Source organism: Streptomyces sp. NRRL F-5135, assembly GCF_000719775.1.
Classification (GTDB): domain Bacteria; phylum Actinomycetota; class Actinomycetes; order Streptomycetales; family Streptomycetaceae; genus Streptomyces; species Streptomyces hebeiensis.
Map to the genome: position 1 here is coordinate 1 of NZ_JOHR01000029.1, position 57,671 is coordinate 57,671.

General features: G+C 70.8%; 39 protein-coding genes and 5 pseudogenes (1 of these 44 running past the window's edge). 14 read left to right on the forward strand and 30 right to left on the reverse strand.

What is annotated here, in order from left to right:
* A partial coding sequence (locus IG02_RS0133420; protein ID WP_030756700.1) for an FG-GAP repeat domain-containing protein occupies window positions 1-415 on the forward strand: 415 nt, incomplete at its 5' end.
* 93 nt (window positions 416-508) lie between these two features.
* Here IG02_RS0133420 and IG02_RS0133425 read toward each other — a convergent pair.
* The 6 genes from IG02_RS0133425 to IG02_RS0133450 all read right to left on the reverse strand — a co-directional run bounded on the left by IG02_RS0133425 (window position 509) and on the right by IG02_RS0133450 (window position 5,436).
* Entirely contained in the window at window positions 509-1,213 is a 705-nt protein-coding gene (locus IG02_RS0133425) for an MOSC domain-containing protein (RefSeq protein WP_051766084.1), read from the reverse strand.
* A gap of 94 nt (window positions 1,214-1,307) precedes the next feature.
* Entirely contained in the window at window positions 1,308-1,910 is a 603-nt protein-coding gene (locus tag IG02_RS0133430) for a TetR/AcrR family transcriptional regulator (protein WP_030756706.1), read from the reverse strand.
* A gap of 150 nt (window positions 1,911-2,060) precedes the next feature.
* On the reverse strand, window positions 2,061-2,561 hold the full coding sequence (locus IG02_RS0133435) for a YunG family protein (protein WP_420707816.1): 501 nt from the start codon (window positions 2,559-2,561) through the stop codon (window positions 2,061-2,063).
* A gap of 94 nt (window positions 2,562-2,655) precedes the next feature.
* Complete coding sequence (locus tag IG02_RS0133440) at window positions 2,656-3,429, reverse strand: SDR family NAD(P)-dependent oxidoreductase (protein ID WP_030756721.1); 774 nt, start codon at window positions 3,427-3,429, stop codon at window positions 2,656-2,658.
* A gap of 178 nt (window positions 3,430-3,607) precedes the next feature.
* Window positions 3,608-4,744 (reverse strand): Gfo/Idh/MocA family protein, encoded by a 1,137-nt coding sequence (locus IG02_RS0133445; protein ID WP_030756724.1) that lies wholly within the window; start codon window positions 4,742-4,744, stop codon window positions 3,608-3,610.
* A complete protein-coding gene (locus IG02_RS0133450; RefSeq protein ID WP_030756727.1) occupies window positions 4,714-5,436 on the reverse strand; it encodes a ThuA domain-containing protein in 723 nt (240 codons plus the stop codon). The genes IG02_RS0133445 and IG02_RS0133450 overlap by 31 nt, the downstream gene beginning before the upstream one ends.
* Before the next feature lie 722 nt (window positions 5,437-6,158).
* Between IG02_RS0133450 and IG02_RS0133455 the strand changes: the two genes are divergently transcribed.
* The 5 genes from IG02_RS0133455 to IG02_RS0133475 all read left to right on the forward strand — a co-directional run bounded on the left by IG02_RS0133455 (window position 6,159) and on the right by IG02_RS0133475 (window position 14,602).
* A complete protein-coding gene (locus IG02_RS0133455; RefSeq protein WP_030756730.1) occupies window positions 6,159-7,382 on the forward strand; it encodes a family 1 glycosylhydrolase in 1,224 nt (407 codons plus the stop codon).
* A 168-nt stretch (window positions 7,383-7,550) separates the two neighbouring features.
* Window positions 7,551-9,362 (forward strand): beta-glucuronidase, encoded by a 1,812-nt coding sequence (gene uidA, locus IG02_RS0133460; protein WP_030756733.1) that lies wholly within the window; start codon window positions 7,551-7,553, stop codon window positions 9,360-9,362.
* Window positions 9,363-9,531: 169 nt separating this feature from the next.
* Window positions 9,532-10,977 (forward strand): MFS transporter, encoded by a 1,446-nt coding sequence (locus IG02_RS0133465; RefSeq protein WP_078855037.1) that lies wholly within the window; start codon window positions 9,532-9,534, stop codon window positions 10,975-10,977.
* Between the two features lie 122 nt (window positions 10,978-11,099).
* Window positions 11,100-13,760: a family 78 glycoside hydrolase catalytic domain gene (locus IG02_RS0133470; RefSeq protein ID WP_037805050.1), complete on the forward strand. Its 2,661-nt coding sequence runs from the start codon at window positions 11,100-11,102 to the stop codon at window positions 13,758-13,760.
* Window positions 13,761-13,999: 239 nt separating this feature from the next.
* Entirely contained in the window at window positions 14,000-14,602 is a 603-nt protein-coding gene (locus IG02_RS0133475; RefSeq protein WP_030756742.1) for a TetR/AcrR family transcriptional regulator, read from the forward strand.
* A gap of 220 nt (window positions 14,603-14,822) precedes the next feature.
* Here IG02_RS0133475 and aztD read toward each other — a convergent pair whose 3' ends face one another.
* From aztD to aztB, 4 genes are all read right to left on the reverse strand, one after another.
* Window positions 14,823-16,019: a zinc metallochaperone AztD gene (gene aztD, locus IG02_RS0133480; RefSeq protein ID WP_030756752.1), complete on the reverse strand. Its 1,197-nt coding sequence runs from the start codon at window positions 16,017-16,019 to the stop codon at window positions 14,823-14,825.
* Window positions 16,020-16,107: 88 nt separating this feature from the next.
* Window positions 16,108-17,088, reverse strand: coding sequence for a zinc ABC transporter substrate-binding protein AztC (gene aztC, locus IG02_RS0133485; protein ID WP_030756755.1), 981 nt, complete (start codon window positions 17,086-17,088; stop codon window positions 16,108-16,110).
* Window positions 17,085-18,326, reverse strand: a complete 1,242-nt coding sequence (locus IG02_RS0133490) for a hypothetical protein (protein WP_037805053.1) — start codon at window positions 18,324-18,326, stop codon at window positions 17,085-17,087. Before IG02_RS0133490 ends, aztC begins: the two co-directional genes overlap by 4 nt.
* Before the next feature lie 15 nt (window positions 18,327-18,341).
* Window positions 18,342-19,220 carry a zinc ABC transporter permease AztB gene (gene aztB / locus IG02_RS0133495; RefSeq protein WP_030756761.1) on the reverse strand — a complete coding sequence of 293 codons (879 nt, stop codon included), beginning with the start codon at window positions 19,218-19,220 and terminating at the stop codon, window positions 18,342-18,344.
* Between the two features lie 15 nt (window positions 19,221-19,235).
* On the opposite strand from aztB, the gene aztA reads away from it, so the two are divergent.
* Complete coding sequence (aztA, locus tag IG02_RS0133500; protein WP_030756763.1) at window positions 19,236-19,979, forward strand: zinc ABC transporter ATP-binding protein AztA; 744 nt, start codon at window positions 19,236-19,238, stop codon at window positions 19,977-19,979.
* Window positions 19,980-20,083: 104 nt separating this feature from the next.
* Here aztA and IG02_RS43275 read toward each other — a convergent pair.
* Window positions 20,084-20,649: pseudogene (locus IG02_RS43275) on the reverse strand (hypothetical protein); the annotation flags it as partial.
* 168 nt (window positions 20,650-20,817) lie between these two features.
* Here IG02_RS43275 and IG02_RS0133505 point away from each other — a divergent pair.
* Together IG02_RS0133505 and IG02_RS0133510 are read left to right on the forward strand one after the other, a co-directional pair.
* Window positions 20,818-21,006, forward strand: a pseudogene (locus IG02_RS0133505) (sugar ABC transporter substrate-binding protein); the annotation flags it as partial.
* A gap of 14 nt (window positions 21,007-21,020) precedes the next feature.
* The gene (locus IG02_RS0133510) at window positions 21,021-22,223 is read left to right on the forward strand and encodes a Gfo/Idh/MocA family protein (RefSeq protein WP_030756767.1); all 1,203 of its coding nucleotides are present in this window, start codon (window positions 21,021-21,023) and stop codon (window positions 22,221-22,223) included.
* Window positions 22,224-22,305: 82 nt separating this feature from the next.
* Here the strand turns inward: IG02_RS0133510 and IG02_RS0133515 are convergent, their stop codons facing one another.
* Both IG02_RS0133515 and IG02_RS0133520 read right to left on the reverse strand, forming a co-directional pair.
* A complete protein-coding gene (locus tag IG02_RS0133515) occupies window positions 22,306-23,424 on the reverse strand; it encodes a phospholipase D-like domain-containing protein (protein ID WP_158712432.1) in 1,119 nt (372 codons plus the stop codon).
* Between the two features lie 184 nt (window positions 23,425-23,608).
* Window positions 23,609-24,070: a GNAT family N-acetyltransferase gene (locus IG02_RS0133520; protein WP_078855039.1), complete on the reverse strand. Its 462-nt coding sequence runs from the start codon at window positions 24,068-24,070 to the stop codon at window positions 23,609-23,611.
* Between the two features lie 221 nt (window positions 24,071-24,291).
* Between IG02_RS0133520 and IG02_RS0133525 the strand changes: the two genes are divergently transcribed.
* Window positions 24,292-24,507, forward strand: coding sequence for a hypothetical protein (locus tag IG02_RS0133525; RefSeq protein ID WP_030756775.1), 216 nt, complete (start codon window positions 24,292-24,294; stop codon window positions 24,505-24,507).
* A 322-nt stretch (window positions 24,508-24,829) separates the two neighbouring features.
* Here the strand turns inward: IG02_RS0133525 and IG02_RS0133530 are convergent, their stop codons facing one another.
* Complete coding sequence (locus IG02_RS0133530) at window positions 24,830-25,483, reverse strand: TetR/AcrR family transcriptional regulator (RefSeq protein WP_030756778.1); 654 nt, start codon at window positions 25,481-25,483, stop codon at window positions 24,830-24,832.
* Between the two features lie 147 nt (window positions 25,484-25,630).
* On the opposite strand from IG02_RS0133530, the gene IG02_RS0133535 reads away from it, so the two are divergent.
* Complete coding sequence (locus IG02_RS0133535; protein ID WP_267958558.1) at window positions 25,631-26,053, forward strand: YybH family protein; 423 nt, start codon at window positions 25,631-25,633, stop codon at window positions 26,051-26,053.
* A 107-nt stretch (window positions 26,054-26,160) separates the two neighbouring features.
* Window positions 26,161-28,161: an alpha/beta fold hydrolase gene (locus IG02_RS0133540; RefSeq protein ID WP_030756783.1), complete on the forward strand. Its 2,001-nt coding sequence runs from the start codon at window positions 26,161-26,163 to the stop codon at window positions 28,159-28,161.
* Between the two features lie 206 nt (window positions 28,162-28,367).
* Here IG02_RS0133540 and IG02_RS43745 read toward each other — a convergent pair.
* Window positions 28,368-28,466, reverse strand: a pseudogene (locus tag IG02_RS43745) (hypothetical protein); the annotation flags it as partial.
* 119 nt (window positions 28,467-28,585) lie between these two features.
* On the opposite strand from IG02_RS43745, the pseudogene IG02_RS0133550 reads away from it, so the two are divergent.
* Window positions 28,586-28,858, forward strand: a pseudogene (locus tag IG02_RS0133550) (transcriptional regulator); the annotation flags it as partial.
* 99 nt (window positions 28,859-28,957) lie between these two features.
* Here the strand turns inward: IG02_RS0133550 and IG02_RS43285 are convergent.
* From IG02_RS43285 to IG02_RS0133580, 7 genes and pseudogenes are all read right to left on the reverse strand, one after another.
* Window positions 28,958-29,260, reverse strand: a complete 303-nt coding sequence (locus tag IG02_RS43285) for a hypothetical protein (protein WP_030756791.1) — start codon at window positions 29,258-29,260, stop codon at window positions 28,958-28,960.
* A 45-nt stretch (window positions 29,261-29,305) separates the two neighbouring features.
* Window positions 29,306-30,115, reverse strand: a complete 810-nt coding sequence (locus tag IG02_RS43290) for a hypothetical protein (protein ID WP_234315006.1) — start codon at window positions 30,113-30,115, stop codon at window positions 29,306-29,308.
* Window positions 30,096-31,760 (reverse strand): annotated as a pseudogene (locus tag IG02_RS43295) (alpha-glucuronidase family glycosyl hydrolase); the annotation flags it as partial. The pseudogene IG02_RS43295 and the gene IG02_RS43290, both read right to left, overlap by 20 nt.
* A 160-nt stretch (window positions 31,761-31,920) precedes the next feature.
* Window positions 31,921-33,435: a carboxylesterase/lipase family protein gene (locus tag IG02_RS0133565; protein ID WP_030756793.1), complete on the reverse strand. Its 1,515-nt coding sequence runs from the start codon at window positions 33,433-33,435 to the stop codon at window positions 31,921-31,923.
* A 233-nt stretch (window positions 33,436-33,668) separates the two neighbouring features.
* Window positions 33,669-34,118 carry a hypothetical protein gene (locus tag IG02_RS0133570; RefSeq protein ID WP_030756795.1) on the reverse strand — a complete coding sequence of 150 codons (450 nt, stop codon included), beginning with the start codon at window positions 34,116-34,118 and terminating at the stop codon, window positions 33,669-33,671.
* Between the two features lie 196 nt (window positions 34,119-34,314).
* Entirely contained in the window at window positions 34,315-35,892 is a 1,578-nt protein-coding gene (locus IG02_RS0133575; protein ID WP_030756797.1) for an amidohydrolase, read from the reverse strand.
* 27 nt (window positions 35,893-35,919) lie between these two features.
* Window positions 35,920-36,129, reverse strand: a complete 210-nt coding sequence (locus tag IG02_RS0133580) for an MbtH family protein (RefSeq protein ID WP_030756799.1) — start codon at window positions 36,127-36,129, stop codon at window positions 35,920-35,922.
* Window positions 36,130-36,353: 224 nt separating this feature from the next.
* Here IG02_RS0133580 and IG02_RS0133590 point away from each other — a divergent pair, with 224 nt between their 5' ends.
* Complete coding sequence (locus tag IG02_RS0133590) at window positions 36,354-37,472, forward strand: alpha/beta hydrolase-fold protein (RefSeq protein ID WP_030756801.1); 1,119 nt, start codon at window positions 36,354-36,356, stop codon at window positions 37,470-37,472.
* Window positions 37,473-37,558: 86 nt separating this feature from the next.
* Here IG02_RS0133590 and IG02_RS0133595 read toward each other — a convergent pair whose 3' ends face one another.
* The 8 genes from IG02_RS0133595 to IG02_RS0133630 all read right to left on the reverse strand — a co-directional run.
* Window positions 37,559-39,259: an ABC transporter ATP-binding protein gene (locus IG02_RS0133595; RefSeq protein WP_030756804.1), complete on the reverse strand. Its 1,701-nt coding sequence runs from the start codon at window positions 39,257-39,259 to the stop codon at window positions 37,559-37,561.
* Window positions 39,246-50,171, reverse strand: coding sequence for a non-ribosomal peptide synthetase (locus tag IG02_RS0133600; RefSeq protein WP_030756806.1), 10,926 nt, complete (start codon window positions 50,169-50,171; stop codon window positions 39,246-39,248). The genes IG02_RS0133595 and IG02_RS0133600 overlap by 14 nt, the downstream gene beginning before the upstream one ends.
* 57 nt (window positions 50,172-50,228) lie before the next feature.
* Window positions 50,229-52,034, reverse strand: a complete 1,806-nt coding sequence (locus IG02_RS0133605) for an ABC transporter ATP-binding protein (protein ID WP_030756810.1) — start codon at window positions 52,032-52,034, stop codon at window positions 50,229-50,231.
* 43 nt (window positions 52,035-52,077) lie between these two features.
* The gene (locus tag IG02_RS0133610) at window positions 52,078-53,124 is read right to left on the reverse strand and encodes an iron-siderophore ABC transporter substrate-binding protein (protein ID WP_030756812.1); all 1,047 of its coding nucleotides are present in this window, start codon (window positions 53,122-53,124) and stop codon (window positions 52,078-52,080) included.
* A 245-nt stretch (window positions 53,125-53,369) separates the two neighbouring features.
* Window positions 53,370-54,248, reverse strand: a complete 879-nt coding sequence (locus IG02_RS0133615; RefSeq protein ID WP_030756817.1) for an ABC transporter ATP-binding protein — start codon at window positions 54,246-54,248, stop codon at window positions 53,370-53,372.
* A 39-nt stretch (window positions 54,249-54,287) separates the two neighbouring features.
* Window positions 54,288-55,349 carry a FecCD family ABC transporter permease gene (locus IG02_RS0133620; RefSeq protein WP_030756820.1) on the reverse strand — a complete coding sequence of 354 codons (1,062 nt, stop codon included), beginning with the start codon at window positions 55,347-55,349 and terminating at the stop codon, window positions 54,288-54,290.
* Window positions 55,346-56,419, reverse strand: a complete 1,074-nt coding sequence (locus IG02_RS0133625) for a FecCD family ABC transporter permease (RefSeq protein ID WP_234315007.1) — start codon at window positions 56,417-56,419, stop codon at window positions 55,346-55,348. Before IG02_RS0133625 ends, IG02_RS0133620 begins: the two co-directional genes overlap by 4 nt.
* Window positions 56,420-56,677: 258 nt before the next feature.
* Window positions 56,678-57,671: the 3' portion of a lysine N(6)-hydroxylase/L-ornithine N(5)-oxygenase family protein gene (locus IG02_RS0133630; protein WP_030756827.1), read on the reverse strand. Its footprint extends 365 nt past the window's final position; 994 of the gene's 1,359 nt are visible here — the last part of the coding sequence; the start codon falls outside the window, past its right edge; its stop codon occupies window positions 56,678-56,680.

Sequence of the window (57,671 nt, forward strand, 5' to 3'; positions counted from 1 at the left end):
AACCGGCGAACTCTACCTCTACCCCGGCACCGGAAACACCGGCCTCAACACACTCGGAACCCGCACCCTCATCGGAACCGGCGGCTGGAACGGCATGAACAAACTCGCCTCCCCCGGCGACTTCAACGCAGACGGCAAAGCCGACCTCATCGCCACCAAGACCGAAACCGGCGAACTGTACCTCTACCCCGGCACCGGCTCACCCGGACTGAACACGCTCAGCAGCAGGATCCTCATCGGCACCGGCGGCTGGAACGGCATCTCCGACTACGCAGCCGCCGACTTCACCGGCGACGACATCGGCGACCTCACCGCCATCGAATCCGCCACATACAAGACCGGCAAGCTCTACCTCTACAAAGGCAACGGCAGCACCCTGGGCGGCCGTACCGAAATAGGCACCGGCGGCTGGTAAGACACCGGCAGGCCGGTACCGAGGCCGTGCGGGGCGCCTCCCTCGGGGCGCCCCGCACGCTCGACGCCGTAGCGGAGGCGGCGGTATTCGGCGTTACGGAACGCCGCTCCTGGTCGGCCGGTGCCGCGCACTGCCGTTGAGCGAAGCGACATACTCGCGCGCCAGCCGCAGCGCCTCGGAATGCAGGGCGTCACCGGCGGCGAGGACCTCGGGCAGCAGCTCGCGTTCGAGCGTGACCGCCCGGAAGGCCATGGCCACCGTGACCTCGTGATCCGGCCGGTGCACGATCTCGATCGGATCACCGGCCCGGATCTCGCCGGGAACGATCACTCGCAGGTAGGCGCCGGTGACGGCACGCCGGGTGAAGCGCTTGACCCAGCCCTCCTCGCCGAGTCTGCTCTGGAAGGTGCGGCACGGGATCCGTCCGCTCGTCGTCTCCAGCACCAGGTCGGGGCCGATCCGCCAGCGCTCACCGATCCGGGCGCCGGTGATGTCCAGGCCGGATGTGGTGAGGTTCTCCCCGAACGCGCCGTTGGGCAATGACCGTCCCAGCTCACGCTCCCAGAAGTCCAGGTCCTCCCGGGCGAAGGCGTACACCGCCTGGTCGCTGCCGCCGTGATGACGCAGGTCGCAGACCGCGTCACCGGCCACGCCACTGCCTCCCCGGCCCGGGGGGCCAGGATCGGCCACCCCGACCGGACCGTCGGCGGGTTCCTTGAAGATCCCGGTAGTGCCGCTCGGAGAGTTGGTGTACTCCACAGCCCTGGGACGGCCCCGGTTCACAGTCAGCAACTTCATTGGCCGGATGGTAACCACTCGCCTTCGAGTGCTCCAGTGAATTCGGCGTCTGTCTGCCTGCCGACCGCGGGCCCGGGTGGCCGGCGGCGCCTCGTCAGTGCGGTCGGCGCAGTCCCGCGACGAGGATCCCGACCAGTCGGCGTGTGTCGTAGCGGGGATTGCTGCCGGCCCCCGCGCAGAGGCTCGCGACGCCGCGCATCAGTTCGTACGGCTCGAGATCGGAGCGGATCTCGCCCGAATCGGCTGCCGCGTCGAGCAACTGCGCGCACACGGGGACGAGCCGGTCGAGGAAGTAGGAGTGCAGGGGGTCGAAGCAGGGGTCGTCGGACTGCAGCACGGCGGCGAGTCCGTGCTTGGTGACCAGGAAGTCGACGAAGAGGTCGATCCATCGCCCCAGCGCGGCATGCGGAGTCGGGCCGGCCGCCAGCAGCGCCGGACCGGCCTCGGCAAGGCCCTCCACCTGATGCCGGTAGACGGCGACGATGAGATCCGCCCGCGTCGGGAAGTGGCGGTAGATCGTGGCCGTCCCGACGCCGGCCTCGGCCGCGATGTCGCGGATCGGCGCTTCCACGCCCGACGTGACGAAAACCGCGGCGGCCGCGTCGAGCAGGGCTTCCTCGTTGCGTCGCGCGTCCGCCCGCTTGGGCCGTGCCGCGCGTCCCGCCGCGCGTCCCGCGTCCCGATCGCCGCCGTTCACCCTGTCCGTCCCTCCACCACCCGGTTTACCGGGACAATGTCCCGGTTTCTTATGATGGCAGAGCGGGGACACAGCGTCCAAACCTGAGTGCCAGGGCGCAGCGAAGACCGCCGTCATCGGCCGAGGCGCATCGGCACCGGCCTGACGCGGTCACGCACTGGGAAGGAGGGCCCTCGTCCTCGTCGGCGTGCGGCCGCCCCACGGCGGGTCCGACGGCGGTGTGGGGCCCGTCGTGCTGGCCGGCTGACGCCGCTTCCCCTCCGGCAGGCCCGACCCCAGGCGTTCGCCGACACGCTCGCGCAACAACAGGTACTCGTCCCAGCGGCGCGGCAGCGGGCCGGCAGGACGCTCGACGACGCGGGCCGCGCCGATGGTCTGCCCCAGCAGGAACTGCTCACGTGTCAGATCCAGTTCGACCCCGCTGGGCAGCCGGTTCCACCAGTGGAAACCGTGTTGCGTTCCGTCGAGGTACACCTCGCCCACCACGAGGGAGCCGCCGAAGACGTCGTGGACGATCAGGGCGGTGATGTCGCAGTGGCCCCGAGCGGGGTTGCCGGGCCGCCAGTCGTCCAGGTCGTCGGGCGAACACGTGTCGAGGGCCCAGCTCTCACGCAGAGCCCGGTCGAGATCCAGCAGATTCCAAGGAGTCATGCCGTCAGCCTTCCACCAGGCACTGACAATCGAGGGTGCTCCGCCGGCCGACGGCGCTCCGCCTCTCGTCGGGGGTGCTTCCCCTCCCCCTTGGTCATCGCAGGTAGGACGCTCCGTTGAGATCCAGTACGGCTCCGGAGGCCCAGGCCGCGCCCGGCGAGGCCAGGTGGACGACGGCCGCGGCGATCTCCTCCGGGGTCCCCACCCGGCCGAACGGGCTTTGCGCCCGCACCGCGTCTCCCTCCGGGCCGGAGAGTTTCGCCATCTGACGTTCGGTGGCGACGAAACCCGGTGCCACCGAGGTGACGGCGATCCGGTGGGGCGCCAGGGCGACGGCGATCGACTGGCCGAACGCGTGGAGTGCGGCCTTTCCCGCCCCGTACGCCGGGTGGTCGGGCTCGCCCCGGTAGGCACCGCGGGAACCCACGTTGACGATGCTGCCGGGCGCGCCGCGGCCGATCAGCTGGTCGACGAAGGCCCAGGTGACGTTGACCGCCCCGAGGAGGTTGGTGTGGATCATCGAGTTCCACGTCTCGACCCAGGCGTCCCAGCCGACTTCGCCGATCCGGTGCCGGTTCGCCGCCTGCGGGGCCACCGCGGCGTTGTTCACCAGGACGTCCAGGGTCGTCAGCCCCCGCACCGCCTCGTCGACGACGCCACGCGCCGCGGCCGGATCCGCGAGGTCCCCGCCGACGACCAGGTGGCCCTCGCCGGGCAGCAGGGCGAGGGTCCGATCGGCGTCCTCGCGGTGGTGCCCGTAGTGGACCGCGACGCGGTGTCCCGCCGCCGCCAGGGCGACTGCGGTCGCACGTCCGATGCCACGTGAGGCACCCGTGACGAGCGCTCCGCGGGTGGTGACGTCCTGCACGTACCGTTCCTTCCAGGACAAGCGGGTGGTCCGCAGCTTGCGGTGGTCGATGTCCGGATGTCAACATCACGGCCGACACCGGCCCGCCGTGACCGCCGGCGGCACGGAGGCTCGCCCGGCAGACCGGTCTGTGCGCCCCGGCAACGGCCTTGTGCCTCGCATGTGCGCGGCGGTGTGATCAGCGTGGGTCCATCCGCCGGACGGAAGACGCGCCCGTTCGTTTCCACTCGTCGGCAGGGGTCAGCGGCACCGGTTCCGGCCGGTTGCCCGAGGTCGTCAGTTCGACACGCCTTCCCTCGGACGAAGAGCGCAGGACTGCTCGCAGTGTCTCCAGCACATGGAGGGCGTGGTCGCCGCCGACCCGTGCCGGGCGCCGGGCGTCGGCGGTCAGGAAATCGAGGAGGCCGATGCCACGGGCACCGCCGGCGTATCCGGCCGACGGTTCGAGCGGGCGCCAGTCGGTGCCGCCGAGTCCGAAGTGCCGTGTCTCGCCGTCGAAGCGATTGGGGTCGGGTACCGCGAGCGTGCCGGTCTCGCCGTGCACCTCGATGGGGACAGCCGTCGTGGCCGTGCCGTCGAAACTGGTCGTGAGCGTCGACAACGCGCCTCCCACGTGCTCGAGCACCGCGGACACATGGGTGTCGACCTCGACCGGGATCGTCTCCCCCGTACGCGGTCCGGAGCCGATCACCCGCTCGCCGCGCAGGCGGGCGGACGCTCCGATCACCGCGCGGACCGGTCCCAGCAGGTGGACCAGGGCCGAGACGTAGTACGGTCCCATGTCCATCAGCGGGCCCCCGCCGTCGGTGTAGTAGAAGTCGGGATGAGGGTGCCAGCGTTCGTGTCCCGGGGTGACCATGACGGCGAGCGCGGCGAGGGGGCGTCCGACGAGGCCGGCGTCGATCGCCGCGCGGGCCGTCTGGGTGCCCGTGCCGAGGACGGTGTCCGGGGCGCAGGCGATGCGCACGCCCGCCGCGGCCGCCGCCTCGACGACCGCCCTCCCGTCACGGTAGGTCGCGGCCAGCGGCTTCTCGCCGTACACGTTCTTGCCCCCGGCGATGGCGCCGAGCGCGATCTCGGCGTGAGCCGCCGGGGTGGTGAGGTTGAGCACGGTCTGGACGTCGGAGTCGCCGAACAGCCTCTCGACGGTCATGGCTTCCGCGCCGGGGATCCCGGCGGCGACCGCGGTGGCCCGGGCCGCGTCGAGGTCGGCGACCGCGGTGATCCGCACGGCCGGATGGTTCGCGAGCGTTTCCACGTAGGCACGGGATATGACGCCGAGTCCTACGATGCCGATGCGGTGCGGGTCGCCCACAGCATGCCCCTTTCGATGACGGTGCGGACATTCGGGTTCTCGAGTACGTCCACGCTGTGTCCGGGGGTGGTGACGACGACGCGTCCCGCGCCCCAGTTCCGGGTCCAGATCGCCGGGGAGACCACCGGGCGCTGCCACGGCTGCCAGGGACGCGTGGGATGTGTGGTGGTGGCCAGGACGTCGATGAGGTCGTCGTGGAGCACCCAGTACTGCTCGGTGTCCAGGGCGAAGTCGCCGATGTCCGCGGTGACGGGGTGCTCGCGCCCGAGGTCCGTGATGTCGATGGTGTGCGGCAGGTAGTTGTCCTCCTGCCCGCCCCGCCGCTCGCAGGGATCCTTGCCCGGGTGAGTGGCGAACTGGCCTCCCACCAGGTGGAGATAGTCCGATGATGCGCGGAAGGAGTCGGCGATGCCGCCGTGCCAGCCGGTCAGACCGGTGCCGGCGGCGACGGCCCCGGCGAGGCCCTTCAGCTCGTCGGCGGCGATCTCCGACATGGTGACGCACTGGACGACGAGGTCGGTGCCGGACATGGTCGTGGCGTCGGCGTAGACGTGGGTCGACTCCTCGACTCGCACGTCGTATCCGCTGCGTTCGAGGAAGGGGATGAACAACTCCGTGGCCTCGACGGGCTGGTGCCCCTCCCATCCGCCCCGCACCACCAGGGCCCTCTTCTCAGAAACGTCGCGTCTCATCGTTTCCACCGCTCCTGTGCTCCTCCGACTCGGGGTCCTACGACAAGCGGGCTCGGCGGGACGCGGGTGGGGCCCGGGCCCTCCCGCGCCCCGCCTCGCCGTTCCGCACGACGTAGCGTCCCGGAAAGGAGCCGCCCTGTGAACCACGCCGCGCGCGTCGTCGCCGGACGTGGGCGGTCCCGACGCTGCGGCCCGCACCACCCGGGCGGGCCCCCGCGGGCGCTCTCATCGGCGGGTTGCGACCGTTGGCGACGAAGACGTTCTTCGGTGAGTCGACCAGCAACGACTCGATCGCCCTTCCGAGGTCACCATCGCGATGTCCCCGTTCCCGACCCACTGGCGAATGCCGCTGCCACGGACTGTGGAGGGGGCCCTGACCGGAGGTCCGCGGTCACCCCCTCGCGCGCGCCGGGGCCCAGACCCGCCGGCACGGCAGGGGGCGACCGCGAGACATAACGTTCTGATCACGAAGCCGAACGGCGACCTTCCCACCCTGGTGATCCAGGTCTAGCGTCCCGAACGAAAACCAACCACTTGGTAATAGTTGGCGCTCGCCCGGCGCGTATCCGCGCACTGCCACACCGACGAAGGTCTCGGCCCCACCCACGAAGGAGCGCTGAACTCCCGGCGGAACGAGTGCGGTTGTGCGGCGCGTCCGCACAACCCCGGTCGCAGCGCGAGCACCGGCCGGCCGTCACCACCCACAGACAGGAAGGCAGTCCATGACGACCGAATTCGCTCCCGGATTCCTCTGGGGAGCTTCCACCGCACCGCACCAGATCGAGGGCAACAACCTCAACAGCGACTTCTGGGCGAGCGAGGGGCGGATACCGGGCATGGAGCGCAGTGGTGACGCCTGCGACAGCTACCACCGGTACCGCGAAGACATGGGACTGCTCGCCGACGCCGGTCTCGATGCCTACCGCTTCGGCATCGAATGGGCACGGATCGAGCCTGTCCCCGGGGTATTCTCGCGAGCCGAACTCGCCCACTACAGAGGCATGATCGACACAGCCTCCGAGCTCGGCCTGACCCCGGTCGTGACCCTCCACCACTTCACGAGCCCACTCTGGTTCGCACAGGAGGGCGGCTGGCTCGGCGACCGCGCCGTCGAGCGGTTCCGGGCGTACGCCGAGGCGGTCTCGCCGATCCTCGAAGGCGTCGAGTGGGTCGTCACCATGAACGAGCCGAACATGCTGGCCATCATGGTCGGCATGGCGCGGGCCGTACGGGACCGGCAGACGGCCGAGGAGTGGCAGAGCCCCACCGTCGACAACGAGAGCCCGCGGCCGCCGCTGCCGGCTCCCGATGTGAAGATCGGCGAACGGCTGGTCGAGGCGCACCACGCCGCCCGGGAGGTACTGCGCGAGCGCACCGCCGCCAAGGTCGGCTGGACGGTCGCCAACCGTGCCTTCGTCGCCCGCCCAGGGGCCGAGGAGAAGAAGCGGGAGCTGGAGCACATCTGGGAGGACCTCTATCTGGAGGGAGCACACGGCGATGACTTCGTCGGCGTGCAGTCGTACTCCAGCCAGTGGGTCGGCCCGGACGGCATCGAGCCCCACCCACCGCATCCGGACAACACACTCGTGGGAACAGCCTACCGGCCCGACGCCCTGAGTATCGCCGTGCGGCACACCGCCGAGGTCACCGGCGGCATGCCTATCCTGATCAGCGAGAACGGAATCGCCACCCGGGACGACACCCGCCGGATCGCCTACACCCGCGAAGCCTTGGACCACCTCGGGGCAGCGCTGGCCGACGGCATCGATGTACGCGGGTACCTGCACTGGAGCCTGCTGGACAACTACGAGTGGGGCCACTGGGAGCCGACGTTCGGTCTGGTCGAGGTCGACCGGGAGACCTTCGAGCGCCGCCCCAAGCCCAGCCTCGCGTGGCTGGGCGAGACCGCTCGCCGCGCACGCGCTGACCGTACCCCACGACCGTGAGGACAACACCGTGCAGGTACCCGTTCCGTACGTCCCGGCCCCTGGCCGGACGGGTCTCACTGTCAGGGCGGCGCGGTCTCGCCGACCCCGGTGAACGATGTGGCCCACGACGCCGCGCCCGCTCCATTTCCCCCGGGCCACTGCCCGGCGACCACGCGTAGGAGCCCCATGCTTTCGCCCCGCACCAGTCCCACCCGTGACATCGTGAGCCTCGACGGACTCTGGCGATTCGCCCTCGACACCCACGCCGGTGCCACTCCATGGGCGTCGCGGCTCGCCTCGACCCTCGAGGCCCCCGTCCCCGCCAGCTACAACGACCTGTTCGTGGACACGGAGATCCGAGACCACGTGGGGATCGCCTGGTACCAGCGCGAGGTGCGTGTGCCGCGCGGCTGGGCGGGGGAACGGGTGGTCCTCCGCTTCGGCTCCGTCACCCACGCCGCGCAGGTGTACGTGGACGACCGGCTGGTGGCCGAACACACCGGCGGCTACACACCGTTCGAGGCAGACCTGACCGGGATCGTCCGCCCCGGCACGGAGTTCCGGCTCACCGTCGGCGTCGACAACCGGCTGACGAACGTGACCATCCCACCGGGCACCGTCACCACCGGCTCGGACGGCCGCGATCGCCAGTCGTACCTGCACGACTTCTACAACTACGCGGGCATCGCCCGCCCGGTCCGCCTGTGCAGTACGCCACCGACCTTCGTCGCGGACGTCACGGTCGTCACCGGCCGGGACGGCGCGGCCGGCACCGTCGACTACCGCGTGGAGACCGCGGGCGAGGCCGCCGATGCCACCACCGTCCGGGTGCGCGCGGTCGACGAGACGGGCCGCACCGTGGCGGAGGCACACGGCTCCGAGGGCGCCTTCCGTATCGAGAACGTCATTCTCTGGCAGCCCGGGGCCGGCCACCTCTACGACCTCGTGGTGGAGCTGACCGCCGACGGCGGCACCGTCGACAGCTACACCCAGTCCTTCGGCGTCCGCACCGTCGAAGTGCGCGGCACCGAGTTCCTCATCAACGGTGAGCCGTTCTACTTCACCGGGTTCGGCAAGCACGAGGACACCCCGGTCCGCGGCAAGGGCCACGACGACGCCTACCTGGTCCACGACTTCGAACTCCTGCGATGGACCGGCGCCAACTCCTTCCGCACCTCGCACTACCCGTACGCGGAGGAGGTGCTCGACTTCGCCGACCGGCACGGCATCGTCGTCATCGACGAGACCGCCGCCGTCGGCCTCAACCTGGGCGTCATGGGCGGACTCACCGGAGCCGCGCCGACCCCGACCTTCGCACCGGAGAACTTCGGCGGGCCCACCCGCGACGTCCACGCACGGCACCTGCGGAGACTGATCGAACGGGACAAGAACCATCCCAGCGTGGTGATGTGGTGCCTCGCCAACGAACCGGCCTCCAACGAGGAGGGCGCGCGCGAGTACTTCGAACCGCTGGCCCGGCTCGCCCGCGAACTCGACCCGACCCGCCCCCTCACCTACGCCGCGGTCATGTTCGCGACGCCGGACAACGACCTGATCGGCGACCTGTTCGACGTCCTGAGCATCAACCGCTACTACGGCTGGTACGTCTTCACCGGTGACCTCAGGGCCGCCGAGCAGTACCTGGAGCAGGACCTCCGCGGCTGGGCCCGGCGCTTCGGCAAACCGGTCATGATGTCGGAGTACGGCGCCGACACCCAGCCGGGCCTGCACTCCGTCTGGGACACCCCGTGGAGCGAGGAGTACCAGAGCGATTACCTCGCCATGTACCACCGCGTCTTCGACCGCGTACCCGAGTTCATCGGCGAACACGTCTGGAACTTCGCCGACTTCCAGACCTCCGCGGGCATCCACCGCGTCGACGGCAACAAGAAGGGCGTCTTCACCCGCGATCGCAAGCCGAAGGCGGCCGCGTTCGCGCTCCGTCGCCGCTGGCGCGGCCTGGACGGACGCAGGCCCGGCCCGGCCGCGAATGGCTGACACGCATCCCCGTCCGCGCTCCCCTGCCTTGAACCCCGGTGGCAGTCGATTGCCGAGCGGGTCTGGTACCGCTGCTGCCCGGTCGGCACCGCCGGTCCGGCCACACGTGCGCGTGCCACCCTCCGCCAACTGCCGTGCCACCCGCCCCTCATGAGACGAAGGAGTCCTCATGCCTCACAACGATCCTGACATCAGCGTGGCGGGGCCCCCACCGAGCGAACCCGCGAAGAGCGACGACGAGGAGCGGGCAGCGGCGGCACCGGGCTACAGCCGGGAACCGGTACGGCCGACGCCAGGCGACGGCCGGAAACCGGCGCGCCCCGCCCGGAGCGACGGCCAGGAGCCTGCCGAGACCCCCGTACCCGAGCTCCAGGCCCCACCGCTGAAGAAGGTCGGCGCGGCCTACATCTCCTGGATGATGATCGCCAATTTCGGTGCCTCGCTGGCGCTGATGGTTCCGCTGTCCTACTCGTTGGCACTGCGCATCTCCGAGCTCACTCCCGGACGCGAGGAACTGCTCGGATACGTGACCGGATCAGCCCAGTTCGTCTACCTGCTCCTCAGCCCCCTGATCGGTTTCTGGAGCGACAGGACGCGCTCCCGCCTCGGCCGCAGGACACCGTTCCTGATTGTCGGAACGGCCCTCGGCGTCGTCGCGCTCTTCGGCATCGCCGTCGTACCGACCGTGTTCCTGGTGGGCGTGACGTGGGTCGTCGGCATGGTCGGCTGGTCCACGGCTGGGCAGGCCATCCAGAACGTCCAGGCCGACCGCGTGCCCGAGGAGCAGCGCGGTCGCGTCTCCGCGCTGACCAGCGTCACGAGCCAGGTCGCACCGGTGGTCGGCATAGGCATCGCGTACGCGGTGGCCTCCAGCGCCCTCCTGGTGTTCCTGGTCCCGGGCGTCCTCGGCGCGGTTCTGCTGCTGCTGTTCCCCCTCTTCAAGCCGGAAGGGGACTCCCGTGAACTCGTCCGCACCAGCGATGTGACCCTCAAGGGCCTGTTCGCCAGCTACGGGTTCGATCCTCGGCGGTACCCGGACTTCGGGTGGAACTGGCTCGGTCGCTTCGTCTTCTTCATGGGCCTGTACTTCAACACCACCTTCGGCACGTTCTTCTACGCCCAGCGGCTCGACCTGCCGATCAAGGAGGTCGCCGGCGTCGTGGCGACGGTCGGAACCATCGGGATACTGGCCGCGGCAGGCGGTGCCATCGGCGGCGGCTTCCTCTCCGACAAGCTCGGCCGGCGCAAGTTGTTCACCCTGATCGGCTCCACGATCTTCGTCGCGGGGGCCGTCGTCGAGGCGTTCGCCCATTCGCTGCCCCAGCTCGTCGTCGGCGCTGTGCTGATGCAGCTCGCCATCGCGGTGTTCAGCGCCGTCGACCAGGCCATCGTGTTCGCCGTCCTCCCGGACCGGGCCCAGGCCGGCCGCTATCTCGCGGTCGTGGCCTTCGCACAGAAGATCCCCAGCGCCATCGCCCCGCTGATCGCCCCGCTCATCATCACCATCGGCGCCGCGGGAGGCGAGAAGAACTACACGCAGCTCTACCTGAGCGGCGCGGTCCTCGCACTGGCCGGCGGACTGATCATCAAGTTCAAGGTCACGTCGGTCCGGTAGCGCTCCCCGCTCCCCCACACGCCCCGCACACCCCTCGTGCCCGAGGAAAGCCGCCGGGGCGTCCGCCTGCGTCAGCCGCCGTGTGCTGCGGCGGCGTCCATCGTCTCCTCAGAAGGCAGAGCATGAAGAACGCACCGTACGACCTGCGCGTCGACAGCGGCGGTGACCAGTTCGCCGTGTCGGGCCCCACACCCCGCCTCTCGTGGAAGCCGCCGTCGGGCATGGCACGCCCGGGCGGATACGAGCTGCGCCTCACCGTCGACGGTGAGGCGCGGCCCGCGGTCCGGGCCGCGCCCGGCCGGCACCGGTTCCTGCCCTGGCCCTGGGCCGCGCTGCGCAGCGGCCGGCAGGTGGCCTGGCAAGTCCGGGCCGACGACGCCACGGGCCCGTCGCCGTGGTCGGAGTGGCACACGTTCGAGGTCGGACTCCTCGACCAGGACTGGCGGGCGCGCTGGATATCGCCGGCCGAACCCGGCGACCCCGGCCACGGAAAGCGTCCGGCCCACACGCTGACGACGCGGTTCGAGGCACGGGCCGGAGTACGCTCGGCGCGGCTGTACGCGACCGCTCTCGGCGTGTACGAGGCCTACGTGAACGGCGAGCGGGCCGGCACCGCCGTGCTGTCACCGGGGTCCACCTCCTACGACCGCACGCTCTACGCCCAGGCATCGGACGTCACGGCCGCTGTCAGGGCGGGCGGCAATCTGCTCGAGATCCTCCTCTCCGACGGCTGGTACCGGGGCCAGGTCGGCGCGTTCCGACTGCCGGCCGGCTGGGGGACGACGCTCGGGGCGCGTGCCGAGCTGCACATCGCGTACGGGGACGGTTCACGGCAGGTCGTACGCAGCGACGAGACGTGGACGAGCACCCGGTCGGCCATCCTCCGGGCCGACCTCATGGACGGGCAGACCACCGACTTCCGCGGCGGGCCCGGCACCGGACGGCCCGTCCTCGTCGACCAGGTCGAAGCGCCCGCGATCGACTGGTCACCGGCGCCTGCCGTGCGCGTCGTGGAGTCGCGCCCGGCCCTGCGGGTCGAGCGGATCGGGGACGGACGCTGGATCGCCGACTTCGGCCGGAACGCCTCCGGCTGGATCGCCCTGAGCGACCTCGGCCCGGCAGGCACCCGTACCGTCGTCGACCACGGCGAACACCTCGGCCCGGACGGCGACCTGACAACCACTCACCTCGATTCCGTGAGCCCCGACGGGCAGCTCGTCCCCTTCGTCCAGCGCGACGAGGCCGTCTCGGCGGGACGGGGCGAGACGTTCGAGCCCCGACACACCGTGCACGGCTTCCGGTACGCTCGCCTCCGCCGCGACGGCGCCCCGCTCGACCCCGCGAGCATCACGATGCGCGTCGTCCACACCGACCTGCGCCGCACCGGCACGTTCGCGTGCGACGACGACGACCTCAACCGTCTTCACGAGATCGCCGACTGGAGCTTCCGCGGCAACGCCGTCGACGTTCCGACGGACTGTCCGACCCGCGAACGCCTTGCCTGGACCGGCGACTACCAGGTCTTCGCACCGACTGCCACACGCCTGTACGACGTCCTCGGCTTCAGCCGGAAATGGCTCCGCTCGGTCCGCGACGACCAGCTGCCCGACGGCCGGATCGCCAACTTCTCGCCCGACGGACGGCGCGTCAAGCACCACCTCGACGACCGGCTCGCCATGATGACCGGCTCGGCGGGCTGGGGTGACGCGATCGTCGCCGTGCCCTGGGAGCTGTACGAGTCCTACGGAGACCGCGACGTCCTCACCGAGAACTGGGAAGCGATGGTCCGCTGGGTCGAGTGGGCGCTGGAAACCGCCCGCACCGCACGCCACGCGTCCCGTACAGAACGCTCGGCCGAGCCCCTTCCGCACGAGCGGTATTTGTGGGACGGCTCCTTCCACTGGGGAGAGTGGAGCGAGCCGAAGTCGAAGGCCGCTGACGGCACGCCCGTCGACCCGATCAGGACCGACCCCGTCGCCTGGTTCATGGCCGACAAGGGCGAGGTCGGCACCGCCTTCCTGTACCGCTCGACGTCGGCCCTCGCCCGTGTCGCCAGGGTGCTGGACCGCACCGAGGACGCGGCCCGCTACGCCGAGACGGCGGAACACGTCCGCGACGCCTGGCGCACCGAGTTCCTCGCCCCCGACGGGCGCACCGCCGGCGACACCCAAGCCGGCTACGTACGCGCCCTCTCCCTCGGACTCGTCCCCGACGAGCTGCGCACGGCCGCCGCCGCACGTCTCGTCGAACTGATCCGCGCCGCCGGCACCCACCTCGGGACCGGCTTCCTCGCCACCTGCGACCTGCTCCCCGTTCTCGCCCACACCGGTCATGTCGATCTGGCCTACGAACTGCTCTTCCGGCGCACCGCACCGTCCTGGCTCTACATGCTCGACCGCGGCGCGACAACGATCTGGGAGGACTGGGAAGGCGTCGACGGGAACGGAGACGCCCACGATTCCCTGAACCACTACAGCAAGGGCGCCGTGATCCGCTTCCTGCACACCCACACGCTGGGTCTGCGGCAGTCACCGGGGTCGGTCGCCTGGGAGTCCTTCGAGGTCGCACCCATCCCCCACCCCTCGTTGACGTGGGCCCGGGGCACACACGAGTCCCCTCAGGGCACGATCGCCGTCGAGTGGCGGACGACCGGTGACGAGCTGACCCTCACCGTCGACGTGCCGTCGGCCACCACCGCACGCGTCGTCTTCCCCGACGGCACCGCCGAGACCGTCGCGACGGGGACCTTCCGCGCCACCCGCCCACTGCCCGGGGCGCGTTGAGACGACCACTCACGAACGATCGATGTCACGGCCGACGGTTCCCCCGCGAGCCGCGGCCACCGGGACGGCCGCCCCAGCCGGCCGGCTCGTCCCGGTGAACGGCTCGTCGTGCGCCATGACTTCGACGCGACGCCCGGGTCGACTCGACGCCACAAATCCCAACCGTGTGGTAACTTTTAATCCCGAGTGGCCGCGCAGGACCTGTTCGAACCGGCATCGTGGGAGAGAGCGAGCGCACCGTGGGCGAGGCGAAAGGGCGCGGGCCGTACGCCAAGACACCGGCCCGCCGAGCGATGATCGTACGGGCGGCACGTGACAGTTTCGCGGAGAACGGCTACGCCAAGGCCTCCCTGCGGGATATCGCGGAACGGGTCGGCATCACGCACGCGGGCCTCCTCCATCACTTCCGCAACAAGGACGAGTTGCTGGCCGCGGTGCTCGCCGAGCGGGACTCCGAGGAGTGGCAGCAGGGCCTGGCGCAGGTCGATCGTCCGGAGCAACTGTCGCCCTACCTCGGCGAGCTCGTCCGCCACCACCAGAAGGCTCCGGAGTTGATGCGCCTGTGGATCGAGCTCGCCGCCGCGGCCTCACGCTCGGACCATCCCGCTCACGCGTACTTCGTCGAGCGTTACGAACGCGGGCGCGCGCAGTTCGCCGAGGGATTGCGCGGCAAGGCGGACGGCAGCCGGTTGCGCGAGGGCCTGAGCCCCGAGAGCGCCGCGGTACTCTTCCACGCCGTACTCAACGGACTCCAGTTGCAGTGGGTGCTCGACCAGGAACTCGACGTCACCGGACCTCTCGACGACTTCGTGCGCCTGCTTCTCGACCGGGACGGCCGGTGAGTCGGGAAGAGCACGAGGATCACGACCGGTCGTCCGCTCCGGTCGTCATGGCTGCCCGGTGACCCGTCGAGCAGGCCCAGGGCCGAGCACAGGGAGACGGAGAGGGTCATCCATCCAGACGGTGGCCGCTCCGAGACACGCGTCCCAGCCCGACCACCGAAAACGGTAGTGGGCTGAGACGGCGTGTCCCCGGTGCGGGTCCGGACCGTGGGGCGCGGAGTCAGTGTCCCGGGATGACGCCCGACAGTTCGTTGGTGCTCTTCGGCAGGGTCACGGAGGTGATCTTCTTGCCGGTGTCGAGGTCGATGGCGTGCAGGGCCTTCTTGCCGGGTTCGGAGACGTAGGCGGTGTGGCCGCGGACGAAGAGGGTGGGCCGGGCCTGCTGCCAGTCCAAGGGTTCCTGCCACTCGCCGACGGCGGGGATCTTCTTCTCGATCTCACCGCTTGCCGGGTCGATCACGCGGATCGCTCCGTCGGTGCCGAGGACGAGCGCCTCGCCTTCCGGGCCGCGGGCCAGCGAGCGGAACGAGTAGCTGGTGCCCAGGTCGACCAGGCTCAGCTTCGCCTTCTCGGTGTCGATGAGGGACACGCGGGTCGGCCGCTCCAGCTCCGCGTCCGGATCGGTCTTGTAGTCGCCGAGGATGACCGGCGAGGCGTCGCTGCCGGCCTGGTTGCCGATCCGGCCGTAGTCGTCGGGCGCCTCGGCCTTGGTGAACTCGCCGTCCTTGTAGATCAGGACGCCGTCCTCGCAGCCGACGGCGACGGCCTCGTTCCGGGCGGCTGCCTCGCCGTGCACACCGGGGCAGTTCTCGGCGCGCTTGATCTCCTTGTTGTTCTTGTCCAGTACGAGAGCCCCCGTGCGCTTCTCCTCGGTGCCCAGTGTGCTGAGGAGTTCGCCGTTCTCCAGCTCGATGGCGACACCATGGTGCGCCTCGGCGGAGGTGTAGGTGCGGCTCTCGGGCTTCTCGCCGCCGCTCAGGTCGGCGGGGTCGAAGACGTTGACCTCACCGGTGCCGTCGGTGAAGAGCACCGTCCGGCCCGCGTGGCGGACGACGTGACCGGGCTTGGCACCCCGGTACTCGATGTCGCTGAAGGTCCGCTCGGCGGCGTTCAGTACGCGGAAGCCACTGTCGGTGGAAACGATGACGTGGTCGTCGTCGCCGGCGGGGTTGACCCGGTTGAATCCGGACAGCCCGATGGTCTCGGTGAGTTCGAGGGTCTGGCCGTCCAGGATGTACAGGCCCCCGTCGAACGTGGCGACCAACGGGTCCTTGACCGCCGCGGCGGCGGGTGCGGCGCTCGACGTGTCCTTGGCACCCGAGGAGGAGTCCTTTCCTCCACAGGCGGTCAGGACCGTGGCCGCCGCGAGGGTGAGTGCCGTACCCGTGAGGGCTCTGGCGCGTATCGAGGTGTTCACCGGTGTGTTCCTTTCCGAGCCGCGCGGTGGCGGCGTGGGGTACGTGACGGTCCCGGCCCGGTCGGCCGGCGTCCATGGGCGCAGCGGGTCAGTCGCCGGTCGCGCCGGCGGTCAGGCCGTCGGTCATGGCGGTGGTGTTGGCGCGCATCATCCGCAGATAGGTGTCGGCGCCCTCGCCCTTCGCGGTCAGTGACTCCGAGTGGAGTCCGACGACCCGGACCCGGGCGCCCAGTTCGGTCCGGAGCACCTCGGCCAGGCGTGTGGGCCGGGAGGAGTCGGCGAACACGGTGCGCACGCCGGCCTTCTCCATCGCCCGGGTGAGGGAGCGCAGGTCGGAGGAGCTGGGTGAGGCGAGGGTGGTGCCGCTGGGGATGACCGCGCCGATGACCCGGAAGCCGAAGCGGTCGGCGAGGTAGCCGAAGACGTGGTGGTTGGTCACCAGGGCGCGTCTGTCCTCGGGGATGCGGTCGAAGGACTTCTCCATCCAGGTGGTGAGGTCCGCGAGGCTCTTCTCGTAGTGGTCGGCGTTGGCGCGTATCGCGGCCTCGTTCACGCCGTCCACGTGCTCGATCACCTGGTCGGCGATCAGCCCGGCGGCCTTCCGTACCCGGTCCGGGTCGGTCCAGAAGTGCGGGTCGGGACGCCCTTCCTCCTCGTCGGGACCGCCGTCGTCGCTCGCCCGGAAGGTGAGCGGATCGACCGCCCTGCCCGCCTCGAAAGTGGCGACGCCGGACTCGCGGGCCGCGTCCACGTGCCGCAGCACGTTCTCCTCCAGTCCCAGACCGTTGAAGACCACCAGGTCGGCACGTTCCAGTTCGGCGGCCTGCACGGCCGACAGGCCGAAGGAGTGCGGGTCCGCGTTCGGCTTCATCAGGACGGTGACGTCGGCCTCCTCTCCGACGATCTCCCTCGCGATGTCGCCGAGGATGTTCGTCGTCACCACGATCCGGGGCCGGCCGCCCTCGGTGGCGCAGGCGGTGGCGGTGGCGGCCGTGGCCAGGGCGAGCAGCCCCATGAGCAGGCCGCGCAGCCGTGCCATGCGTATCCGGGCGCGGTTCGTTCCCCTCATCGGCCGGTCTCCGCCATCAGCACCGGCTCGATGTCCAGGGCGAAGGAGCGCGCGACGCGCAGGCCGTCGTTGTAGTCGATCTCGAACACCCTCTTTCCGCCGGGATCGTTGACGTAGGCGCGGCTGCGGTCGACCTCGATCACGGGTGCGGTTCCGTCGGTCCCCGCGCGCTGCTTACCCGTCAGAAGCCGCTCGGTCCTGGCGATGTGCTCGCCGGTGGCGATGTCGTAGCCGTGCAGGGCGCCGTCGGTCTCCAGGACGAGCAGCGGGGAGCCCTCTCCCGCGGTGTTGGCCGCGACGACGGGCCCGGTCTCCACCCGGGCCCACGTCCGCTCGGTGACATCGAGAATCCACACGGCGTCGTTCCCGGCGGGCGCGGTGAGAGTGTCGCCGCCGGGGCGCTGCCGCAAGTCAACGGCCCGTTGCCCTTCGGGGACGGCGTCGTCGTAGGGGATCTTCTCGGCGGTGAAGGAGCCGTTCTCCGCATGGACGAGCAGGGCGCCGTCGGCGCATCCCAGCACCACTCCGCGTCGGGTGACGGTGTCGCCGCGCGGGTCCTCGCACTCCGCTTCCGGGGACGCGACGCGCTTGCCCTGCCGGTCGAACACGGCCGGCCTCGTCGTGTCACCCTTCTCGGTGAGGCCCAGCAGGTGCTCCGCGTACGGTACGACGGCACCGGCGTAGGCGCCCGACAGCGTCCGGGACGACCCGATCTCGCCCTTCTCCAGCTTGCTCCGGTCATGGAGGGCCACCCGGCCGTCCTCGTCGGTCACCGCGGTCACGGCGGCGTCGCCGCGTACCTGCGCTTCACGGCCCGCGGCGAGGTCACCGACATCGCGTATCGCCGCCCGGTAGTAGTGAACGTGGTCCCCGTGGTCCACCGTCCACGCGCCGCTGTCGAGCACATGTGTGCTCTCGGCGGTGTGGACGTAGCCGAACCGCCCGTCCGTGCCCAGCCGGACGGCGCCCGCCACCCGTGCCGTGGTGTGCGCCTTGCCGCTGATGAGGTCGAGGACCCGGGTGTTCCCACTCTCGGGGTCGTTGAGGATCAGGCGGGACTGCTGCTCGGCGGCCTCCCGCGCACCCTCGATGAACCCGTGCGGCGTGGCGGACGAGGAAGTCGGCGTCGGCCGGGCTGCGTTGTCGCCGTCTCCCGTACAGCTCGTGGTGAGCTGCGTGGTGAGCAGCAGGGCGGCCGTTGCCCATGGAGTGACGTTTCTTCGGACGGTCAAGACCATCGCCTCACGTTTCTTTCAGTTGGCTTCGTGCGCAGGGGCACGGGCGGGCCCGGGGGCGGGGGCGGTCGAGCGGTGTCCACGGCGATGACGAAGGCCGGAGGCCAGGTGGGAGAGGAAGAACAGACCGACCGCGAGGGCCGAGACGGTCGCCCCGGCGGCGGTGCCCAGATGCCAGGACAGCAGCAGCCCCCCGAACGTGGCGGTGACGCCGAGGAGCCCGGCGAGCGCCATGACCCCGCGGACACTGCGCGCCCATGGCAGCGCCCCGGCGGGCGGGGCGATGAGCAGGCCGAGGACCAGCAGCGTTCCCACGACGTGGAACGAGGCGACGATCGCCAGACCGAGCAGTCCGAGCAGCACGGCATGGGCGACTCGCGGACGCAGACCGAGGGTCTGGGCCTTCCGCGGGTCGAACGCCAGGGCCAGGAAGGCCCGGTGGCCGAGGACCGAGACGGCCAGCGCCACCAGCAGCGCCGCCGCCAGCAGGAACAGATCCTGCCGGCGTACGGCGAGGACGTCACCGAAGAGGAATCCGGTCAGGTCCACCGCGAAGGACTGCGAGCGCGAGACGATGATCACGCCGAGCGAGAGCATGCCGACGAACAGCAGCCCGATCCCGGTGTCCTGGGACAGCCTCGGAGTACGGCCCAGCGCCGTGACGCCCGCTGTCATGACGGCCGCGCTCAGCGCCGCGCCGACCAGCAGGTTGCCGCCGAACAGCGCGGCCACCGCGACCCCCGGCAGAAGCCCGTGGGACATGGCGTCGCCGAGGAAGGCCATTCCCCTGAGCACCACCCAGGTCCCGGCCAGCGCGCAGATCGCCGACACCAGGATTCCGCCCCACAGGGCTCGTTGCACGAAGGTGACCTCGAACGGGGCCGTCAACCACTCCATGACGAGCACACTACAATGAAAATCATGTTCATAAAACCGACCCGTCCGACCACGGCGACGCAGGACCGGACCGCGCACGTCCGCTTCGTCGGACTGTGTGCCGGATATCCGGGCCGCCCCGTCCTGCGTCAACTCGACGCCGAGATACCGAGACTGGCCACGACCGCGCTGGTCGGCCCGAACGGCAGCGGCAAGTCGACGCTGCTCGCCGTCCTGGCCGGTGTGATCCGTCCCGCATCGGGAGAGCTGCATCACCACGGGGAACTGCCGCCCGCCTTTGTCCCCCAGCGCACGGCCACCGGCGACACACTGCCGCTGACCGTCCGGCAGACCGTGGAGATGGGACGCTGGGGCGAACGCGGCCCCTGGCGCCGGCTGACGGGGCGCGACCACGCGGCGGTGGACCACGCGCTCGACCGGCTCGGCATCGGCGATCTCGGCACGCGTCAGTTGGGGGAGCTGTCAGGCGGACAGCGCCGGCGCGCCCTGATCGCACAGGGCTTGGCTCAGGGGTCCGATCTGCTGCTTCTCGACGAACCGGCCACGGGGCTGGACCCGGAGGCCAGGGAACGGATCGGGGCGCTGCTGACGGAACTCGTCGCCGACGGCGTGACGGTGGTCCAGGCCACACACGATCTGGACGCCGCGCGCTCGGCGGACACGTGCCTCGTGCTCCGCGACGGACGCCTGGCGGGAGCGGGCCGCCCCGACCAGGTTCTCACCGAGTCGGCGCTCGCCCGGATCTGGCAGCCGCTCTGACACACGGGCCGCCCCGCCCGACGCGAACAGGGCCGAACGACAACTGGGCCGGCGGCGCGTGGCGGCCCGGTGACGCGGGAACGGCTGACGGACGCCGCCCGGCACACCGTACCGAGCGCGTGGGCCGCCTCGTCGATGACGCGGGCGGCCGGGGGGTCGCCCGCGCTGCGGCGAGGGCGAGGATCTCGTCGTAGCCGTGGTCCCGGCCGGTGGCCGCCCGGACCTGGTAGCGGATGCTCGGGATGGCGAGAAGCGCGACGGCGCTGCCCCGAGTTCCGTCAGGTGTGAGCGGCCCATGGGGGTTGATGATCCAGTGACGGCCGATCCACCGGCCGTGCTCGGCGGAGGGTCGCGCACATGGCCGCCGACCTCGACGCCGACCCCGGCCAGACGGGGGAAGTCCCGGGCGAACCCGTCGGTCATCTCGTGCGGCAAGGCGGCGACAGCGTCCGGAGCGCGGGTGGCGAGCGGAAGGGCCCTATGGGCGACGACATCACTCTTGAGGGTGGTGACGACGCCGTGGACCGTATCGGCGGTGATCTTGAACAGTGGCTTGGTCAGCCGGGTGAGGCTGCCCGCCGAGAGGTTCAGCTTCCTGGCGATCTCGCTGTGCGACACGGGGCCCTGGGTCAGCACCTCAATGGCCACCGCGCCGTTCGGCGGGGCTCAGTGGTGCCCAACTGTCTTGACGGGTCGATTGTTCCAAGTCAAAAGTAACTCAACCCGAGGACGAGTCATGTGACAAGGGAGTCTTTGATGACTGTCGCCTCAAGCACTGCGCAGTCGCACCCTCCCGAACGCGGTACGCGTCCGAGCGCCGAGCGGAAACCGGGCCTCGGCCGACGTGACCGCCTTCACCCGGCCGGTCGCCGACCGGACCACATTCTCGTACCCGATCACCGACTACGCGGCGGATCTCGTGGCCCTGATGAAGCCGGCGCTCCAGGACATCTACGCCAATGGCAAGCCGGTGAGCGGCCTCGACACGACCAACCGCCAGATCAACCGCATCCTCGCGCAGGACTGACCGAAAGGTGTTCCATGTCCACGCCCTTCTCCCTCGCCATCGTCGGCGCCGGGCAGTTCGCCGGGCAGTTCGCCAAGCTCTGGCGGCTGCACCCGGGCGTCGGTGACATCGTCGCCACCGACCTCGTCCCCGAGCGGGCCGCCCGGCTCGCCGCCGAGCACGGCCTCGCCGGCACGCTCCCCTCATTCGAGGCCGTACTGGACTCCGACGTCGACGCGGTCGCGGTCTTCACCCAGCGCTGGACGCACGGCCCCCTCGTCGTCCAGGCCCTGCGGGCGGGCAAGCACGTGTACTCGGCTGTGCCGATGGCGGTCAGCCACGGAGAGATCGCGGCCATCATCGACGCCGTACGGGACACCGGCCTGACGTACATGATGGGCGAGACCAGCCAGTACAACCCGGCCACGGTCTACGCCCGCGAGCAGGTCGCCAAGGACGCCTTCGGCCGGCTCTTCTACGCCGAGGGCGACTACGTGCACGACATGGACCTCGGCTTCTACGAGGCGTACCGGTACAGCGGCGGCGAGGGCTGGAAGTCCACCGCCAGCTACCCGCCCCTTCTCTATCCGACCCACTCGGTCGGCGGGGTGCTCGGCGCCTGGCGGACGCATGCGGTGAGTGTCTCCGCCATCGGCGTACGGGACGACCGGGGGGACGGGGTCTTCGACAAGGAGATCAGCCAGTTCGACAACGACTTCTCGAACGCGACGGCGCTGTTCGAGGTCGCCGGCGGCGGCTCGTTCCGTACGAACGAGTTCCGTCGGGTGGGCTATCCGTCCCACATCCGGGAGTCGCGTTTCCGCTTCTTCGGTACGGAGGCGAGCCTCGAACAGCTCGCCACGGTCAGTTTCTGGCAGGACAAGGAGGGTGTACAGGACATCACCGATCACCTCCGCCCCAAGGCGACCCTCTCCCCCGACGACCCGTCGCTCCAGCACGTGGCGCCGGCGCTGCGGGACGCGTTCACCTCGGGCTCGGCGCCCGTGCACGACCGGTCCCGGCTGCCCCAGGAGTTCGCCCATGTCTCCAACGGCCATGAGGGAAGCCACCACTTCCTGGCCGACGACTTCGTCACGGCGGTCGCCACGGGCACGCTCCCCCCGGTGAACGCCTGGGTCGCGGCCCGCTACACCCTGCCCGGGATCGTGGCGCACGAGTCTGCGCTGAAGGACGGTGAACGCCTGGAAATCCCGGACTTCGGGGACGCGCCGGAGTAACGGGAACGCCGGAGCGACAGGCGCACGCCGGAGCGACGGGTGTGCGCCGCCCGCCGCACCGCGAGCGAGGGCCGCCGGGTCATCAGACCTTGGTGGCGGCGGCCTGCAGGGAGGTGAAGTCACGGAGGTACGCGTCGTACGGCGCGGCCCCCTCCAGCCGGAGCAGCGCCTCGTCGTTCTCGCGGAGGGACGAGTAGTCCAGGTTGTGGGAGCCCGTGAAGGTCCACTTGGTGTCGGCGTGGCCCGCGTACGTGCCCTCGATCAGGACGTACTTCGAGTGCACGAGGTAGCCGTCGGAGGTGGAGAGCTGCCGCAGGTCGATGTTCCTGTGCCCGGTGAGCTCGGCCGCGTCGTTGCTGTCGTGGTAGACGACGCGGATCGAGCAGCCCTGGTCGGCCATGGCCCTCAGCTTCGCGGCCACCTCGTCGCGGTGCAGGGCGAACGCGGCCACACTCACCTTCCCGTTGTCCGCGCACGACAGGTTGGAGAGGATGCTGACCACGATGTCGCCCGTGCGCTGCGGGAAGAAGTAGTACTTCTCCGTGCCGACCTTGCCCTGGGTGAAGTAGTCGGAATTCTTCTTCATGGCGGCCAGATCGTTGAAGTAGCCGACGTACGCCGTGTAGAGGGCGGTGTTGCCGACGACCGTGTAGGCGTTGTTCCAGTACTTGTCGGTGTTGACCGGGGTCTGATTGGCCGAGGTCTGGATGACCACGTCCTCCGCCTCGCCGGCGTCGCCGATGCGGGAGAAGGTGAAGAACTTGTTGTGGTTGATCAGTCCGGACCCGCTGTTGCCGATGCACGCGGCGTTCTCGGTGCACACCTGGACCCATGACCGCGCGGAGCGGTCGGTGCCGAGCGCGGCGACGAGGTTCCGCGACGCGTCCCGGTCGGCGAACTTGCTGTCGAGCACGACCCGGACGTTGACGCCCCGGGCGTGGGCGGACGTCAGAGCGTCGGCATATCCCTGGTCGGTCAGCGCGTAGAGCGAGGCTCGGATCAGCCGGCCGCTCTGGGTATTGCCGATCGCACCGATGATGTGGTTCTTGATGGCGTTCTTCTCCGCGGTCGTCCCCCGCGGATTGCTGAAGACGGCACCAGTGACGATCGGCGGATCGGCCTGTGCGGCAGATGCCGGTCCCCCCGTCAGCGTGGTGCCGACGAGCGCCACCACCGCCATGAGCAGCATGCGTATACGCACGTCTTCCCCTCCCCGGTCCACTCCCGTGGACGCCAGATGACGAAGTCGTGATCGTTTCATGGCGGTGGCCGGAAAGCCACGGTGGCTCGTGTCCGGACTCGCCGCTGCCCCCGCCGGTGGCACCACGCACGGCCAGTACGTCCCCGCCGGTGGCCGCCCAACGAGGTTGTCGAGCAGCACCGTTTCAGCGCTGGACCGTGACGACCAGCCGCGGCAGCACTCTGCCGGCGATGGAGCCCGAGGGGACATCTCCCGTGCGCACCGCGCCCATCGCGCGGTAGAAAGGCTCGGCATTCGGGTCGGCGTCGATCGTGAGCCGGGTGAACCCCAGGTCTCGTCCGGCAGCGAGGGTGCTTTCGAACAGCAGGCGGCCGATCCCCCGGCCGATGGCCCGCGGCTCGACGAACATCATGCCCAGAACGCCGACGGGTGGCTCGCCCTCAAGAGTCGTGAAGCCCAGGATGTGACCCTCTCTGTCAGCCACCAGGGCTCGTCGGCGCGCGACCTCACTCGCGCCCACGGTGAGCTCGTCCCGACACGCTTCCAGGAACTCGGCGTCATAGCCCCAATGCGACTTGGACCGCAGTGCCAAGTCGGTGAGTATCTCGGCTTCCGTCGCCCGGGCGGGCCTGATCAGCACGTCCATCTACGTCCCCCGGTCCAGATGTGGGTCCTTCGATCTTCGCACCCGGCAGGCACGCGGGAGAAGTACGCGGCGGCATACAGCCGGCGCGCCTCGGGGCACGGGAACGCCCCATCCCGTACAACCTTTCGACCTCCTTGATCGTCGAATGTGTACGCCCGGAGGCCCCGGTGCGTCGTTCGTCATGGCCACTATCTGTCCGGCCATCCTTTGAGGGGAGTCCCATGAGACCTGCCTCTGCCTGGCGCGCGCTGTGCGTCGGAACCGGTATCACCGCGGCGGTCGGCCTGCTCACAGCCGGTTTCGCCGCGCCCGCGTCCGCGGACGAGCCGCAGAGCGACCAGCTGTGGCTCAACGTGCCGTACGAGCAGGCTATGCCGCTCGGTACGGCCGGCGGGCGACCGGAATCCCGCTCGCTCGACGCCTCCAGCAATCTGTAGCGGTACTCGTCCGACACCCACGTGTACAACGCCGTCGCCATCAACCGGCGCAGGTTCCACTCGAACCCCATCCTCTTCCTCACCGCACCTCGGCGACGCCGGCGAGACCGGAGATGTCCAGGGTGACCTCGCCATCGGTCACCGTGAAGTTGTCGTTGTCGTGGTACAGACCGATCGTTGCGGCGCCGGATGGAACGCATGGATGGAAAGGGACTGGGGCGCGGCGAGGCGGGTGTGCCTCCTGCGTCCGGAGGGCCTGTGACGGGCGGGGCTGTCCCGCAGGCGTCGGTGGAGCCACAGTTCATCATTTCGGGCTGCCCCTCTAACGTGTCACCAGAGGCAGGCCGGCCGCGGTGGCCGCCACCATGCGCTTCAGAGTCGGGCGAAACGGCGGGAACGCCCCCGCAATTTCCGGCTCGCGCGCGTACAGTTCACGCAGCGCCTCAGGCGGACGGGTGATGGGAAACAGCTTCGCGACGAAAGCGCTGGCTGTCATCACGAGTGCGGCGCCATCGGCGGGAGTCAGTTCCGGGCAGGCGTCGGAGATGCGCTGGCCGATCGCCCAGTAGGTGTCGATGGCCCATCTCTTGAAGACCTTCAGCACCTCGACGGACACATTGTGCTCAAGCATCGTCTCCGAGTGCGTGGTCAAATCACAGTAGAGCGGCCGGTCCACGAAGGCATCCGCGAGAACACCCGCCGTTGCCTCAGTCCCACTCACTTCCTGCAACCGGACACTGACCACGCTCGCCCACTCGGAACCCGCGCTCATCAGCAGATGCAGGTAGATCTCCTCACGCGTGCCGAAGTAGCGCAACACGTTCGACTTGGCGAGTCCGACCGCGGTGGCGATGTCCTGCAGGCTGACCCTGGCCACGCCGGAACGCTCGGCGAGCTCCCGAGCTGCGGTGAGGATCGCCTCGCGACGCTGCTCCTTCTGATCAGGGCGTCGAGCCCGCTGGAATGGCGCTGACATGACCGTTCATCCTAGTCCAGATCTAACAGAACACCCATCTCTTGTTAAGGGACGGCTGTTCTGTTAATGTCCCGCCATCCGACCCCCCATCGCGCGCTCCGGGAGTGAAAGACCATCTCCGCCACCTCGACCGACCTCAGTCAGACCATTGACGACTTCGTCGCCGCCTTCAACGAGCCGAGCCCCGATCTCGACAAGGTCATGTCCTTCTTCGCCGACGACGCCGTGTACCTGCCCGGTCACCTCCCGGAGCGCCGTGGCATCGCGGCGATCCGCAAAGAGTTCGAGCCGCACTTCGCCGGGCGCTACGGCGCCATGCACTTCGCCGTGTACGACAAGATCATCGACGAGCCGAACCGCCGCGCCACGATCCGCTGGGCCTGCCGGCTCGACATGAGCGGAGAGTCCGGCCGACATGTGCCGTTTCCACTGCGCCTGTTCGCCCGTGCGCGCTACGGCGGCCGCATGCAGTGGCACGGTGTGGACGTGTTCCACTTCGACACCGCAGGACGTATCAGCGGCAAGTTCACCTACGCCATGTTCCGGTTGCCGCTGTGGGAGCGAGGCTGACAGGTCTCCCCGACGGTCCGAACCACCCGAGACGACCTCACACGCCAATGCCCGTCATACCTCTCCTGGGGAAAGCTCGGGCCCGCGCGCACTTATACGGAAACGAAATGACACTTCTCAAGTCATGGCGGCCCCTGCTCGCCTTCGTGGTCACCGGCGGACTCCTGGCGTCGCTCTGCTACTTGGCGCTGCGGCCAGAACATCTCCTGTCCGTACCTGAGGGGGCCGCCGCCGGGTCGCTCACCATGCGCCCCTGCGACTACGACACCGAAGCCGGAACCGTCGCCGCCGACTGCGGCACACTCGCCGTCCCGGAGAACCGGAGCGACCCCAAGTCCGAGCTGATAGCACTTCCGGTCACTCGCGTCCGGGCCGCTTCCGCAGACCCGGCGGAACCGATCTTCCGACTGGGCGGCGGTCCCGGAATAACGAACATGGACTTCCCGCAGGCAAGCCGACTCACCGGCCAACACGATGTGGTCCTGGTCGGTTACCGGGGGATCGATGGATCGCGCCGTCTGGACTGCCCCGAGGTCGCCGCCGTCATGCAGTCCGCCGATGGAATCGCCGGATCAAAGACACTGCCTGCCACGACCAAAGCGTTCGAACAGTGTGCGAACCGCCTCACCGACGACGGGATCGACCTCACTGGCTACTCGGTCCTCCAGCGGGTGGAGGACCTGGAAGCGGCCCGTACCGCCCTGGGCTACTCACAGATCAACCTCCTCAGCTCCAGTGCTGGAACACGCACCGCCATGATCTACTCCTGGCGGCACCCGCAGGTGCTGCACCGCTCCGCGATGGTCTCGGTCAATCCGCCCGGCCACTTCTTCTGGGACCCGCGCATCACCGATGCGCAGTTCGCCCAGTACACACGGCTGTGCGACGACGACGACGCCTGCGCCGCGCGTACCTCCGACCTGGCCGAATCGATCCGGAAGACCGCCGGCGAGATCCCTGAACGCTGGGGGCCCTTCCGCCTCAAGGACACCAACGTCCGGGTTCTGAGCCAGTACGCCATGCATCACAACGGTCCGGCCTCGGCACCGAACAACGCTCCGACCGTCATCGACGCCTACCTCAGCCGGGACACCGGCGCCTTGTGGGCCATGTCTGTCCTCGGCGACCTCACCCTGCCCAATTCCATCGTCTGGGGCGAGTTCGCTTCCTTCGCCATGATCGATGGTCCAGCAGCACAGCGCTACTACGACAACGGTGGCGATCCGGGCTCGACCCTGGGCAACGCCTCAACCGACTTCCTGTGGGCCGGCGAGTCCGGTCTGTCCACGGTGTGGCCGGACAGCCCCGACAACGCCAAGTACCGTGAGATGCGGCCCAGCGACGTCGAAACCCTCCTCGTCAGCGGTGAGGTCGACTTCTCCACCCCGGCGCAACTGGCCACCGACGAACTGCTGCCCGCCCTGTCCCGGGGACAGCAGGTGATCCTTCCAGGGCTGGGCCACACCGCCGACTTCTGGGAGCACCGTCCCGAAGCCGGGAAACGTCTACTGACCACCTTCTTCGACACCGGCAAGGCGGACAGGTCCCAATTCGACGGGAGGCCAGTCGACTTCGAGGCAGTTCCGTTGAGTATGTCCACGGTGGCCAAGCTACTGATCGCAGTCACCCTGGCCGGCGCAGCCCTCGGCCTCGCTCTGCTCGCCGTGATCGCACGCTGGGCGCGCAGGCGCGGTGGCATCGGTCCCCGCGCGAGTGTCTGGGTACGGACCGTGACCGTGATCCCGCTCGGTTTTTGCGGGTGGCTGCTGGGGGTTCTGCTGATCTGGACGGTAGGTCCCGATGACTTCGTGGCCAGCGCGAGTGTGATCGTGCCCGGGACGGGCCTGATGGTAGGCCTCGGCGCCTACCTGGCCTGGACCCGTGAGGAGCGCTCATCCCAGATCCGACGCGCTGGACTGGTTGCCGCGGTCTGCGGGGCGTTCCTCGGGGCATGGATCGGCTGTTACGCGCTTTCCGGTCTCCTGGCGCCTGTTGCAGCCATAGTCGGTGCAGGTGCCGCAGCGAATCTCGGGTTGCTGTGCGTCGAGCACTTCCCCAGGTGGCCGGACCGCATTTGGCGCACACCGGCGATGCGCAAGAGCGCTTGAGCTTGACTCCGTCGGGAATCTTGAGACGGCCGAGGTGGACTGCCCGGGGTGCGCCATGATCTCGACCGAGGTATCTCGTGCTTGTCGAGGTAATTCTGCAAGGCGGTCGAGCGGCGGGCTGGCGCTACTACCTCGGCCAGCGTCAGGCCGCTGAGGCGTTCGATGTTCACGGCGATCGCCGTGAACACGTGTTGCAGATGGGCTTTCGGCTGTCCTCGGTAGCGGCAGCGTCGCACGCCGTGCCCGTGGGCAAACTCATTGACCGTGCCTCCACTTTGGAGCGGACCGCGTAGCGGGCTTTCCACTCGGGGGTCTGTTACGCGGTGCGGATGCGGAGTTGCAGGTCGCGGAGTTCTCGTGGGGGAAAGCCCACGGTCCGGGCACTGTCGGCCGTGGTGGTGCAGTGGGTGCGGGTGGGGCAGCCGAGGCCCGCTCGATGGTCAATGCGCTGCTCAGCCTCTCCCCCGAGTTCACCACGCTGTGGACCGACCACGACGCGGCTCTCCGACGGAACGACCGCAAGCGTCTCAACCATCCCGCGCTCGGTCTGATCGAGGTCAACTGCCTCAGCCTGTTCAGCGAGGACGGCCGGCAACGACTGCTCTGGTTCACCCCCGCCGTCGGTACCGACAGCGCCGGCCTGCTCGACCTGCTCGCGGTCATCGGCACCCAGGAATTCAACGGACCGGCACACTGAGCAACCGGCGCACGATGCGCCGGCTCCCGAAGCGGTGGCCTCCATGCCGCACATCCGGCGTGCACCGCCCGAGCTGCCCCGGGGCGGTACGGCTCACGCTCACTCCTGGCCGTCCGCCATGACCACGCAGGCGCTGAGATGCCAGGTCTGGCCCTCCTTCGCGGAAAGCTCCAGGTCCGCCTCGCGCCCGGCGGGGCCGCCGCCCAGCGGGATGCGCAGCCAGGCGAAGTGCCGGCCGTCGAGCTGCTCGCTACGGGCTTTCTCGACTCCGTCCACACGGACGATCAGCGTCCTGGTGAAGGTGTTGGGATCGCCGGTGAGCAGATGCGCCGCGTGGCGTCCGGCGGGCAGCCGCAGCCGCAGCACGGCCGGGGCGCTGTCGCGTACGTAGTCCCGGCGCACGACGTCGAAGAGTCCGGTGTCGGTGGCGGCGGGCGTGTTGCCGACTCAGCCGAAGCCCGCTCCCTCGTGCCAGCGGCTGTCGGGTGAGAGGCGGGTGTAGCCCTTCAACACCGGCGCGGAGCCGGGTCCGGCGTCCAGGGCGTGCACGCATCGGGCAGCGGGTGGGACGACAACGGCCCTGGCCAGGCTGCGCAGCGAGGAGTCGAGGACCCGCACCGAGCCGGACCGCGGGCGCGCGTGCAGTGTGGCGAGCGCGGGGGCCGGCGGCGGCACGACGGTCATCTTCACCGTCGTGTCCCCTCGCGGGTCCACGTAGAGGGTCGATTCCTCGGATCGCCAGCCCCCGGGTACGTCCAGCGAGAGGGCCGTGCGCAGACCGGAGCCGGTCGCATTGACCACCTGCACCGGCAGCGCGTTGAGTTCCCCGCCCAGCAGCGCCGTGTCGGCCGGGGCGATGACCGCCTGGAGCCAGCCGCGGTGCTCGTCGCGGATCCGGCTGAGCCCGAACCAGTAGGCGACCAGGGTGTCCCGCCACGTGGCGGCCTCGGCCATCTGCCGGCCGAACTGGCGGCGTACGTCGGCGAACCGCCGGTGGTCGATTCGGCCACGCAACCCGTCCCAGTCCTCCCGCATGTCCGCCACCCGTGCCGCACCGGAGAAGTGCGTGTCGTAGATGTGCTGGATCACGGTCGCGCCGTTGTCCAGCCGATGGGTGTAGGGGACGTGGTGCAGGAAGAGGAGCAGTTCCTCGGGGCAGTCCGCCGACGACTCGTAGGCGGTCCCGGGTCGTCGGCGCGTACAGCTCGGTGCAGCCGTTGCCGGTGGCGGCCGTACGGTCGTAGCCGATGCCTTCACGGTCCGACCTGTGGAACTGGGTGGTCGTGGTCGGGCTGGGGTCGAAGTGCCCCGTCACCGAACCGTCCGGCGGATGGGTGAGGTAGCCGGTGCCCAGCGGCGAGGTGTAGTCCTCGTACGTGCGCCAGGAGCCCAGCAGCAGGGCGGAGACCGTCTTGACGACGTGCGGGTCGTTGCCGAACGTCATCCGGGTCCACTCGGCGGCCAGGTCCTCCGCGGACAGCTCCGGCTTCCAGGCGAGCCGCCCGTAGCCGTGGGTGTTCGCCGCGGCCAGGTGGGAGCCGGTCCAGTTCCTGGCGGCGCCGAAGTTCATCACGCCGGCGAAGCCGGAGTGCGCGTAGGAGTGCACCCGGCCGGTCACCACGCGGGCCACGGTGCTTCCCTCTCCCCCCTTGCGGGTGTCGAAGTCCAGGACTTCCTTCCACTGCGGCACCAGGTAGCAGAGATGGACGGCGTGGCCGGTGTACTCCTGCGTCACCTGGAGTTCGATCATCGAATTGGTGCGCGGCAGCGAGCAGAAGAGGGGATGGGCGGGCTCGCGGACCTGGAAGTCGATCGGCCCGTTCTTGATCTGTACGATCGCGTTGTCCGCGAACTTCCCGTCCAGCGGTGTGAAGTCCTGGTAGGCCTGCCGGTCCCATCTCTCGTCGCTGTCGTGGACGAACGCCCGCCACATCACGATGCCGCCGTGCGCTTCGAGGGCGCCCGCCAGCACGTTGGCCCCGTCGGCGTGGGTACGTCCGTAGTCCAGCGGTCCGGGGCGCCCCTCGGAGTTGGCCTTCACCAGGAAGCCGCCGAAGTCCTCGATCCTGCCGTAGATCTCCTCGGCCCTCTCCTCCCACCATCTGCGCACACCCGGGTCGAACGGGTCGGCCGTGTCCAGCCCGCCCAGGTCGATGGGGGCGGCGAAGTTCGCCGTGACGTACAGCGCCACGCCGTAGCGGCGCAGTACACCGGCCAGCGCGGCCAGCTTGGTCAAGAACGGCTTTGCGAGGTAGTCCGCAGTCGTGTTGACGTTGTTGATCACGGTGCCGTTGATCCCGAGCGAGGCCAGGACACGCGCGTAGTCCGCGTACCGGCCGTCGAGTCGCGGCAGCCTCTCCCAGTCGAAGAAGGACCGGCCCGCATAGCCGCGCTCGATCGAACCGTCCGCGTTGTCCCAGTGGTTGGCCACGCGCAACCGGGCGGCGGGGCGCTCCGTGAGATCGACGTGCTCCAGCGGCTGTCCGGTCTGCACGAGCCGCAGCAGGTGGAACGCACCGTAGAGCACACCGCGGTCGGTGTGGGCCGCCACCACGGTGCGGATCCTGCCGCGCTTAGTGAGGTGGCGGATGACGTATCCCTCGTCGCCCAGCCCGGCCAGGTCGGCCTCCGGGACGAGTTCCCGGATCAGGGAGGAACTCGTCTGGGTGCCCACCACAAGCGCCGGGCCGGACGGGGCGTTGGTGCGTGGCCTCACACGCGCACGGCCGGGATTGTCGACCACCGTCAGGTCCGCGAGGTGAGCGGTGCGGGGACGGCGAGGTCCGTCCACACGAAGCCAGACGCTTTTGTGGGCCGAGGACTTCGGCTGCTCCACGCGAGGGGCCGGTGAACCTCGCCTCGCCCGGCCCCCTTCCGCACCGCGACCTGGTGCGTACGGCATCGGGGCCGGGCGCGTGGATCAATACGGCGGCACCGGCCTTCTCCCGGAAGAGACGTGGCAGCGTCCCGTACCACCGCCCCGACGGAGCGGCCGGGGCCGCTCCGTCGGGGCGGTGGTGGGCCACCGGCCGATCTCCAAGGCGCATGACACCGACGGGTGTTCACCGTCCCGAGGAGTCGAACGGGATGCCCCGCCACAGCGCGCGTACGTCGGAGGTGGCGTCGTCGGCGACGTAGTCGCCCGGAACGGCCCAGAACTTCACCGTGGTGGTATCGGCGGTGACCGGAGGCCAGCCGGGGTCGCCGCACGCGGCGAAGTCGGCCCATGCGCGAAGCATGCGCCGGGAGAGGGCTCGGTCCTGTTCGTCGGGGGTACCGCCGATGAGGAAGGCGGCGCCCTCCGCGTCCAGGTTGCCGAACGCGAACGGGATGTCGGCGGTGTGCCAGGGCCTGGCCGCGCCGCTCGGCGTCACGCGCCTGCGGGCGAAGCGGGAGAGATGCGCTCGTCCGCCGGCTCTCGCGTGGTGCTCGGCAAGCCGGCTGCCGTACTCGCCGAACTGTGCGTCACCGAAGAGCGCGAGGTAGAGGTCGAGCAGCGAAGCGCCGGGCATCAGCGCACGGTAGCCCGCGATCAGTCGGGCGGGGAGACGGAGGGCGTCGGCGAAGTCCTCGAGTTCCCGCTCCGAGGTGATCGCCCGCACGCTTCCGATCTCGTACAGGAACCGGTACTCCTCCAGGGTGTGGCAGACCAGGAGGTCCACGTCGCGGGAGGCGCCGGCGGCGAGCGCGCGGAGCGGGTCCACGGGCAGCACATCGCCGTCGACGACGGGCTGGAAGACCACCGGGTCGTACGCCTGGACGGCCACTACGGGGTTGGCCGAGCACTGTCCGGCGACTTTGTCCGAGGCGGCCACCAGGAGCTTCGGCGAGGCGGAGAGCAGCCCGTCGCCCGTCGGGACGACACCGGCCTCGGCCGCGATCCGGGACGTGAGCGCCGCGGCGGCCTCGACGGTGAAGAACGCGTGGGGCGCGCTGTGGGCGATGGCCCGGCGGAACAACCCGCGCGCCCGCTCCATGGCCATCAGGCAGGCGACCGACCCCGCTCCGGCGGAGTGCCCGGCGACCGTGACGTTGCCGGGGTCGCCACCGAACGCGGCGATGTTCTCCCGGACCCAGCGCAGGGCGGCCACCTGGTCGAGCAGCCCGCGGTTGTCCGGGAAGCCCGGCACATGGCCGAAGCCTTCGAAGCCGACCCGGTAGTTGCAGCTGACCACGACCACTCCGGCGCGGGCGAGCGCGGCGCCGTCGAAATCGGGCTGGGCGGAGGAGCCGAAGGTGTACGCGCCGCCGTGGATCCAGAACAGCACCGGCAGCGGGCCGCCGTCCGGCCGCTCGCGCACCCACACGTTGACGCTGAGGATCTCCTCGTCACCGGGCTGCCACACCGGCGAGCCGGGCAGCGCGGCCGACTGCGGCGCGATGGGCCCGAAACTCCGGCAGTCACGCACCCCGCCCCAGGGGGCGGCAGGCCGCGGAGGACGGAAACGGTCGGGACCGAAAGGCGGGGCGGCGTACGGGGTGCCGAGAACGGCCACAAGTCCGTCGGCCGACCGCCTGCCGCGTACGTGGCCGCTCGTCGTCCGGAAATCCGCCCCCGCGCCTGCCCTGTCACTCATACGACACAAGCTGCCATGAATCCCTACGGTTTCGCGAGCAAGTTGCCACCGGCGGTCCGGCACAACGCCAGTCGGCCTGGAGGCGGGCCGAGCGGTCGACGCGACTGTCCGGCCTGCGGACGGGGCGGCCGTCCCCGCCGCAAGCCGGACTCGTTGTTCACCCCGAGGCACACCTTCCCGACGACCGACGGCAGTCAGCGGTGCGGGCGTGCGCGGCCGGGTGACAGGCCGGATCAGCGGACTTCGGTGACCCGCCGCTCCTTCAGGGAGGCGCAGTTGGAGTTCTCCACCGACACGTACACGTTGTCGATGCTGCCGCCCCAGCTCACGCAGTGGCCCTTGCCGTAGACGGAGACCGGCCCCGCGTACGACGTGTAGTTCCCGTCGTCCCCGGCCCACTCCTCGGTGTCGGGGACGTAGATGCTCGCGGACATGTGCTTGGCCGCACCCGGGTTGGCGCGGATGGTGGCGACGCAGTTCTTGCCGGTCGAGGAGTTGTACGTCAGGTAGACGGTGCCCAGTGAGCCGACGGGCGCCGAGTTCACGGTCTTGTACGCCTTGCCGCAGACACCCTGCGGTGTGACGTTGGGTGCGGCGGAAGCGGTCGTGCCGAACGCGGTCGTGACGCCCACCGCGAGCGCGGTCAACGCCCCGGCGGTCGCGATATTGCGAGTGATCCTCATATTTCCCCCTTGTACTCTTGAGAGCTGTTTACTCACACTTGGTGTGACACGCGAGCGGCACGGATGGTTGCGCCGTATTCATGCCGGGATATCGGCCCGAACGCCGGAGGGGTGCGGGACGACCACCGGGCCGGCCGACGATCGGCCCATCCGGGCCGTCGCCGCGGGAGGCGGGCCGGTACCGCGGCGGCCGAGGTTACGGCGTCCGTCCCCCGGCTTCGCTGCCGCCGACGTATGTCGCCGCCACCTCGATGTCCCCGATACGTGACGGGTCGACGCGCCGGGGATCGTCGCCGAGTACGACGAGGTCGGCGCGCTTGCCCGGGGTGAGGCTGCCCAGGTCATCCTCCCAGTGGCAGGCCCGGGCGCCGGCGACGGTGTAGGCACGCAGGGCCTCGTCGACGGTGATGCCCTCGTCCGGGCCGATCACCTGGCCGGACTCGGAGGCACGCTCGACCATGAACTGAACGGCCCGCAGCGGGGATCCGTCCGCGACGGGACGATCGGAGCTGCCGACGAGGGGGATGCCGTGGTCCAGGAACGCCCTGCCGCGGTAGAGCCACGGGGCCCGCCCCTCGCCCATGATCGCCGCGTAGTCGTCGCCGAAGCGGCGCAGGAAATTGGGCTGGACGACCGCGCTGACGCCGAGTCGGGCGAAGCGCGGAAGCTGGTCGGGGCGGATCAGGCCGGCGTGCTCGATGCGGTGCCGGGCACGGGGGCGCGGCCAGTGGCGCTGGGCTCGTTCGAGGGCGTCCAGGGCGAGGTCCGCCGCGCGGTCACCGATCGCGTGGACGGCGAGCTGCCATCCGGCGCGGTGCCCGTCCACGATCGTGTCCGCGAGCGTGTCCGGGTCGTCCTGCAACTGGCCCGCGTGATCGAGGCCTTCGTACGGATCCGAGAGTGCGGCGGTCCTGGCCATCATGCCGCCGTCCGTGTAGATCTTCAGCGCGCCCAAGGAGAGGCGGTCGTCGCCGAACCCGGTGCGCAGCCCGAGATCGAGGGCCCGGGGAATGCCGTCGGAGTCGTGCGCGGCGACCGGACGCAGCCGGTCGGCGGACACCATGAGCTGCACGCGCAGCGGCAACAAGCCCTGCTCATGGGCGAGTTGGTAGGCCCCCAGCTCGACGGGGCTGTGGCCGAAGAGGGCGCCGCCGATACCGGCCTCGGCACAGGCGGTGACGCCCTCGGCCAGACAGGTCCGGGCGGCCCGCCCGATCGCCCCTGCCAACTCCTGCTGGGAATACGGCAGGCGCAGCGCGCGGGCGGCCCCCATGGCGCCCTCGACGAGGAAGCCGTTGTCGTGCGGGATGCCGGCGGGGAGCAGGGCGAGAACGGCGGAGTTGACCAGGCAGCCGTGCCCGGATTCGTGCAGCAGGAACACCCTGTGCCCGTGGCTGACCCGGTCCAGTTCGGCGGCGGTCAGATGGCGGCCCAGGGCGCGCTGGTCGTAGCCGGCGACACTCACCCAGGCGGTGGGCTCGCCCCTTCGGGTGACGGTCTCTTCGACGACGGCGAGCACGTCCTCGACCCGTGTGCGGCCCGCGACGCTCACGGTGTTCTCCTTGAGCCCCGTCCAGGCCAGGTGCACATGGGCGTCGATGAACCCGGGCAGCACGGTGGCGCCCTGCAGATCGATCACCTCGCGCACGGGAAGAGAGGTCACGGCGTCGTCGAGGCCCACGATCCGGCCCCGCCAGATGCCCAGTTCACGGGCGACCGGGTGGTCGGGGTCCATGGTGACGAAGCGCGCGTTCGTCAGTCTGGCGCAGAGCATCGACGGTGTCCCTCCGACCGCGGGGAGTCAGCCGGAGGAGGCCGAGAGGGACCGGGGGCGCAGGTCGGTCCAGTGGGTCTCGATGTAGTCCAGGCATGCCTCGCGGGTGTTCTCGTCGAGGACGATCGTCCATCCCCCGGGAACCTCGGCGAAGGACGGCCACAGCGAGTGCTGCCCCTCGTCGTTCACCAGGACCAGGAAGCGGCCTTCGGGGTCGTCGAAAGGGTTGGTGCTCATGTGTCAGTGCCTCCTCGGGTCCGACGGACCGGTGACTGCCATGTCATGAGTGGACATCATTAGGTTAGGCTCACCTAATGCAGGACGAGCCTAACCTCTGTCCTTCCCTCTCACAAGGAGATGTTCATGCGCCTGGTGATCGAACGGGTCCGCACCGGGGAGACCACGAAGGCGCCCCCGAGCACGTTCTTCCGGACCGCGCGCGACCGCCGCGACGGCCGGCCGTGACCGATCCCCGCTCCGGCTCCGCGACCGGCGCGGAGAACGCCTTCGCCGGGTTCGGACTGCCCGGCGAACCGGGCAGCGACGAGTTCTGGGCCGCGGCCCGGACACCCGTGTCGGTACCCGCCGACGGCGGCGGCTGGCTGACCTTGTTCCTGTGGCGCGGGTCGCGTGCGGTCATCGACTTCGAGAGCTGGTCGCCGCCGGTCCCCCTGCGCCGATGGGCCGGCACGGACTGCTGGTACGCCGAAGTGCGCATGCCCGCGCGGCTGCGGGTGACCTACCGGCTCATCGTGGGTGACGCGGCCCACGCCGACCCCTTCAACCCGGTCGGCGCGGGCGGTGACCGGTCCATCGCCGCGACCCCGGACGCCCCGGACCAGCCGCACTGGCCCGCTCTCGGCTCCGGCACCGACGTCGTACTGCCCCTCCCGCGCGCCCGGCTCCGCTGGACCAGCGAACGGCTCGGCGGACGGCGCACCGTGCGTGTGCACCCGGCGGGCGGCGGCGGACCGGTGGTCCTGCTGCTCGACGGGGACGACTGGCTGCATCTGCACCCGGCGATGACCGCGTTCGACTCGGCCGTCGCCGTGGGCGAGATGCCCGCCGTCACCCTGGTCTTCCTCCCGGCCAAGGACAGGCAGGCCGAGTTCGGCTGCAGGCCCGAACTGTGGGAGGGGGTACGGGACGAACTGCTGCCGCTGGTGGCGGAATCCGGCGTACCGGCCGACCCGGACCGGCTGGTGGTCGCCGGGCAGAGCCTGGGCGGGCTGAGCGCGTTGTACGCGGCGCTGGAGTTCCCGGACCTGGTCTCGCGGGTCGCCTGCCAGTCGGCCTCCTTCTGGTGGACGCCCGGCGCCATGGACCGGACGGACCCCTTGGGCGGCCCGGTTGGCGGCGCCATCGCCGCGCGGCTGCGCCGGAGCCCCGACCTGTCCCGCCTGCGGTGCGCGTTCGACGTGGGGGAACACGAGACCCGGATGCTGCCCCACTGCGAGCTGGCCGAGACCCTGACCGAGCAGGCCGGCGCGACCGTACGGGTTTCGCGGTCGGCGTCGGACCACGACCGGGCCGGCTGGCGGCACGCCCTGCTCAGGGACGTCGCCTGGGCTCTCGCCTGAGCGGTTGCGGAGACGTGTGCGGCCACGTCCCGCGCCCCGCGAACGCCCGGCGCTTCACCGGCCACGTTCCCGCACCGGCCGGCGCTTCACCGGGCCACGGCCCGGCAGTAGTCCGCGTCGCCGGCGAGGAGATTGCGGTGGGTGTCCTCGGCGGTGACGATGCCGTCGGCCAGGACGAGAACACGGTCGGCGGCGTCCAGCAGCGCCGGGCTGCTGGTGATCACGACCGTGGTGCGGCCGTGGCGCAGCTTGGCGACATTGCGCGCGATGAGTTGCTCGGTGACCGCGTCGACGGCCGTCGTCGGATCGTGCAGGACCAGCACGTCGGTGTCGGCCGCCAGAGCGCGGGCCAGGGACAGCCGCTGCCGCTGTCCCCCGGACAGGTTCGCCCCGCGGTCGCGGACCGCGTAGTCGAGCCCCTCGCAGTGGAGGGCGACGACATCGGTCAGCATGGACGCCTCGACGGCCTCGGGAATCATCTCGCTGGTGCCCGACGGGTCGATGTTCGTGCGGAGGGTGCCCGCGAAGATCTCCCCGTCGTACGGATTCACCAGCATGTGCTCGCGGACCGACTCGATCGACAGGTCCGCGATCGCCTGCCCGCCGACCCGCACCGCTCCCTCGTACGCGTCGGGCGCGACGTTCACCGCGAGGACGGAGGCGAGGTCGGCCGCCGCGCGCGGCTGGTAGGCGGTGATCGCCACGAACTCGCCGGCGCCCACCTCGAACTTCAGCTCGCGCAGGGACCCGTACCTGACGCAGTCGACCTCGAGGCCTCCGCCCGGGGCCGGCCGCCGCCGCCCCGAGGTCGTCACCGGCGGCGCCGAGAGCACCAGCGCCATGCGCTCGGCCGAGGCGCGCGCCATCATCACGTACTTGGGCATCTCCGAGAACATCTTGAGCGGTTCGATGATGAACTGCGCGAGACCCACGGCCATGACCAGTTCACCGATGGTGATCCGGCCGTCGAACGCCAGCCAGCCGGCCGTCAGGGAGACGGCGGCGGCGAGCACCGCGTTGAGGGCCAGCGCGGTGCCCGCGTACGTGCCGTTCACCCCGGCGACGGTGATCGCCTGGCGCTTCGCATCCGTGCTGACCTCGCGGTAGGACCCGAACGCCGCGTGGTTGCCGCCGAAGCCGTGCAGCGGGCGCAGGCCGTTGATCAGGTCGGCGACCTTCGCGCCCGCCCGCGCCACCCGGGCCTGCTGTTCGCGCGTACTGGCGCCGATCCGCTTGGACAGGACGGCGAGGATCGACAGGATCGCGACGGTCCCCACGATCACCAGCAGGCCGAGCCGGATGTCGGCCAGCCCCAGCGCGACCGCCGCGACCACCACCGCGACCAGGGAGCTGATCAGCAGCGGCACCACCTCGATGATGTCGGCGGTCTGGTCGGCGTCCTCGGTGGCGATGGTCAGCACCTCACCGGACTTCAGGCCGACGTCCCTGGCCACCGGCTGGAGCCCGCAGGCGGCCACCCGCACCCGCCAGCGGTGCGCCTCGGTCGTGTTGGCCTTCTGCAGGACACGCATCCCGAACCGCCACGACAGCGACACCGTCGTGATGATCACGGCCAGCGCGCCGATCGACAGGCCGAGCGCGCCCAGGCTCCGGTCCCGCATGGTGTGCTCGACGATCAGGCCGAGCGCGATGGGGAAGGCGGTCTCCCCCGCCTGGTACAGGCCCATGAGGACGGTGCCCCAGACCATGGCGCCGACGTTGCCGCGCAACGCGGTCCGCAGAATGTCCGACCCCGGTCGGGGCCGCCGCGTGTCAGGAGTTTTCATCAAGGTGGTGGGCAATCGCTTCCGGGGTTCGCAGGGTGAGCAGATCACGGATCGTGATCACGGGACCGTACTCCCGGCGGAGCAGCCCGATCAGCCGTACCGCCAGCATGGAGTGCCCGCCGAGGGACACGAAGTCGCTCACCGCGCTCACCTCGTCGTCATCCAGGTCCAGTGCCTCGGCGAAGAACTCGCACACCACGGTCTCGGTCTCCGTCTCCGGGCCGCGTTCCCCCGCCGTGGTCAGCGTGCCGAGCGGCTTGGCCTCCGGCAACGCTTTGGTGTCAGCCTTCCCGTTCACGGTCAGCGGGATGCTGTCGACCTGGGCGAAGTGCGTCGGGCGCAGGAAGTCCGGCAGCCCGGCCCCCACCTCGCCGGCGACGCGCGCCAGGTCGGCGCCCTCCAGCACGAGATAGGCGGCCAGCCGGTACGCGCCGTCGACCTGCGGGTCGGTTTGGGCGACCGCGGCGGCGAACCGCACCGCCGGATGCGCCGCGAACGCGGCCTCGACCTCTCCCAGTTCGACCCGGTGCCCGCGGATCTTGACCTGCTGGTCGGTGCGGCCCAGGTACGTCAGGTTCCCGTCGGGCCGGCGGGCCACCAGGTCCCCGGTGCGGTACATGCGCTCGCCGGGTGCGCCGAAGGGGCAGGCGACGAAGCGGTGCGCGGTCTGGGCACTCCGGCCGAGGTAACCGCGCGCGATGCCGATGCCCGATACGTACAGCTCACCCGGGACTCCGTCGGGCAGGGGCCGCAGCCACGGGTCCAGTACGTACACCTCGGTGTTGTCGATCGCCACGCCCACCACCGGGTCCTGGCATTCGAACGTGCCGACACCGAGGGTGTTGATGGTGTATTCGGTGGGCCCGTACAGGTTGTAGCCTGCCGTCCCCTCGGTCTCGGCGAGCCGCTGCCACAGCGCGGGGGTGACGGCCTCGCCGCCCAGCAGCACCAGCGCGGGGCGCCGTGCCGGGTTGTCGAGCAGTCCCTCGGCCACCAGTTGCTGCGCGTAGGTCGGGGTCACGTTGATGACGTCGATCCCGTGGTCCAGGCAGTACTCGACCAGACGGGGCGCGTCGCGGCGCAGTTCCTCGTCGCAGATGTGGACCTCGTGGCCGTCGGCGAGCCACAGCAGTTCCTCCCACGACATGTCGAACGCGAACGACACGGTGTGCGCGATTCTGAAGACCCGGTGGCCGTGCTCGGCGAGGACCGGCTCGAAGATCCGCCGCTGGTGGTTGATCAGCATGTTGGTGAGCCCCGCGTACTCGGTCACCACGCCCTTGGGCTGCCCGGTCGAACCGGAGGTGTAGATCGTGTACGCGGGGTGCCGCAGGCGGTCCGGGTCGTCCGGCGCGAACGTCGGATACGGATCGGCCTCGGGCAGGGGACGGTCCAGCTCGATCAGGTCGCCGCTCAGCCGCGGCGACACGGCGCTCACGGTGAGGATCGCCTCGGGCCGGGCGTCCGCGACGATGGCCGCGATCCGCTCGTCCGGGTGGTCCAGTTCCAGCGGCACGTACGCGGCACCGACGCGCAGCACGGCGAACAGCGCCACGATCGAGTCGAGCGAGCGCGGGATCGCCAGCCCCACGGTCGTCTCGGGGCCGATGCCCCGACGGGCGAGCACACCCGCCACCGCACGGCTGCGGTCCTGGAGTTCGGCGAAGGACATGGTCGCCCCCCGGGCGACGAGCGCGATCCGCCCCGGATGACGGTCCGCCGCCCGGTCGAAGCGGTCGACGACGGTGTCCGTGCCGATGTCGGTGCGCTCGGTGGGCTCGGGGCCGGCTCCCAGCCCCCGCAACGCGCCCACCCGCCCGGTCGACCGCGCCAGGTCCTCCAGCACGCTCAGGTAGCCGTCGAGGAGACGGCGGGCGCCCGCGGGGTCGTCGTCGCGGTGCTCCAGCTTGACCGTGAGCCGGTCGCCGGGCGTGACGACCCAGGTGAACGGGTAGTGCGTGGAGTCGTCGGCCTGGACCGAGGTGATGCCGTGCCTGGCATTCATCTCGGCGAGCGCGTCCAGGTCCAGGAAGTTCTGGAGCACGAACAGGTTGTCGAACAGCGTGTCGTGCCCACTGGCCCGCTGGATCTCGCCGAGCCCCAGGTGCTCGTGCTCCATCGCCTCGACCCGGGCCGCCTGTACCGCCGACAGGTACGCGCCGACCGTGTCGTCGGGCCGTGCCCGCGTCCACAGGGGCACCGTGTTGAGCAGCACGCCGACGATGCCGGAGTGGCCCTCGCCCTCGCGGCCCGAGACGGTCACCCCGAACACCGCGTCGGCGCGGCCCGTACAGGCGCCGAGAAAGAGGCCGAACGCGCCCGTCAGCACCGTGTTCAGCGTGACGCCGTGCGCTCTGGCCGCTTCCCGCACCAGTTCCGAGAGTTCGGCGGAGAGCGTGTGCACGAGGGCGCGCGGCAGGTCGTCCGAGAGGGCCGGGGCCGGACCGGCGAGCATCGTCGGACCTGACAGGCCGGCCAGGTGCTCCGCCCAGAAGCGGTGCGACGCCGCGAGGTCCTTGGCCTCCAGTGTGCGGGCGTAGTCCTCGAAGCTCGGCGTGGCCGGGGCCGCGGCCGGCGGCTCGCCCGCGACGACGGCCCCGTAGGCGTCGAACAGGTCCCGCAGCAGGATCTCGCGGGACCAGCCGTCCCAGAGCAGCAGGTGGTAGCTGAGCAGCAGGCCGTCCCGGCCGTCGGGCAGACGCACCACGGTCAGCCGGATCAGCGGCGGCCGGTCCAGGTCGAAGCCGGACTCGCGGTCCCGGGTGCGCAGGGCCTCGACCTCCGCGTCCGTCGTCGCACGGACGGTCCGGACATCGACCCGCCGGCCCGCCCTCAGGACCTGGACCGGTTTTCCGTCGTCGTCGGTGGTGAAGCCGGCGCCCACGGCCGGGTGGCGCCCGATCACGTACGCCATCGCCTCGGCCAGCGCGTCGGTGTCCAGGCGCCGGTCGAAGGTGAAGTAGCTCTGCGCGACGTAGTGGCCGGTCGCGCCCGCCATCTGGGCCTGGAAGAACAGGCCCCGCTGGAGCGGGGTGGTCGGTGCGGTGCGCTCGGCCGTCGCACAGGCGTCCGCGATTGTCTCCAGTGCCCGGCGCCAGTGCTCGGTGATCTCGTCGGGTATGCCCTCGGCGAGGGTGAAGGTCGCGTGCAGGCTTCCGCTGGCCTCGTCGGTCCACGCGTTGACCTCGACGGCGTACCGGCTGCCCCGGTCGCCGGTGGTCAGGTGCGGCGCCTGGGACTCGCCGCCCCGGCCGAGGTAGTTGAACAGCACCTGCGGGCGGGCGTCCAGCAGCGGGGCCGTCTGCGGGTTGAGGTACCTGAGCTGGCCGTAGGCGACGTGCCCGGCCTCGTCCGGCTGCCGTTCCGCGACCTCGCGCGCCGCCGCGACGGGGTCGGTGTGCGCGGTGAGCCGCACCGGTGCGATGGAGGTGAACCAGCCGATGGTGCGGCTGTAGTCGTGGTGGTCCAGGGCCGGGACCCGGCCGTGCCGCTCCAGGTCGACCGCGAGATCGGTGGGCCTGGGCTGAACGCGAGTCAGCGCGGTGCGCAGCGCGCCGCACAGCAGCTCGGTGAGCCCCACGCCGAGTACGGCGGGCGCGCTGCGCGTCACCACGTCGCTCACCTCGGGCGCGAGCACGAGAGTGGTCTCGCGCGGATCCACGACCGCGGGCAGCAGCGCGGGCGCCTGGAGCGTGGCGACCCAGTGTCCGAGGCCGTCGGTCACCTGGGCGGAGCGCGCCGCCAGTGCTTCGGCGTACTCGGCGTAGGGCGTGGTCGGCGGCGGCAGGGGGGCGCCGCCCAGGGCGGTGGCCAGGTCGTCGAGGAGGATCAGCCAGGACACCGCGTCCACGGCGAGGTGGTGCACGGCGACCACCAGGGTGCGGCTGGCCGCCAGCCAGGAGAACGCGATGACGTCCCCGGATTCGGGATCGAGCCGTCCCGAGGCCTCGTTCGCCGCGGCCGTCGCGTCGGTGGCGTTCGTCCGGGCGACGGTGACCTCGCGGGCGGGGCCGGTGGACAGGGCCCACGCGCCGTGCTCGACGCGCAGCCGCAGCCGGAGGGCCGGGTGGGCGGCCACGACGGCGTTCGCGGCGCGCCGGACGTCGGCGAGGTCGGTGCCCTCGGCCGTCACCAGCGTCCTGGCCTGGGCGAACCCGGTGAGCGTCCCGCCCAGTTCGCGCTGGCGCAGGATGATCGGTGTCGGCGGCAGCGGTCCGTCCTCGCGCCGTGCCGGCACGGGCGCCACGGCCCGCCGGGTACGCGTGCCCAGGTGGTCGGCGAGCGCGCGCGGTGTCTTCCGCAGGAACACGTCCCGGGGGGTGATCGGCAGCCCGAGCGCCCTGGCCCGGTTGATCACGGTGATGGCGACGATGCTGTCGCCTCCGGCCTTGAAGAAATCGGTGTCGGCGTCCACGGCGGCGCCGGGCAGCGTCCGGGCGAAGACGTCGGTCAGTGCGGTGAGCGCGGAGTCGCTCGCGGCCACCGGGGTGTCCTCCCGCGCGGCGCGCTCGGTCAGCGCCTCGCGGTCCAGTTTGCCGTTGACCGTCAGCGGCAGGGCGTCGACCGGCAGCACCCGGCCCGGCACCATGTGCGCGGGCAGTTTGGCGGCCAGCAGGGCCGTGACGTCACCGGGCGCCCGGCCCACGACGTGGGCGACGAGGTGGTCGCCGCTGTCCGCCACGGTGACGGCCACGTCGACGACACCGTCGAGTTCCCTGATCGCGGACTCCACCTCACCGAGCTCGATGCGGAACCCCTTGAGCTGCACCTGGTCGTCGGCACGGCCGACGAAGACCAGTTCGCCGTCGAGGGTACGGCGGGCCAGGTCGCCCGTGTGGTACATGCGGGAGCCGTCGTCCGCGAACGGGTTCGCCACGAACCGGCTCGCGGTGAGCCCCGGCCTGCCCAGGTAGCCGAGCGACACCTGGTCGCCGGCGACGTAGACGGCGCCCACCCGGCCCGGCGGGACCGGCCTGAGCCGGTCGTCGAGCAGATGGGTGACCAGGCCGGGAAGGGGGCCGCCGATCGGGCTGAGGTCACGTGCCGGGCCGAAGTCCTCGGCGGTCAGCACGCGGTGGGTGACGTGGACGGTGGTCTCGGTGATGCCGTACATGTTGACCAGCTCGGGCGAATCGGTGCCGTACCGCTCCACCCAGCCGCGCAGCCGCCCGAGGTCCAGCGCCTCGCCTCCGAAGATGATCCGGCGCAGCGTCGTGACCGGTGCGTCGGCGTGCCGGTCGGCCTCGATGAACCGGTGGAACGCCGACGGGGTCTGGTTGAGCACGGTCACCCCGTGCTCCCGGACCAGCCGGTGGAAGTCGACCGGGGAGCGGGTCAGCGCGTACTCCGGCACCAGCAGCCGGCCCCCGTGCGCCAGTGCTCCCCACAGCTCCCAGACCGCGAAGTCGAAGGAGTAGGAGTGGAATTGGACCCATACGTCGTCCGGGCCGAAGCCCATGCCGGGACGGGTGTTCGCGAGGAGCGTCACCACGCTGGAGTGCGGTACGACGACGCCCTTGGGCCGGCCGGTCGAGCCGGACGTGTAGATCACGTACGCGGGGTCGTGCCAACTGACCCGGGGTTCGGTGGTGTCCCACGGCAGCTCGTCGCCCTGGACGATCACCTGGGCCCGCACGCCCGCCCGGGACAGCAGTCGGGTGAAGCGGTCCCGCCGCTCACGGTCCACGAGGACGACCTGCGGGGCGGCGTCGGCGAGGATGTACTCCAGCCGTTCGTCCGGGTACGCCAGGTCCAGCGGCACGTACGCGCCGCCCGCGGTGACGACCGCGACCAGGGCGACGACCTGTTCGAGGGAGCGTGGGACGGCGACGGCGACCCGCTTGCCGGGCCCGGCACCCGCCGCGCGCAGCATCGAGGCCAACGTGGCCTTGGCCTCGGCCAGTTCGCCGTAGGTCAGAGACCGGGTGCCGCCGTCGAGGGCGCATTGGGTGACGGCGGTGGCCGCCGGGTCGCGGTTCGCGGCGGCGTCGAACAGTTCACCCAGGGTCGCCGGGGCGATCCGGGCCGGGCGCCGGTCGTCCTCGGGGGCCGCCTCGCCGACCAGCGCCTCCGGCCGGTGGAGCAGGCCGGTGAGGGTCCGGGTGAACGTGCGCAGGATCGCCTCGGCGCTCTCCTGGCGCAGCAGTTCCCCGTCGTAGATGAGGTTGAAGCGCGGTCGGCCGTCCCGGGTGCGCTCCGCCACCAGCGTCAACGGGTAGTGTGGAGCGCCCTCGTTGACGATGTCGGTGATGACCAGCTCGTCGTCGGGACCGCGCAGGGCGTCCAGGTCCGTCGCGACGTCGAACACCACCAGGGTGTCGAACAGGGGGCCGGTGCCGGCCTGGCGGCCGATCCGCGCCAGCGAGACGTGCTGGTGCGCGAGCACCGCGCTCTGGTGTTCCCGCACCGCGGCGAGCAGCTCGCGCCCGGTGGTGTCGGCGGCCCACCGGGCGCGCACGGGGATCGTGTTGATGAACAGGCCCACCATGTCCCCGATGCCGGGCACCTCCGCGTCACGCCCGGACACCGTGGAACCGAACACGACGTCCCTGGAGCGCAGGATGCCGCCCAGGGTCACCGCCCACGCGCTGTGCACGGCCACGCTCAAGGGCACGCCGGCCGACCGGGCGGCGGCGTCGATGTCGGCGACTCCGTCGGTGACAGTGGTGCCGTCGGTGGCAGCGGTGCCGTCCGGGAGGTCGACGGCGGTGTCGGCGAACCGTTCGGAAGGGGGGTGTCCTTCGGCGACCAGCGAGGGTCCGGGCAGGTCCGCGAGTTCGTCGCGCCATACCCGGTCGCTCTCGTCGTGATCGCGCCCGGCGAGCCAGTCGACGTAGTCGCGGTAACCGCCGAGCGGGTAGACGGACCCCGGCGCGTGGTACTCGGCCAGCAGCGCGCGGAGCATCGGCGGCACCGACCAGCCGTCGGCGACGATGTGGTGCACGGTCTGCACCAGGACGCTCCGGCCGGATCCCGCGCGGATGAGCGTGTAGCGCATCAGCGGCCCCGCGGCCAGATCGAAACCGGCGCGGCGGTCCCGTTCGGCGAGGGCGCGGATCTCGTCGTCCGTGAGGGAGGGGCGGTCCAGCGTGGTGAAGGGTGCCACCACGCCGCTCTCGAGGACGGAGACGACCCGGCCGTCGGCGAGCGCCGTGAACCGGGCGGCCAGATTGGGGTAGAGCGTGAGCAGCCGGGTGGCCGCCGCGGCGAGCCGGTCGGCGTCCACGTCGCCGGCGAGCGTCAGCAGCTGCTGCTCGACATAGCTGCCCGTCGCGCCGTCGTCGAAGACCGAGTGGAAGTACAGGCCCTCCTGCAACGGGGTGAGCGGCAGGATGTCCCGCAGCCGCGGGCCGTCCAGGGCGTCGACATCGGCCTGGGTGAGCCGAACCAGGGCGAAGTCGCTGGGAGAGTGGCCGCCTTCGTCGAGCGCGGCCAGCGCGGTCAGGGTGTCCCGGAAGTACCGGCCGAGGGTCGTGATGTCCTCGTCGGTGAACACCCCCTCGGGCCAGGAGATGGTGGTGATCAGCTCGTACGCGCCGGTCGCGTCGGGTTCGGCGATCGCGTTGAACTCCAGTGCGCGCGGCAGGCGCATCCTCGGGTCGCGCTTCTCGCCCAACTGCCCCGTGGCACCCGCGAGCTGCCAGTCTCCGGAGGCGCCCGCGTCGAAACGGCCCAGGTAGTTGAACAACACCTGCGGTGCGGACGCGGTCAGCCCGGTGTCGGTCAGGTATCGCAGGACTCCGTAGGGGACACCGTTGCCCGGTACCCCGGCCAGGTCCTCCTTGACCGCCTTGAGGGCGGCGGCCAGATACGCCGGTGCGGTGAGATCCGCCGCCGCTCCGGGGTCCACGGTCACCGGGAACAGGGTGGTGAACCAGCCCACGGTCCGTGACAGGTCGGGCTCGAAGCCGACGGTGTCCGCCACGTGGCGTGTCTCGCGGCCGTGCCCCTCCAGTTCGATGTGGGCGAACGTCTGGTCCTGTCCGCGGTCGCGGCGCCACCGGGCGAGGGTGACGGCGAGCGCCGTCAGCAGCACGTCGTTGACGCCCGCGTGGAACTTGGCGGGAATCCCGCCCAGCAGCGCGGCCGTCTCCCCCGGGCCGAGGGAGACGGTCCGCGTCCGCTCCCGCGCGACGTTGTCGGCCTCGGTCGGCGCACGTCTGCCCAGCGGAGCGTCCGTTCCCGGCAGGGGGCGCTCGAAGTAGACGCGGTCCGTGTCGCGTGCCGCACGGCCCAGCAGCTGTGTCCAGCGCCTGAACGAGGTGCCGACGGGTGGCAGGTCGACCGGGACGCCCGCGGCGAACTGGCGCCATGCCGTGGCCAGGTCGTCCATCAGGATCCGCCAGGACACGCCGTCGATCACGAGGTGGTGGGCGACCACGACCAGTTGCCCCGCCTCGCGGCGCCACACGGCGCGCAGCATCACGCCGTTGTCCGGGTCGAGCCCGTCGGTGGCGAGCGCGACACACTCCTCGGCCGGACGGTCGCTCTCCTGCCACCCCACGACGGCCCGGCCGGGTCGCGGGATGTCGAAGCTCCAGCGGTCGCCGCGCACCAGCCTGGCGCGCAGCATGTCGTGCCGTTCCAGGACGGCTGCGAGGATCGCGTCGAGGGCGGGGGCGGTCAGGTCCGCCGGTGTGTTCAGTACGACCGACTGGACGAAGCCGTCGATCGCGTCCGTGGTCCGGCCGAGCCACTGCACGATGGGCGATCCCACGACGGGACCGGTCCCGACATCGCCGTGGTCCACGGTGGAGAGGTCTTCCCGGCTCGCCACCGCGGCCAGTGCCCCGAGCACGCTGTGGGTGAAGATCTGCCGCGCGGTGACGTGGAGGCCCGCGTCCCGCAGTGCGCTCAGCAGTGAGATCGCCAGAATGCTGTCTCCGCCGAGCTGGAAGAAGTCCTGGTCGACGCCCACCTGCTCCAGCCTCAGCACCGACGCGACGGCCGCGCACACCGCCCGCTCGTCGTCGGTGGCGGGCGCCACCACGGAGCCTGTGCCGATCACGGGCTCCGGCAGCGCGCCCCGGTCGAGCTTCCCGTTCGCGGTGAGCGGGAACTCCTTCATCACGACGATGTGGGCGGGCACCATGTACTCCACCATGTGCCGGGCGGCCCATGCCTTGACCTCGTCCGCCCGCAGGGCCTCGTGGCCGGCGGCCGGGAGCACGTACCCCACCAGGTAGGTGCCGCCCGCCGTGTTCTTCTTCGCGACGACGCAGGTGTGCCGTACTCCGGGGTGCTCCGCGAGGCCGGCCTCGACGTCCTCGGTCTCCAGCCGCATGCCGCGGATCTTGATCTGGTTGTCGGCACGGCCGAGGAAGTCCAGCGACCCGTCCGGGGCGAAGCGCGCCAGGTCACCGGTCCGGTAGAGCCGGGACCCGTCGTCGGCGAAGGGGTTCGCCACGAACCGGGACGCCGTCAGGCCGGGCGCGTTGACGTACCCGCGTCCCAGGAGGAGTCCTCCCGCGTACAGTTCGCCGCCGACTCCGACCGGGACCGGGCGCAGTTCGTCGTCCAGCACGTACAGCTGGGTGTTGGGGTTGGCCTTGCCGATCGACGTCGACAGGCGTTCGGCCGCGCCCCGGTAGATGACGTGGGAGACCCCGATGGTCGTCTCGGCCGGGCCGTAGCCGTGGTACAGGGGGATGTCGAGCCGGGTGCGGAACCGCTCGTACAGCTCCGGCGTCAGCACCTCGCCACCGCACCACACGTGACGCAGGCTGTCCAGGCGGCCGGAGTCGCCCACGATCTCCAGCAGTACGTCGAGCATGGACGACACCAAGTAGGTGAAGGTGACGCGCTGTTCGGCGATCACGCTCAGCAGGTGGTGCGGGTCGCGTTCGCCGCCGGGCCGCAGGATCACCAGCCGGCCGCCGGACACCAGCGGCAGGAAGATCTCGTTGATGGAGATGTCGAAGGACAACGGCGCCTTGAACAGCGACGCGTCGTCGTGGCCGAATCGCAGGATCTCGTCGACCTGCCACAGCAGGCGCTCGCTGATCGCCTCGTGCCGGATCATGGCGCCCTTGGGCCGCCCGGTCGAGCCGGACGTGAAGATCACGTACGCCAGGGCCGTGCCGGGGACGGCCGCCTCGGGTCCCTCGGTGGGGTAGGCGCCGAATCGCCAGTCGCCGAGGTCGACGGCCACGGCGCCCGGCTCGTCCGCGTCGTGCTCGCCCGAGTCGTTGAGCTGCAGTACGACACCGGCGTCCTCGACGACGACGGCCCGGCGTGCGGCGGGCCACTGCGGATCGAGCGGTACGAACGCGCACTTCGCCTGGAGCACGGCGAGGAGCCCGATGACCATGTCGGCCGAGCGGCCCAGCGAGATACCGACGACCTGTTCGGAGGTCAGGCCGCGTTCGATCAGGTGGTGGGCCAACTGAGCGGAGCGTCCGGCCGCCTCACGGTAGGTCAGCGACCGGTGCTCGTCGACGATGGCGACGGCGTCCGGCCTGGTGCGCGCCTGCTCGTGGAACATCTCCATGATGGTCGGGCGGACCCGGTCGGCCCGGGTGTCGTTCCACTCGGCCAGGGCTTCGATCCTCGCCGCCGCGCTGGACGGGCCGATGGTGCCGATGGGCCGGTCCGGGAACTCGGCCAGGTCGTCCAGCGCGAGCTGCGCGTCGGCCGGCGCGACGCCGGCGGGGACGGTGATGCTCAGGCCGTCCGCGCCGACCTGCCACTCCCCCGTCCCGGCACCGCCGTTGTCGACCCACCCGAGGATGTCGGCGAACAGCGTGCCGGGGGTGAGGTCGATGCCGTCGGGGCCGCGGCCCGTCGTCCAGTACGACAGCCCGACGGCGCACGCCTCGGCGATGGTCCGATCGCCGTAGTCGCCGGTCCGCCTGCGTACACCGGCCAGGAGGGTGGGAGAAAGCAGTACGTGAGGAGCGCGAGGTTCCGTCATCGAAGACTCAGCATCCTTCCAGGGTATGCAGGTCAGCCTAACCTAACTAAGGATTACCTAACCACCCTCGTTCGCCCAACTGCCCTCTCGCCAGGCGCGCCACAGCCGCGCGTACTGGCCGCCCAGAGCCACCAACTCCCCGTGCGTTCCTTCCTCCACCACGCGCCCCGCGTCCAGCACCGCGATCCGGTCCGCCGCCATCGCCTGGGTCAGCCGGTGCGCCACGAACAGCGTGGTCCGGCCCGAGCACGCGGCCAGCACGGCCCGTTCCAGTTCGGCGGCGCCCTCGCTGCCCGCCTCCGCGGTCGACTCGTCGAGCACCACCACCGGCGAGCGGCGCAGCACCAGCCGCGCCAGGGCGATCTGGGCGACCTTGGTGCCGTCCAGCCGCTCGCCGCCCTCGCCGACCATGGTGTTCAGCCCGTCGGGCAGCGACTCGACCCATCCGCCGGCGCCGACCGTGCGCAACGCGTCCATCAGCCGCGCGTCGCTCGCCCCGGGCGCGGCGAGCCGTAGGTCCTCGGCGAGCGGCCCCGAGAACACGTGCGTCTCCTGCGTCAGGATGCTCACCAGGGCCCGCGCCCCGGCCTCGTCCAGAGCGGCGAGGTCGTGCGGCCCGATGCGCACCGACCCGGCCCCGGGGGTCCCGATGCCGGCGATCAGCGCGGCCAGGGTCGACTTGCCCGCGCCCGTCGCGCCCACCAGGGCGAGCGAACCTCCGGCCGGGATGGACAGGTTCACCTGCCGCAGGACCGGTTCCTCGGTGCCGGGATAGCCGAAGGTCACCCCCTCCACCGTCACCGGGTACGGTGCGGAGTCCGCCGACGCGACGGACACGTCACCCACCAGCCGGTCCTCCGAGGGCTCCCCCACCACCCCGACCAGGCGGGTGAGGCTCGCGCCCGACTTCTGCGCCTCGTCGAAGGTGAACATGATGGCGCCCAGCGGGGTGAACAGCCGGTGGAACATCAACGGGGCCGCCGACACCTCGCCCAGGCTGGCGGCGTCGGCTTCCAGCAGGGCGTACCCCACCACGAGGATCAGGACCAGCCCGATGAACTCGGCGCGGTTCTCCCTGCCGACGAACCGGCCGAAGAACCGGAACACGTCGACGCCGAGATCGCGCACACGCCATGACTCACGGGTGACCTTCTCGCGGACGGCTTCCTCCAGGCGGTACGCCCGGACCGTGTCGATCCCGTCGAGGCCGCTGATCAACGCCTGGGCGCGGTCGGCCTGGGCCACCCGCTGCTTCCGGTAGAGCGGGGCGGAGCGGGGCAGGTACCAGCGCAGGGCCAGGGCGTACGCGGGCAGCGCGCCGGCGCCGGCCAGGCCGAGCCGCCAGTCCAGTCCGAACATGCCGACCGTGGCGATGACGACCAGCACCCCCGCCGAGAACACCGTGGGGATCGCCGTCCGGATGCCCTTGGACAGCACGGCCACGTCGTCACCGACCCGGGACAGCACGTCGCCGCGGCCGACCTGCTCGATGCGTGCGCTCGGCATCCCCAGCACCGCGCGGACGGCGCCTTCCCGCAGCCGGGCGAGCAGATCCGCCCCCAGCCGCCCGATCAGACAGGTCGACGCCGCGGTGGCCGCCGAGCCGAGCAGCGCGGCGACCCCCATCGTCACCCCGACCGTGACCAGCACCGAGCGCGATCCGCCCCCCGCCACTCCGTCGACCACCTGGCCCAGCAGGAGCACGGGGAGCACCTGGAGCGCCGCTCCGGCCACCGTGGTGAGCACGGTGAAGGCCGTCAGCCAAGGGGTCCGGCGGCAGTGTGCCGTGACCCAACGGGTGGCCTCGCCCCCGGTCGCCGTGCGCAGGTTCGCCGGGGCCGCGCGGGTGTCGGTGGCACTCACCCAAGGACCAGGTCTCGCCGGGGGCGGGCCGGTTCGGCCGCCATCACCGGCCGACCGACTTGACGAGCTGGTCGATCGCGTACGGCAGGGAGAGCAGGGTGCTTTGGGACATGGCCGCACCGACCGCCGGGCCCTCGCTGTCCAGCAGGTACGACACCTTGCCGTTCTTGACGGCGGACAGGTTGGTGAACAGCTCGAACTTCTTGAGCGCTGCCGTGTCCGCCTTGTCGTTGATCACGAAGATGCGGTCGACGTCGACCAGGTCGACACGCTCGGGGGACAGCACGGTGAAGAACTTGCCGTCCGCGATCTCGTCGATCTTCGTGGCGCCCCGGTAACCGATGCCCGTCACCAGCCGTCCGCGCACGTCGGTGGTGGTGAACGGAGCGAGCGAATCCTTGTACCAGGACAGCGCGACAGCGGTCTGGTCGGCGAACTCGGGGTGCTCCTCGCGAGCCGTGTCGAGCTTGTCCTGGATGCCCCGCACCAGCTCGGCGCCCTCGTCCTCCTTGCCGAGCGCCTTGGCGATGTGCACCGCGTTGTCCTGCCACGGTGCGCTGAACGGCTCCTTCTCGCCCTTGGTACGGCCCACCGTCGGGGCGATCTTCGAAAGCTTCTCGTAGCCGGCCCGGTCGATCTCGGAGTAGACCGCGATGATCAGGTCCGGCCGCAGGGAGGCGATCTTCTCGTAGTTGGGGCCCGGGTCACCGTTGTTCATGACGACCTCGGGGCGGGTGTCTCCCCACTTGTCCTTCACCCAGGGCCACTGGGTGTTGATGTCGGGGGACTTGCCCGCCGGGTTCGGATACTGGTCGACCATGCCGACCGGCTTGATGCCGAACGCCAGGATGGCCTGGTCGTCCGTATAACCCACGGAAACGACCCGCTGAGGAGCCTTGGTGATCTTCGTGGATCCAAACGCGTGTTCCACAGTGACCGGGAACGCGCCGGCGGCGGCCGCCGGAACGTTGTCGCTCCCCTTGTCCGGCGAGTCGGAACCGCATCCCGCCAGGAGGCCGACACCCAGGGCCGCGGCGGACACGGTCGCCGCCAGCCGCCTCCAGGGCTTCACAAGAGTCGTTCGATGCATCCGGAATCCCTTGCTTTCACACAGTGCACTGCGCCCCCGTACAAGGGCAGCCAAACCTTACCCCGAGCAACTGAGGCTAGCCTAGCCTAACTTGCGACTTTCTCTCCGTCGGACACGAGCCGGGCCGGGGCGTGCCCGGCCCATGCCGGCCCGGTGGTTTCCGCGGCGCATGCGGACATGAGACCCGGCCGGCGGTGCCTGGAGCCCGGAGGCTCGCGGAGCGCCGGCGGGCATCACGCGCGGGCCTACGGGGCCGGCCGGACGTGCGTGCGGCCGATCGGCACGATGAGCGGACGATCGCCCACCGGGTCGTCAACCACCTTGGCGTGCAGCCCGAACGCCTCGTACAGCAACTCGGCGGTGATCACGTCACGCGGGTGCCCCTGCGCCAGGATCGATCCTTCCCGCATCACGACGAGATTGTCGCTGTAGCGCGTGGCCAGATTGAGGTCGTGCAGCACCATGACCACGGTGCGCCCCGACTCGTGCAGGTCGTCCACCAGGTCGAGCACGTCGATCGCGTGCGCCAGGTCCAGATAGGTGGTCGGCTCGTCCAGCAGCAGCAGATCAGTGCCCTGGGCCAGGGTCATCGAGATCCAGACGCGCTGGCGCTGTCCGCCGGAGAGCGAGTCGACCGGGCGGTCGGCCAACGCGGACACCCCGGTCATGGCCAGCGCGCGCGCCACGACCTCGGCGTCGTCCGACGACCACTGCCGCAGCCAACTCTGGTGCGGATGGCGCCCCCTGGCGACCAGGTCGGCCACCGTCAGCCCCTCGGGCGCGACCGGCGCCTGCGGCAGCAGACCGAGCTTCTTCGCCACGTCCCTGGTCCTGAGCTCGGCGATGTCCTCGCCATCCAGCACCACCGTCCCCAGGGCGGGCTTGAGCAGCCGCGTCAGGGTCCGCAAGAGGGTCGACTTCCCACAGCCGTTGGGACCGATGATCGTGGTGATCACCCCGGGCGGGATCGCCACGTCGAGATCGTCGATGACCGCCCGGCCGCCGTACCCGACCGTGACGCCCCTGGCTGCCAACCGTGCGACGTCCGCGGCCTGGGACTCGGTCCCTGCGACGTCCGCGACTCCGGACCCGGTCCCGGTCCCGGTGATGAACTGAGTGACCACAAGCCCCCCTTGATGAGGTTCGCCTTACCTTCTTACCATCTATCGGAGGTTCGCCCGCACCAGCAGACAGACGAGGAACGGGCCGCCGATCGCGGCGGTGACCACGCCGACCGGGAGCGTGATCGGCAGCGCCGTGCGCGCGACCAGGTCGGCGCCGATCAGCAGCAGCGCTCCCACCAGGCCGGAGGCGAGCATCGGCGGGGTCGGGTACTTCGCCAGGCGCATCGCCACCTGTGGCGCCACGAGCGCGACGAACGGCACGGGGCCCGCCGCGCTCACCGCTCCGGCGGCCAGCAGGACCGCGCACAGCAGCAGGACCGCCCGCACCCTCGAATACCGGACGCCCAGGCCCGCGGCGATGTCGTCGCCGAGGTGCATCGGCTTGAACTGGAACGCGACCCCGGCCACGACGGCCATCAGCACGACCGTGCACCAGAACGCCACCCTCACCTCGTCCCACGACCGGTCGTCCAGCGAGCCGACCAGCCACGCCTGCGCCCTGGCCACGTCCCTGATGTCGGCCGAGACCAGCAGCCAGGTCGTGATCGCCTGCATGACGGCGCTCACCGAGATACCGATGAGGATGAGCCGGAAGCCCTCGATCCCGCGCCGCCACGCCAGGAAGTACACCAGCAGACCCGTGCCGAGACCGCCCGCGAGCGCCGCCGCGGGCAGGCCCACCGAGCCGGCCACCGCCGCGGCGGTCCCGCCCGACACCGTCACCAGGAAGACCGCGACCGCGCTCGCGCCCCCGGTGATCCCCAGGATGTCCGGACTGGCCAGTGGATTGCGCGCGACGGACTGCGTGATCGCTCCGGACATCCCCAGCGCGATCCCCACGACGAGTCCGGCGAGCGCACGCGGCATCCGCAGGTCCATGACCACGAACTCGTCGACCCGCTCGCCCCTGCCGAGGATCGTGGCGATCACCCGGGACAGCCCGACGGGGAAGTCCCCGACGCTGATGGAGAGGCAGAACACCAGGAAGGTCGCGGCCGTCAGCAGCAGCGTCACCAGGACGAGCCAGGGCCGCCACACGAACGACACGCGGCCGAGCCGCACGCCCGGCGCCACCGATGAGGTCACTTCTGTCCCGTTCACGCGTTCTTGAACTTTCCTCGCCACACCAGGACCGCGAAGAACGGGGCGCCGATGAGGGCGACCACCACACCCGCGTCCAGTTCACCCGGCCGCACCACCACGCGCCCCACCATGTCGCAGACCAGCAGGACTACGGCACCGAGCAGACCCGCGTACGGCACCAGCCAGCGGTAGTCCGGCCCGGTCAGATACCGGGCGATGTGGGCCACCATGAGCCCGAGAAAGGCGATGGGGCCGCACGCCGCCGTGGCCGCGCCCGCCAGCAGGGTGATCGCGACGATGCCGATGGTCCTGCTCAGCGCGATGTTCACGCCCAGCCCTCGCGCCACGTCGGCACCCAGGTTGAGCAGGTTGAGTGCGGGCAGGGCGATCAGCGCCGGCACCAGTCCGACCGCGATGAACGCGGTCACCGGCCCGATGACGTCGAATCCGACACCGGCCACGGAGCCCGCGTTCCAGAACCGCAACGCGTTCAGCGAGTCCTGGTCGGACAGCGCGACCGCCGTGGTCATCGCCATCAGGAACACCGTGATCCCCTGCCCGGCCAGGGCGAGCGTCAGCGGGTTGCCCGCCCCCCGGCCGATGCTCGCGAGGCCGAAGACGACGACGCCGGCGAGCGCCGCCCCCGCGAAGGCGAACCAGACGTACTGGAACGGGTTGGCGAACCCGAAGACGGCGATCACCGACACCACGGCGAACGAGGCGCCGGAGTTCACTCCCAGCAGGCCCGTGTCGGCTATGGGGTTGCGTGTGTATCCCTGGATCAGCGCGCCGCCGACCCCCAGAGCGGTGCCCGCCACGATGGCGAGCACCGTCCGGGGCAGCCGCACCGTTCGCACGATGAGCCTGATCTCGGTGAGCCGCTGATCGGAGTCGGGCACCGCGAACAGCCCGCGCCAGACCTCGGCGGGACTCAACGCGCGCGCGCCGACGGCCAAGGACACCACCGCCGCGATCAGGAGGATCACCACCAGCGTGCCCAGACCCGCGACCAGCCGCCGGCGGACGTGTGTTGCCCCCTCGGGTGCGGGGCGCTCAACTGCAGTTGTGCACATGTCGACGTACGTCATCCCTTTGATCCCCCGGGGACGCGTGGCCCGTTGGGCACCACACGTCCAGGACAGAACCCAGTGCCTCTCCCGGCACTAGGGCGTGTTGCGAAAGTAGCGCCGTCCGCCCGAAGGGCGGGGCCGGCGGCGTCTGGTGCGTGCGATCGCAAGGCGGAGGATCGGCGTCGTCGATGGACCGGACGTACTTGGACGACTCCGACAACGCGGCGAGCGTGCGTGCCAGGCGTCGCCGGCCAGGCGGGACTTTCGCAACACGCCCTAGCGGGCGGTGCCGTCCGCGACCGGCCGGGCCTCGTCGGACGTGGACTTGATCCCCCGGTCGAGCAGCGAGTCCAGGATCTCGCCGACCCGTATCGCGGTGTTGGACAGCAGGGACGTCGTGATGCCGTGCGTGTGCTCCGTGCCGCCCTGCAGATAGATTCCACAGCGCAGGTCGGGCTCCGTCGCGATACGGTAGTCACGCTCGACACGGACGCGGCCCTCGTCGTCGCGCAGACAGCGGTCGGCGACCTCGCCGAGGAGGCCGAGGGGGTCCGCCGGGCCGTAGCCCGTGGCGAACACCACCACGTCGGCGTCCAGGGGCGTCTCCTCGCCCGTGACAAGGGATTTCACGGTGGCACGGACACCGCCGGGGGTCTCCTCGACATCGGTGACCCGGGACACGTTGAGAAAGCGCAGCCGCTCCGCGCCGAGGACCTTCTCCTGGTACATCCGCCGGTACAGGTCGTCGATCAGGTCGATGTCCACCACGCTGTAGTTGGTGTTGCCGTGGTAGGCCATCAGCCGGCTCTTGACGCTTTCGGGCGCGGCGAAGAAATCGTCGACCGCCCCGGGGTCGAAGATCCGGTTGGCGAAGCCGCTGTCGTCGGCGGGACTGTAACCGTAGCGCGAGAAGACCGCGCAGATCTCGGCCCGGGGGAAGCGGCGGTGGAGGTAGGCGACGTTCTCGGCGGCGCTCTGCCCGGCGCCCACGACGATGAACCGGGAGGGGCGGGTGCCGCCCGGACCGCCGCCCAGTCCGTCGACCTTGCGCAGCAGATCGGAGTTGTGCCAGATACGGTCGCGGCGCTCCACGCCCTCCGGCATGAGCGGGCGCAGCCCGGTGCCGATGACCAGGTTGCGGGCCCGGTGTGTCTCGAGGCCCTCCCCCGACCGGACCGTCACGTCCAGGTACTCCACGGCACCGTCGTGGACGAAGGGCGTCACGGAGACGACCTCGTGGCCGTAGGAGACCATGTCGTCGACCTTGGCC

What these genes read in the sequence shown, in the direction of transcription:
- IG02_RS0133425 (WP_051766084.1), bottom strand. Translation starts at nt 1,213, where the DNA reads ATGAAGTTGCTGACTGTGAACCGGGGCCGTCCCAGGGCTGTGGAGTAC.
- IG02_RS0133435 (WP_420707816.1), bottom strand. Translation starts at nt 2,561, where the DNA reads ATGACTCCTTGGAATCTGCTGGATCTCGACCGGGCTCTGCGTGAGAGC.
- IG02_RS0133450 (WP_030756727.1), bottom strand. Translation starts at nt 5,436, where the DNA reads ATGAGACGCGACGTTTCTGAGAAGAGGGCCCTGGTGGTGCGGGGCGGA.
- IG02_RS0133455 (WP_030756730.1), top strand. Translation starts at nt 6,159, where the DNA reads ATGACGACCGAATTCGCTCCCGGATTCCTCTGGGGAGCTTCCACCGCA.
- uidA (WP_030756733.1), top strand. Translation starts at nt 7,551, where the DNA reads ATGCTTTCGCCCCGCACCAGTCCCACCCGTGACATCGTGAGCCTCGAC.
- IG02_RS0133465 (WP_078855037.1), top strand. Translation starts at nt 9,532, where the DNA reads ATGCCTCACAACGATCCTGACATCAGCGTGGCGGGGCCCCCACCGAGC.
- IG02_RS0133470 (WP_037805050.1), top strand. Translation starts at nt 11,100, where the DNA reads ATGAAGAACGCACCGTACGACCTGCGCGTCGACAGCGGCGGTGACCAG.
- aztC (WP_030756755.1), bottom strand. Translation starts at nt 17,088, where the DNA reads ATGAGGGGAACGAACCGCGCCCGGATACGCATGGCACGGCTGCGCGGC.
- IG02_RS0133490 (WP_037805053.1), bottom strand. Translation starts at nt 18,326, where the DNA reads ATGGTCTTGACCGTCCGAAGAAACGTCACTCCATGGGCAACGGCCGCC.
- aztB (WP_030756761.1), bottom strand. Translation starts at nt 19,220, where the DNA reads ATGGAGTGGTTGACGGCCCCGTTCGAGGTCACCTTCGTGCAACGAGCC.
- aztA (WP_030756763.1), top strand. Translation starts at nt 19,236, where the DNA reads ATGAAAATCATGTTCATAAAACCGACCCGTCCGACCACGGCGACGCAG.
- IG02_RS0133510 (WP_030756767.1), top strand. Translation starts at nt 21,021, where the DNA reads ATGTCCACGCCCTTCTCCCTCGCCATCGTCGGCGCCGGGCAGTTCGCC.
- IG02_RS0133520 (WP_078855039.1), bottom strand. Translation starts at nt 24,070, where the DNA reads ATGGACGTGCTGATCAGGCCCGCCCGGGCGACGGAAGCCGAGATACTC.
- IG02_RS0133525 (WP_030756775.1), top strand. Translation starts at nt 24,292, where the DNA reads ATGAGACCTGCCTCTGCCTGGCGCGCGCTGTGCGTCGGAACCGGTATC.
- IG02_RS0133530 (WP_030756778.1), bottom strand. Translation starts at nt 25,483, where the DNA reads ATGTCAGCGCCATTCCAGCGGGCTCGACGCCCTGATCAGAAGGAGCAG.
- IG02_RS0133540 (WP_030756783.1), top strand. Translation starts at nt 26,161, where the DNA reads ATGACACTTCTCAAGTCATGGCGGCCCCTGCTCGCCTTCGTGGTCACC.
- IG02_RS0133565 (WP_030756793.1), bottom strand. Translation starts at nt 33,435, where the DNA reads ATGAGTGACAGGGCAGGCGCGGGGGCGGATTTCCGGACGACGAGCGGC.
- IG02_RS0133570 (WP_030756795.1), bottom strand. Translation starts at nt 34,118, where the DNA reads ATGAGGATCACTCGCAATATCGCGACCGCCGGGGCGTTGACCGCGCTC.
- IG02_RS0133575 (WP_030756797.1), bottom strand. Translation starts at nt 35,892, where the DNA reads ATGCTCTGCGCCAGACTGACGAACGCGCGCTTCGTCACCATGGACCCC.
- IG02_RS0133580 (WP_030756799.1), bottom strand. Translation starts at nt 36,129, where the DNA reads ATGAGCACCAACCCTTTCGACGACCCCGAAGGCCGCTTCCTGGTCCTG.
- IG02_RS0133595 (WP_030756804.1), bottom strand. Translation starts at nt 39,259, where the DNA reads ATGAAAACTCCTGACACGCGGCGGCCCCGACCGGGGTCGGACATTCTG.
- IG02_RS0133600 (WP_030756806.1), bottom strand. Translation starts at nt 50,171, where the DNA reads ATGACGGAACCTCGCGCTCCTCACGTACTGCTTTCTCCCACCCTCCTG.
- IG02_RS0133610 (WP_030756812.1), bottom strand. Translation starts at nt 53,124, where the DNA reads ATGCATCGAACGACTCTTGTGAAGCCCTGGAGGCGGCTGGCGGCGACC.
- IG02_RS0133625 (WP_234315007.1), bottom strand. Translation starts at nt 56,419, where the DNA reads ATGACGTACGTCGACATGTGCACAACTGCAGTTGAGCGCCCCGCACCC.